The following is a 57,671-nucleotide window of genomic DNA, read 5'->3' as shown; positions in this document are numbered from 1 at the left end:
GTGATGCTTGCTGCACTATGTTATACCATGTATAACTCAGTATTTGCCAAACAGGATCGGGTCAAAGAAGGATCTATTGCGCCAAACTTTGTCCTTCAATCTGTGGATGGGGAACGGATTGAATTAAAGGACTTAAAAGGCAAAGGTGTCTTTCTTAATTTTTGGGGGACCTGGTGTGGTCCATGTAAACAAGAATTCCCTTACATGGCAAATCAATATGAAGTGTTCAAGGATCGCGGTGTGGAAATTGTTGCAGTCAATGTTGCAGAATCCAATATTGCCGTGAAGAATTTTATGGGGTCCTATGGCGTGAATTTTCCTGTTGCCATGGACAAGGATCGTCAGGTGACAGAGGCATATGATATTACGCCGCTGCCAACCACATTTTTAATTAATCCTGAAGGCAAGGTAATCAAAGTCATAAAGGGAACCATGACAGAACGTAATGTCTATGATTATATGAATTTGATTAAACCAAAGGGGTCATAGAATGAAAGAGGTAAAATGCGAGTGTGGACATATTAATCCAATCGGTACTGTTTTATGTGAATCCTGCGGGAATCCTATTGCGGCTAAAGAGAAAAACTCTTCAAAGCTGCTTGATATGAGATATGACGGCAGTGCGAGACGCTCGCAAACATACAACAAAACGATTGTTGATAAAGTATGGAACTTTTTTTCTTCCGTTAAGGTGGGTGTGTGGCTGATTGTCATCACACTGCTTGCTTCCTCATTAGGAACGATTTTTCCGCAGGAGCGATTTATTCCGCCAGGTGCATCTGCTTCCACCTATTATGAAGAGCAATATGGGTCGTTTGGCAAGCTGTATTACACACTTGGATTCCATGATCTTTATAATTCTTGGTGGTTTTTAGCTTTAGTTGCATCCATCGGAATCTCCCTTGTCATTTGCAGTCTCGACCGGGTTATTCCTCTTTATCGAGCACTCAAAAACCAAGGGGTTATTAAAAAAGAAGGCTTTATGAGAAGACAGCGTCTGTTCAGTGAGACAGACAAAACGTTAGATCAGCATACATATGAAGGCATCAAGAAAGCAATGAAACAAAAGCGTTACCGTGTGCGAGAAGAAAACGGACATATTTTAGCGGAAAAAGGCCGCTTTTCACGCTGGGGCCCTTACGTCAATCACATTGGATTAATCATCTTTCTCATTGGATCGATGCTCCGGTTTGTCCCAGGCATGTATGTGGATGAAACGCTGTGGGTTAGAGAGGGTGAAACTGCCCCAATTCCAGGCACAGATGGTCAATATTTTTTGAAAAATAATGCGTTTTCAATTGACCGCTATGAAACTGGAAATGAAAAAGAAGTGTTTGAGAATGCGATTGAAAGAGCTGGCGACGGTCAAGTAGTGAAAAGTTATAAAACCGATGCCACTTTATACAAACGTGAAGGGGAAGTTGTGTTTGGTGAAAAGCCCAAGCTGAAGCAGGTATCAGAACACGATATCAAAGTGAACGAACCGCTCAAGTTTGATCATTTCTCATTATATCAAGTGGATTTTAAACAAAATGAACTCGATCAAATGGTCTTTCAGCTGATTCGTAAAGATACAGAAAAATCTTTCGGAACAGTGAAGATTAATCTGCTGGAGCCTAAGTCAGAATATGATCTTGGTAGCGGTTACAAAGTCAAAGTGATGAGCTATCTCCCTGATTTTTATTTTGACGATGATGGAACGCCGAGTACGAAAACAAGGAATCCGAATAATCCTGCTTTCGTGTTTGAAATGGTTTCTCCTGAAAAGCCTAAAGGTGAAAAAAGCTTTGTGGCGATTCAAGAGACAGTAGAGGGCTCTGATAATAACCTATATAAAATGAAGTTTGATCGAGTGGAAACGAAAAACGTCACGGGATTGACGGTGAGAAAAGATTTAACTCTTGGGGTGCTCATCGTAGGCGGGATCATCTTCATGATTGGTGTCGTGCAGGGGATGTATTGGCAGCATAGAAGAATTTGGCTGTCTGCAAAGGATGGAAAAGTATTCGTGGCAGGACACACAAACAAAAACTGGTTTGGCTTAAAGTCTGATCTTGGCGTGATCCTAAGTGACAGTGGCATCAAACAGCCAGTTGATCAAAAAGAACTGCCTGATACAACAAGTATCAGCAAAAGCAAGGGGGAAGGATTAGATGGCAGCAGTCAGTGAAAACCTGTTATTTGCAGCTTTTCTATTGTATTTAGCGGCAGTTCCTTTTTTTGGTGGTGCCATTAAAGGAAAAAAGAAAGTTGATGGACCGCGCAGAAATAAGGCGGCACTTATCGGTATTACGCTCACCATCATCGGTTTTTTAAGTCAATTTGGCTACTTTATTTCAAGGTGGATGGTGTCTGGTCATGCACCAGTCAGTAATTTGTTTGAATTCACAACGGCTTTTGGCATGATGCTTGTGCTCGCATTCATCATTTTATATTTTGTGTATCAAGTGTCGGTACTTGGTTTATTTACACTTCCAATCGCTTTATTGATTATTGCCTATGCAAGTATGTTCCCATCTGATATATCACCGCTAATTCCTTCATTACAAAGTAATTGGCTTTATATTCACGTGACAACAGCAGCACTAGGGCAAGCTATTTTAGCGATCAGCTTTGTGGCAGGTGTCATCTTCTTATTAAAGCATGTCGATCAAACAAAACCAGGTAAGAAGACATTTGGTTTAGAGCTTGTCATGTTTATGATTGTTGTGACACTTGCATTTATCGCAGTCACGTCCATCTTTAGAATGACAGGATACGAAGCGAAATTTAATTGGGTCGATAAAAATAAAGAGGAAAGTGTGATGGTCTATGAGCTGCCAGCTCTAGTTGGACCTCATAAAGGAGAGCTTGTGACGCATGATCGTTTGGAACCGTTTGTTGATTTGCCGCCTGTTTTTTCAGGAAGAAAGGTCAATACGGTGTTATGGTCATTCGGCACAGGGCTGATTTTGTATGGACTGATTCGCTTGATCATTCGCAAAAGACTGAGTGCTCTGCTTCAACCGCTCGTGAAACAGGTGAACCTAGATTTAGTCGATGAAATTGGATACAGAGCTGTTTCCATTGGTTTCCCTGTATTTGCGTTAGGCGGGCTCATTTTTGCAATGATCTGGGCGCAAATTGCATGGACTCGGTTCTGGGGCTGGGACCCGAAGGAAGTATGGGCATTAATTACGTTTCTCTTTTATGCAGCCTACCTTCATCTTCGCTTATCCAGGGGCTGGCATGGCGAAAAGTCCGCTTGGTTAGCTGTCATCGGATTCGCCATCATTATGTTTAATCTCATCTTTGTCAATCTTGTGATTGCAGGGCTTCATTCTTACGCGTAATCACATGAAAAAGGCCAACTTTTTATGAATCGATTCGGCTTTTTGTTAAAATGAATGTAACAACGGAGAAAGCAGGAGGATTGTCTAATGGAACACACAACTCAAACGAAAATATTAGTCGTAGATGATGAGGCAAGAATTCGCCGCCTTTTAAAAATGTATTTAGAGCGTGAAAATTATGAAATCGATGAAGCTGAAAATGGAGATGAGGCCATTCAAAAGGGACTCCAAACAGATTATGACCTCATTTTGCTCGATTTAATGATGCCTGGTACAGATGGGATCGAAGTGTGTAATCAAATTCGAGACAAAAAAGCGACCCCAATCATTATGCTGACGGCAAAAGGAGAAGAAGCCAACCGCGTGCAAGGGTTTGAAGCAGGTACGGATGACTACATCGTCAAACCTTTTAGCCCGCGTGAAGTTGTTTTACGTGTGAAAGCATTGCTCAGAAGATCTTCTCAAACGTCTTATCTCAATACTGGGACAACAACAAAAGACGTCCTTGTGTTTTCTCATCTTTCAATTGATCACGACGCGCATAGAGTGACAGCTGATGGCAAAGAAGTCAGTCTCACGCCGAAGGAATATGAGCTTTTATATTTCCTTGCGAAAACACCGGATAAGGTTTATGACAGAGAGAAGCTGTTAAAAGAAGTATGGCAGTATGAATTCTTTGGAGACTTGAGAACAGTCGATACCCACGTCAAACGACTTCGCGAAAAGCTGAATAAAGTGTCACCAGAAGCTGCGAAAAAAATCGTGACGGTATGGGGTGTCGGGTACAAATTTGAGGTCGGCGCTGAATGAAACTGTGGAAAAGTGTCGTTGGAAAGCTATGGTTAACCATTCTCTTCCTCGTCCTCATCGTTTTATCTATTTTAACCGTGCTTCTTTTAGAGTTCATTGAAAATTACCATGTAGAAGAAGCAAAGTCAGATTTAACGCAAATGGCAAATAAAGTGGCGGTCATTTTAGAAAGCCATGACGATCAATCACTCGCAAGGTCGATTACATCAGAGCTTGCTGACAAATTGACGAGTATTGCGATTATCCAAGAGGACGGGCTAGAGTGGTATTCGTCTGAAAAAGACGGGAAGCTTCCTGCGATTACAAAGAAACAAATTGAAGCAGACGGTGATTTGAATCAAGCACTAAAAGATCGTAAAAAAATCAGTAAACGTGCAGAACCAAATGCAGGCAATCATAAGGATGAACGAATTGTTGTCGGTGTTCCATTTGAGGCAAACGGAAAAAAAGGCATGGTCTTTCTTTCTCAATCATTACTTGCGGTAGAGCAAACAACAAAACATACGACGCGTTATATCTTCCTAGCAGCCGGAATTGCCATTGTTCTGACCACTATTTTCGCGTTCTTCTTATCAACACGTGTCACCTATCCTCTTAGAAAGATGAAAGAGGGAGCGCAGGATCTGGCGAAAGGGAAATTTGATACAAAGATTCCTATATTAACGCAAGACGAAATTGGAGAACTGGCCATCGCCTTTAACCAAATGGGCAAGCAGCTTAAATTTCATATCACAGCTTTAAATCAAGAAAAAGAGCATTTGTCCAATATTTTAAGCAGTATGGCTGATGGTGTCATCACCATCAATATTGATGGAACGATCCTCATGACGAATCCTCCTGCAGAACGATTCTTGCAGGCATGGTATTACGAGCAAAATATGAAGATCAAAGATGGAGATGAACTGCCTCCAGAAGCGCGAGAATTGTTTCATACAGCCGTCAGCACGGAAAAAGAGCAAATGATTGAAGTCACACTGCAAGGACGTACTTGGGTTCTTCTCATGTCTCCGCTTTATAATCAGCAGGACGTTAGGGGAGCAGTTGCGGTCCTTCGTGATATGACAGAGGAACGAAGACTTGATAAGCTGAGAAAAGACTTCATTGCCAATGTCAGTCATGAACTTCGTACTCCAATTGCTATGCTGCAAGGATATAGTGAGGCAATTGTAGATGATATTGCTGGCTCAGAAGAGGAAAAGAAAGAGATTGCGCAAATTATTTACGACGAATCACTTCGAATGGGACGTCTTGTGAACGATCTTCTAGACCTAGCGAGAATGGAAGCTGGCCATATTACACTGAATCTTGAATCAACAGATACAGAAGAGCTGACCGAGAAGATTTACCGCAAGTTTCTTGGTATAGCAAAAGAAAAGCAAGTTGATCTCACATATGACATTCAAGTGGATGAACCGTACTTTGTACTCGATCCGGATAAGATTGAACAGGTGTTTACGAATCTTATTGATAACGCCATTCGTCATACACCAGAAGGCGGAGAGGTTCACTTCTCGGTTCAATCGGTGGAAAGCGGTCTGAAAATGGATGTGAAAGATTCAGGAAGCGGAATCCCTGAAGAGGATCTGCCATTTATTTTCGAACGTTTCTATAAAGCGGATAAGGCAAGAACAAGAGGGCGTTCTGGTACTGGACTTGGTCTTGCGATTGTGAAGAATATCGTAGAAGCACATCAAGGCTCCATTCATGCACATAGCAAAGCGGGTACTGGTACACACTTTACCTTTTATATTCCGAGAAAAAAGCAGGAACTCGTCTAATCCTGACGAAGAATCTTGTTACATGAGAAACACTTCTTTTCGAAAGAAAAAGAAGTGTCAGCGTGTAGACAAACCCTCGCATTCGTTGTCAGGTCTGCGCGCTGGTGCTCACGAATGTTCAATTCGCTCCGCGCCAGTGCTCGCCCTTCCTAGACTTCAAAGGTTTTCTATCACGCTGAAAAGAAGACAAAGTGCTAAAATAAACATCATTTTAGCACTTTGTCAACAATCTAACACTTCTTTTCGAAAGAAAAAGAAGTGTTTTTTTATTTTCATATTTTTAAGGAGAAGTTAAACAAAAAGCCCTTCCCAAATTGTCGAACTTGTAATATATTTGTCATAAAGTTGTAATGTAACGTTTTTTAAGAGTCACTCGACAAAAATAAGTGAACGGAGGGGTTTCCTATGCATGAAACCTTTCAAAAAATATATGATTCGTACCATCAAGATTTGTACCAGTTTTTATTTTATATGGTTAAAGATAAAAATCAGGCAGAGGATCTCGTTCAGGAGGTTTACATCCGGGTACTTCACTCATATAAAACTTTTGAAGGAAGAAGCAGCGAGAAAACATGGCTGTTTTCAATTGCGAGGCATGTGGCAATTGATTGGTTTCGCAAACAGCAAACCATTAGACAACGGGTACTCGGCACGTTTGATTGGGATAAGCAGGATGTAAAGGACCCAGACTTGCTCCCAGACGAACTAGCTGTACAGGATGAAAATGTAAAAGAAATCTATGCCGCACTTGATCAGTGCACGATTGATCAACGAGCTGTCATCATTTTAAGATTTATCCAGGGCTACTCAATCATGGAGACGGCAAAGGCGCTAAAGTTCTCGGAAAGCAAAGTCAAAACAACGCAGCACCGAGGCCTGAAAGTGCTCCGAAAACATATGGAGCTTTTGAAGGAGGAGCTAGTGAATGAAAACGAACAGGTCCGATTGGAGCGAAGAACGAATCAAGGTGTTACTAAGTCAGCTTCCAAAGGTGGAGGACAACCGTTCATCTAAGCAGATATACCAGCAGATGCTGATGGCAAGCGGGCAGAAAAAGAAAAGTGCCAAATGGATCGGTCCAGCGGTCGCAACCGTTGTGGTTTTATTTATGGCGTTTTTAATTTCTCCTCATTTATTTCAGCCAGCTGCTCAAGATCATCATCAGCAAATGAAAATGGACTCAAGTGCTGACAAAAGTCAGGTAAACGCCACATTAGAGGCGGTCAAACAGACTAATGGCCCCTCACACGTTGTGTCTCGTAAGCAGCAGCAAAAGTTTATGACCATAGCATACATAGATGAATCGACCTCTCAAGTGGTTCCGATTAGCATTGAAAAAGAGGATGAGTATGATCATTTGCAGGATATGGTGAACACATATGAACAGGTGCAGCTGCCTGAAATGACAAAGCCTCTTCAATCTTATATGGATATGGTGGACCTTCGTGAAAAAGGAGATACACTTGTTTTTCAATTAAAAAGTGATTTGTCCCTTGATACGTTAAAAGAAGCCAGCAGGTTTAAAGATATGGTAAAAGAAACGCTAAAATGGAGCAAATATGAGCAGGTGCAAGTCAAGACAGCCAAAGGTTCTCACCTTCAACTAGGAGCAAATGGAAGCGTTGGAACAATATCGATTGAAAAACAAACAAAGCACGCTTATTATGTTTTAGAGAATAAGAGCGGGACTTTTTTGGTGCCTTCAAAAACGCATTATTCATCGTATGAAGATGCGGTAGAAGCTATGAAGCGTACAAGCGATGCAGGACTTGATCCATTAATTAAAGACGAACCGATTAAAGAAGTGACGTCTAAAGGAAAACATGTGACCATTACGTTTGGAGCATCAGCGCAATTATCGGACTCAAATGATCATATTTTACTCATTGAAGGTCTGCTGCTCTCAGCGAAAGATTTTGGTTTTACAGAGGTCACCATTCAACAGGCGGGAACAGATCAAGTTGGTCCGTATGAATTAGAAGAACCGATAGAGGTGCCGGCTCTGCCGAATCCAGTTGTCATAAAAGACCGTTAAAGGACGCAAGAAATTGCGTTCTTTTTTGATGTATAGAAAATAGCTTCCTTGCTGTATACTAAGCTGTCATAAAAAGAACCTCAAAGAAGGGGAGTCACTAATGAAAAGGTATTGCTTCATATGTGCCAGCTGTTTTTTGATGATCTTTTCACCTGTTGCTCATGCACAGGATACAAGCGAATGGGTGGAGCCGATAAAAGGAGAAGTCACAGATTTGTTTGGGACAAGAGGCGGCTCGCACATGGGATTAGATATAGCTGCGCCAGAAGGAGAATCCATCTTTGCTGCAAGTGAAGGTGAGGTCTCGCGTTCGTATGTATCTGCTACATATGGCGAGGTTGTGTTTATCCAGCATCCAAATGGATATGAAACCGTCTATGCACATTTACACGAGCGTTTTGTTAAAAAGGGTGACCATGTAGAAGCAGGACAGCCGATCGGCATTATCGGCAACACAGGGGCGTCTAGAGGCACTCATTTGCATTTTGAGGTGCACAGGGGGCATTGGTCAGTCAGCAAAGAAGATGCGGTAGATCCACTCACAATCATTGCAATGGATCGCTTCCAAGAGCCGGCTCTACATGTAAACGGACAAGAGAACAATACATATCTCATTAAACAAGGAGATACCCTTTGGTCGATTGCAAAGGCGCATGAGATGACTGTGGAACAATTGAAACAGATCAATGAGCTGACTACTCATCTCATCCGAACGGGAGATCGTTTAATGGTTTCAAAAAAATAAACCTCATGCATGTGCATGAGGTTTATCATGATTTTTTATAGGTCGATCAGACGGACAGAAAGTATATCGTGCACTTCAGTTAATTCTTTGACAATTTCGTCCTCAAGATGCTTATCGAAAGAAAGCATCATGATGGCTTCGCCGCCTTTTTCTTTACGTCCTACCTGCATTGTCGCAATGTTGACATCATGGTCGCCTAAAATTTGTCCAACCTTTCCAATTACACCAGGTGCATCAGTATGCTGGATGTAGACAAGGTGTCCATCTGGATAAAAATCAATATTAAATCCATTAATGGAAACAACGCGTTCTCCTAAATGCGGGATATAGGTTGCTTTTAGAGTAAAGGTTGAAAGGTCGCCTTTGACTTCAATAGAAATGCTGTTTTCGTAACCAGATTCACTGGAAGAAATCTTTTCACTAAAGCTAATGCCGCGTTCTTTTGCCACCATTCCAGCATTGACTTCATTTACAGTCGAATCAACACGCTCTTTTAAAAAGCCTGACAGAAGACTTTTTGTAATAAAGGATGTTTCGAGTTTTGAAATAGAGCCTTCGTAAGAGATGCCTACTTCTTTTACAGGTTCTCTCATTGATTGAGAGACAAGACGTCCGAGCTTTCCTGCAAACTGATGATAAGGCTGAATTTTTTTGAACTCGTCTTTTGTCATCGCTGGTAGGTTAATAGATGACATAACAGGGAGTCCTTTTGCAAATTGAAGTACTTCTTCAGATACTTGCGCCGCTACATTTAATTGTGCTTCCTTCGTCGATGCGCCAAGATGCGGAGTCGCAATGACGAGCGGATGGTCTACAAGCGGATTATCAGTAGGAGGTTCTACCTCAAATACATCGAGTGCAGCTCCTGCAACATGGCCGCTTTCAAGCGCTTCAAGAAGGTCACGCTCGTCAATAATACCACCGCGTGCACAGTTCACTAGGCGAACGCCTTTTTTCGTTTTTGCAATTGTTTCTTTATTGAGAAGTCCTCTTGTTTCTTTTGTTAACGGGGTATGTACAGTGATGATATCTGATACTTCGAGTACTTCATCAAGTGACTTGGCATTGACACCGATTTTTTCTGCGCGTTCCTTTGTCAGAAACGGGTCAAATACGTTGACTGTCATGCCAAATGCTCTTGCACGCTGGGCAATTTCGCTTCCGATTCTGCCAAGTCCAACAATCCCAAGAGATTTTCCATAAAGCTCTGCACCAACATAGGCACCTCTGTTCCATTCTTTTGATTTCACAGAAATGTTGGCTTGTGGAATATGACGCATGAGTGAAGAGATCATCGCAAATGTATGCTCAGCTGTGGAGATCGTATTACCGTTTGGTGCATTGATCACAATGACGCCATGCTTGGTTGCTTCATCAATATCAATATTGTCTACTCCCACACCGGCACGGCCGACAATTTTTAATGAAGTCATTTTTTCATAAAGCTCTTTGGTCACTTTCGTCGCACTTCTGACAAGTAAGGCATCAAATGTGTGTAATTCATCTTCTGCTTCTGTTACATTTTTTTGGACAATTTCAACAAAATCTGATTCTAAAAGTGGTAAAAGACCATCATTGCTCATCTTATCTGAGACTAATACTCGAAACATCGTAAGATTTCCTCCTAAAATAAACGTCATAAATATCTGATAATTTACCATATTCCTTTTCGCTGTGTCAATCAAATTAAAGCAGTAAAGCGAAAAAGAAAACACGAACATTTCTTAGTGTCTTTATAAAGAATGGACACCTTTAAACAAAAGATAACCAATTTTTTCGTATTTGTCATTATAATTTTTAAGTTTTTTGCGATTTCTTAAAACTGATGAAATTGCTCAGGATTTTTATCTGTACAAATGCTCATATATCATATATAATGATGTCGAATTGAATAATGATCAATCTTCGGGGCAGGGTGCAATTCCCTACCGGCGGTGATGAGCATAGTCTCTAAGCCCGCGAGCCTTTTTTGGCAGGATTCGGTGTGATTCCGAAGCCGACAGTATAGTCTGGATGGGAGAAGATGGAGGTTCGTAAACGTTGAAAACTTGGTTTTTCACACGTTTATTTGTCTAGCCTAAATTCCCCGCTCCTGTTTTCATGAGCGGTTTTTTTGTGGCTGAAATTGAACAATCCTCTTTTCGAAAGATTTGATCGAAAAGGAGAGAGAATATTGAATCAAAGTAAAGTAAAACGTTTAGTCGTCACCAGTATGCTTAGCAGTATTTCGTTCGTGTTAATTTTATTGGATTTCCCTTTCCCAGGGCTTCCAGCGTATTTGAAAATTGATTTCAGCGATATCCCAGCGATTATTGCGATTTTAATTTATGGGCCAGGTGCAGGAATTGCCGTGGAGGCATTAAAAAATGTTCTGCATTATCTCATTCAAGGCAGTATGTCCGGCGTTCCAGTTGGGCAAGTCGCGAACTTCATTGCAGGCACACTATTCATCTTACCAGTCGCCTTTATGTTCAAAAAAATTAAATCAGCAAAAGGAATGGCTTGGTCAATGATCATGGGTACATTACTTATGACTGTGATGATGAGCATTTTAAATTACTTCTTATTCCTGCCAGCTTACACATGGTTTTTAAACGCACCTGAACTATCAGATCATGCGCTCAAGACGACCATTACAGCAGGGATTTTACCTTTTAACTTTATTAAAGGAATCATCATTACCATCGTATTTAGCTTCATTTTTGTGAAAATGCGTCCATGGTTTGAAAATAAACGCCGACTTCAAAATAGTTAATATAAAAAAAGCCCCTGCATAAGGGGCTTTTATACTATTCATGCTTAAGTGGGTCACCCTCGAAAGATTCGTCCGCAACTTTGATTGAGTCAGTTGGACATCCTTCAAATGCATCAAGCATATCTTCTTCAAGTACTTCTGGAACTTCTACAGTCCCTTGGTTGTCGTCAAGCGTAACAAATGCAATGCCTTCATCATCATAATCATAAATGTCTGGAGCAGCTGCACCGCATGCGCCGCAAGCAATACATGTGTCTTTGTCTACAATTGTATATTTTGCCATGTTAAAAAAATACCTCCCAAATAGTTCGATGGAACACATGGTTTAACCTTTTAGTTTCACCGATAAAAAACAATTTCCTCAAACCTTATTGTAATGATTTTAAATTCACATTTCAACTGTAAAGTGATTGAGAATGCTTATCACATAAGGGTTTGTTCATAACTTTCCCCCATAAATTGAGTTTAAACATTTCTTCTTGTATGAAATCTGTTAAAATAAAGGGAGAAAATATTCGAATTTTGTCAGGAAGACAGGTGCTTTGATGAATGACTCTTCATTATTTGGATGTCATGTTAATGGACAGCGTATATAAATTGAACGGCGAACGCTCCATTAGTGCTGTCTACCATCTTTTTAAAGGAAAAAAATCATCTCAAACCATACAGGATGCCAGCTTGTTTGAGCTTTCCAGGTACTTCGGCTGTTACCCGGGGTTTACGAGGGATCAGCTGAATCGTTCTGCTTTAAAGCTTGAAGAGAAGCACTATATTAGAAAAACCGATGAGACACTGAGTATCACTGGAGCAGGGCAGCAAATGCTACACCAGCATTTCTCTGAAAAACCGATGCCTGCTTATTTTCATGGTGCCAAATACCACGATAAAGCAAAGATGCTATGGATGAGGCTCTCTTTACTTGTACAAGTGCTTTCTCACCATATGGCTGGATCACATCAATATGTTCCAATACAAAGAGATGTCTCAGTTCAAAGCTGGACGAAATCTTTTTTGAAACAGCATCAGCAGAAAAGCAAGCTTTCAGAAGAGCTGCATCATGAACTAGAAAAACTCCTAATGAACCTAAGTGATCAAGAGGCACTGATTTTTGTTTACTCATTGACCTCACATGAACGAATCGGGCGTACGTATCAGCAAATGGCGGAGTGGATGAAAGAAGATGTGTGGTATGTGTACTTGCTTTTTTGGAATGTACTCCATTATTTTATTCAATCTGCCCAAAAAGGTGAGGCGCCGACTTTGCAGAAGCTCGTAGGTGACCTTGAATTTAAACGCGTGTTAACAACTTCTACTCACAAAACACTTGAGCTTGTCCAAAAAGGATTTGATATTGAACAAATTGCTCACATTCGTTCATTAAAAAAGGCAACGATTGAAGATCATATCGTGGAGCTGTCGATACATGAGCCAAGCTTTTCAATAGATCCCTATGTGAGTATAAAAGAGCAGCGGGAGATCCTTGCTGTAGCCAGAGAGCTGCAAACAAATAAAATGAAGCTAATTAAAGAAAAGCTCGAGCATCCATTTACTTATTTTCAAATACGATTGGCACTGACAAGGATGGTGAAAGCAAATGGATAAGCTTCATCAGACGCTCATGCGATACTTTGGCCACGACACATTTAAAGCAGGTCAAGAGGACATTATTCGAAGTGTACTGCATCAAAAAGATACGGTTGCCATGCTGCCTACGGGTGGAGGAAAGTCACTTTGCTATCAAATTCCCGGTTATATGACAGACGGGCTGGTTCTGATTATTTCGCCGCTTTTATCGCTTATGGAGGACCAAGTCGAACGAATGAAAATGCGCGGAGAAAAACGAGTGGCGGCGCTTAATAGCACATTGTCTTTTCAGGAGAGGCGACATATCATTCGGCATTTGCCATCATATAAATTTCTATTCGTCGCACCTGAGGCATTAATGTCAGAAGTGCTGCTTGAACAGCTCAAATCGATGCGTATTGGTCTGTTTGTCGTCGATGAAGCGCATTGTATATCAGAATGGGGGCATGATTTCCGTCCTGAATATTCGAAGCTCGGAGAATGGAGAGAAGCGTTAGGTCATCCTGTGGCTTTAGCTCTTACAGCTACAGCAACGAAACAAACGCTAAAAGATACTGTGCAAACGCTAAGGTTGCAGCATCCAGACTTTCATATTCATTCCGTCAACCGCCCGAACATTGCCTTAGTCAAAGAAGTGCACGAATCGAAAGAAGCAAAAGAGAAACGGGCCATTGAGCTTGCGGATTTTTTGCAAGGACCAGGCATTATTTATTGCCCAACCCGGCAAATGACAGAAGAGCTTGCTCTCTGTATGAAACAAAAAACCAATCAGCGTGTTGAGTTTTATCATGGCGGAATGGACGCAGGAGATCGTATGCTCATTCAGCAGCAATTTATTAGCGGTCAGCTTGATCTTATTTGCTGTACGAGTGCTTTTGGCATGGGAATTGATAAAGCAAATATCCGGTTTGTCATTCATATGAGCCCTCCGCAATCGATTGAAGCATTTATGCAAGAGATTGGAAGAGCGGGAAGGGACGGGAAAAACAGTGTGAGCATTCTTTTATATACAGAAGAGGATGCAGATATTCAGCTACACTTGATCCAAGCAGAAGGATTTGACGAACCAGAAATTGATTTCTACTTATCACAACTGACTCAAATGCAGACAAATGATGAAAAAAAATTACGTGAACGATTGATGGAAACAGGGCTTCAGGAGACGCGTGCAAGAATGCTGACGCACTATTACATGATGCATGAGTCCGAACAGCGCCCGGCAATTCTGATGAATCTAAAAGAAATATTGCAGGACAGACAAACAGAAAAGCTAAAAAAAGTGTGGCAATTTAAAGAGCGGATCATGGATCATGACTGCTTTAGACAATCTCTGTTATCATATTTTCACGAACAGCTTGATCAAACAGAGCGCGCGTCCTCTGAGCATTGCTGCTCTTCTTGCGGACTGAACCTGTCTGATTATGAAAAAAAAGAACAATCATTGGAGCTGAATGAAATGAAACACTGGAAGACTGTGCTGGATCGTATGTTTCATCTGACAAAAGAGGCGCAGCATTGATTGAACAACATCGCCGAATCATTGAAAAATTAACCGATCGACAAGTCGTAGAACAGCTGTATTTCACGCAGCTGCTCATGCTTATCGTTTCTTTTTTACTAGGCATATTTATGTTCGATCAATGGACGGATTTTACAGCCCTTTGGCAGATTCATGATATGCGCATTCTAACATATGGAATTGGCGGTGCATTGCTCGTCATTATTATAGATGCAATTGTCATGAAGGTGTTTCCTGCTCATATGTATGATGATGGCGGTTTAAATGAAAAGATGTTCAAAAACCGAAGCATTCCGCATATTGTTTGGTTAGCACTTCTCATTGCCTTTTCAGAGGAAATACTATTTCGCGGAATTGTTCAACAGCAATTTGGACTTGAGATTGCCAGCATCGTGTTTGCGCTTCTTCACTTTCGCTATTTATCAAAAATACTCTTGTTTATCCTCGTGGTTTCCATTAGTATTTTTTTAGGACTTTTATACGAGTGGACGGGGAATTTATTTGTTCCTGTCATGACACATTTTGTCATTGACTTAGTCTTTGCTTGTCAAATTCGTTTGAAATATAAGGGGAGGGATGAACATGGAAGAAATGTCGAGAATGCAGAGAAAGAAGGAGCAGCTGACAAACAACCATGACGACAATGTAGAGGAAATTCTTGAAGAAAAAGTACATCCTTCTGATGACTCTCACTTTCCTACACGAGAAGACTTTCATGAATATAAGAAGCAGCGTACGAAAAAAGTGCGCAATCCTTTGTTTACGACATTGGCTATTATCTTTCCTATCATCGTCATCACTGTTTTCTTTCTATTGATCTACTACACTTCAAAGGAAATTAACGATAATAACAATCAAGATGTCTACATTGATAAAACCTCAAGTGCTGACACAGACCCAGTTCCGTCAGCACTAGCCGAAACAAAAAATGACGCAAAAGCTGATAAAGCGGATGCGTCTGATGAAGAGAAGAAAAAGAAAGATGAAGAAAAAGAAAAGCAGCGATCAAAAGAAAAAGCAGAGCAAAAGAAAAAAGAAAAAGCTGCTAAAGAGAAAGAAGAGCGTGAAAAAGCCGCAGCTGCGAAAAAGCGTGAACAGCAGCAGCTAGCCCTCCAAAAACAGCAAGAAGAGAAAAAACGAAAAGAAGTCGAAGAGAAAAAGAAGCAGGAAGAAAAGCCAGTTCGTGTCGTCCAGCACACTGTTGGCCCAGAGGAAAACCTGTATCGAATCTCGATGAAATATTACAAAAGCCGATCAGGTGAAGAGAAAATAAAAGCCTACAATCATTTAAATGGGAACAGTGTATACAGTGGTCAAGTACTCAATATTCCATTGGAAAACTAATTACCTGACATGAACGAATGAAAAAGCACATACATATGTAGAAAAAAGGGACAGGGTGTATGTGATGACTTTGCACGCAATCAGCCGCTATATGGATCAGCCGACACAGAAAATGATGGAAACGTTGATCAAAAGAAAGCACAAATATGAGGGCTTTGCCAAGCAGTGTAGAAGGTGGCAATGGACAGCCCTTTTGTCACTGGCGATTCTTTTGTTTTATTTTGTGATAACGGCAAATAAGGGAGGCTCGCTTCAGCCGGAAGCGATGATTGCAACGCTGCTCAGTCATGAGGTCTTTCTATTTTGGATAATGGCTGAGGTGTTTGCTTTTTATGCATCTTATTATTATAAGAAAAAAGAAGAAAAGGCTGAGGATGAATATCATCGCCTTAGATGTGAGATTATACAAAAAAGCACAGACTTATGGCCGCAATCAGACCAGTGGAAAGAGCGTGAAGCGGTTTTTCGCTATATGCAGCAGCAATATGACATTAATCTCTATTATGAAAGTAAATAAATGTGTAAAAAGACGTTTTAATAGTTGAAACGTCTTTTTTCATTCAAGCGTCTTATGAACGACACATATGCAAGGGAGCCATTTATGATGAAATATGCCATCGGATTTACTGCCGCCATTGCGGCTGTTACAACAGGTGTGTGTGTAACGGCAAAAATGGTGAAAACGGCAAAACAAAACAACATCAAAAAGCATTACTTTACAATAGAAGCACTTCAATCAGATCGACCAGCAGTGATTTTCTTTATTTCTGATACACACCGGCGGCTGATTAGTGATTCATTATTAGCTGAGGTCACACAAGAAAAACCGGATGTCATTATGATAGGCGGAGACTTAGCAGAAAAAGGTGTACCCTACGTCAGAATTGAAGAAAATGTGAAACGTTTATCAAGAATTGCGCCCGTTTATTTTGTTTGGGGAAATAATGATCACGAGCTGCACCAGCAAAAGCTTAAAGAGATTCTTCATGCTTACGATGTGACGACCCTGCAAAATGAAACAGCTGTGTGGGATTTCGAAGGCCAGTCAATTAAAATTGGAGGCATCGATGATATTCGGCTTGAAAAGGCGGATTATGAAGCGATACGACCTGAGTTTGTGAAAGATGACGTAAATATTCTCTTATCACACAACCCAGATGTACATCATTTAATGAGTGAAGATGAGGGGATCGACCTTGTTTTGAGCGGTCATACACATGGAGGTCAGATTCGAATTGGGAAATTTGGTCCGTATGAAAAAGGAAGAACAGGTCAGGTCAAAGGCGCATTTTTTCTCATTAGTAATGGCTATGGAACAACAAAGATTCCAATGCGTCTCGGGGCAGAACCGGAAACGCATCTGATCTATTTAATGCCTGTAAAAACGCGATGACTGGCTGCGCCCTCAATATTTTCCATAAAAGTCACCGTAAGCATAGCTTCATGCTTGTCTTCCGTCTTGACACAGTGTAAACTGAATACAAAATTAAGAACCTATGACTCATCATCTCATATACTACAGTATGATGTGTGTTTAGAAGAGGCAGGAGGGAACGTTATGCGACTGGAGCGTCTGAATTATAATAAAATCAAAATTTTTCTCACACTAGATGACCTGACAGACCGGGGTCTTACGAAAGAAGACCTTTGGAAAGATTCGTTCAAAGTCCATCAGCTGTTTAAAGACATGATGAACGAAGCGAATCAGGAGCTCGGTTTTGAAGCGAGTGGACCGATTGCTGTTGAAGTATTTTCACTTCAGGCGCAGGGGATGGTCGTCATTGTCACAAAGAGTCAGCAGGATGATGCTGATGATGATGAGTTTGATGAAGATTACATTGAGATGCAAGTCAAGCTCGACGAGAGTCATCATGTGCTCTATCAATTTGCCTCGTTTGAAGATGTGATTCAACTGTCCCATAGTTTAAGTCGTATTGGACTTTTAGGGGGTACAGTTTACCATTATGAAGGTCAATATTTTCTCAGCCTAGATGATTTTGAAGAACTATCAGCTGATACCGTCATTTCCATTTTAGCGGAGTTCGGTTCACCAACGACATTAACGATCCATCGGCTAAAAGAATACGGAAAAGTGATCATGCAAGATGATGCAGTGAAAACGATTCAAATGTATTTTTAATCACTTTTTTCTATTATATTTAATACTGTTGTGATGAAACAACAGTATTTTTTTATATCCTTTTTATATTTATAAACGCTGATATTTTATTTTAATAAAAAACGTTTTTTACCTTTGCTTTACCAGTACGAAGGTGTATACTATTGCTTGAAAGGGAGCAGTAGATCATGAAAGATTTCTAGGGGGTTTATTTTAATGGCAGCCGATCAAAACGCCGCTCATAACGCAGAAGATAAGCTAGATGTTTTAAAGTCAACTCAAACCGTCATACATAAAGCGCTAGACAAATTAGGGTATCCGCAAGAAGTGTATGAATTGCTGAAGGAGCCAATTCGTCTATTAACTGTGAAAATTCCAGTACGAATGGATGATGGATCAGTGAAAATTTTCACTGGTTACCGCGCGCAGCACAATGATGCTGTCGGACCGACAAAAGGCGGTATTCGTTTCCACCCGAACGTTACTGAAAAAGAAGTAAAAGCGCTTTCAATTTGGATGAGTTTAAAATGTGGTATTGTGGATCTTCCTTATGGCGGAGGAAAAGGCGGTATTATCTGTGATCCAAGAGAAATGTCATTTAGAGAACTTGAAAAACTAAGCCGCGGCTATGTGCGTGCAATCAGTCAAATCGTTGGTCCAACGAAAGATGTACCAGCACCAGATGTGTTTACAAACTCTCAAATTATGGCATGGATGATGGACGAATATTCTAGAATGGATGAATTTAACTCGCCAGGATTTATTACCGGAAAACCAATTGTTCTTGGAGGATCACACGGACGTGATACTGCAACAGCAAAAGGTGTGACGATCTGCATCAAAGAAGCGGCGAAGAAAAAAGGAATTGACATTAACGGGGCACGTGTTGTCGTACAGGGATTCGGAAATGCAGGAAGCTACTTGGCTAAATTCATGTATGATGCCGGAGCGAAAATCGTAGGGATTTCAGATGCTTACGGCGGGTTATACGATGAAGATGGTCTTGATATTGACTACTTGCTTGACAGACGTGACAGCTTTGGAACCGTTACTAAATTATTTAACGATACCATCACAAACCAAGAGCTGCTTGAGCTCGATTGTGATATCTTAGTACCTGCAGCCATTGAGAACCAAATCACTGAAGATAATGCGGCAAACATTAAAGCTAAAATTGTCGTAGAAGCAGCGAATGGTCCAACGACACTTGAAGGAACAAAAATTCTTTCAGATCGTGGAGTACTGCTTGTCCCAGACGTACTTGCGAGTGCGGGTGGTGTAACGGTTTCTTACTTTGAATGGGTGCAGAATAACCAAGGGTTCTACTGGACTGAAGAGGAAGTCGAAACTCGTTTAGAAGATATGATGGTGAAATCATTTAATAATATTTATGAAATGGCGCAAAACCGCCGCATCGATATGCGTCTTGCTGCATATATGGTCGGCGTACGTAAAATGGCTGAAGCTTCTCGATTCAGAGGCTGGATTTAAGCGGCTTATTTGCATCGCGCCCAAAAATCTCCTATCCTTATATAGGAGATTTTTTTATGGAATGGGAACAAATCATCAACAGCTAGCAATTGTTATTGCATTGAAACGACAGGAGTGGAACAAATGAAACAAGAAAAAGCGATCATAATAGGGGGCGGCCCTTGCGGATTATCAGCTGCCATCGCATTCCAGCAAATCGGAATTGATGCACTAGTCATTGAAAAGGGGAATGTCGTTAACAGTATTTATCATTACCCAACACATCAAACCTTTTTCAGTACAAGTGAAAAGCTTGAGATTGGTGATGTCGCTTTTATTACTGAAAATCGCAAGCCCGTTCGTATCCAGGCGCTTTCTTATTACCGAGAAGTAGTCAGACGAAAAAACTTGCGTGTGCATGCCTTTGAAAAAGTAACCGCTGTGACGAAAAAAGATGGCCATTTTACCGTGAGCACATCAAAAGACGACTATTCATGTGATTATGTCGTGATTGCTACTGGCTACTATGACCATCCAAACTATATGAATGTCAAAGGAGAAGACCTTCCACATGTGTATCATTATTTTAAAGAAGGACACCCATACTTTGATAAAGATGTAACGGTGATCGGCGGGAAAAACTCAAGTGTCGATGCTGCGCTAGAACTTGTGAAATGCGGAAGCAGAGTCACTGTACTTTATCGAGGAACTGAATATTCATCTAGCATCAAACCTTGGATTTTGCCAGAGTTTGAAGCACTTGTGCGAAATGGAACGATTCGAATGGAGTTTGGAGCACAGGTGAAGGAAATTACAGAAGAAGAAGTGATTTTTACAAACCAGCAAGAGCAAACGGAGCGAGTGAAAAGTGATTATGTTTTTGCCATGACAGGCTATCATCCAGATCATTCTTTCTTAGAAAAAATGGGTGTGACAATTGATCAAGAATCAGGCCGCCCAGCATTTGATGAACAGACGATGGAGACAAACGTAGAAGGTATTTTCATCGCAGGAGTGATTGCAGCTGGAAATAATGCCAATGAAATTTTCATTGAAAACGGGAGATTTCATGGGGGGCTAATTGCAGAAGAAATTAACAAAAGAATGAACGCATAAAAAAAGAACTGGATCCTTCCAAGGGATTCGGTTCTTTTTGATATAAAATGGGATTATATAGAAGAATATTTTCATAAAAATGGGCTCGAGTCATATAAAAAAAGGGTAAATCATGGTACGATAATGAAGGATAATGTAGGGAAAGAGGTCTGGTTATGATCGCAATCATCTCAGCAGGTTTAGCTCCCGGCATCGCACTTTTAAGTTATTTTTATTTGAAAGATCAGTACGACAATGAGCCGGTACACATGGTCATCAGATCTTTTATGCTAGGTGTTATACTTGTGTTTCCAACCATGTTTATTCAATATGTCCTTCAAGAGGAGCATATCGCAACGAACCCTATCTTGATTTCATTTGTGACGTCGGGCTTCTTAGAGGAATCTTTAAAATGGTTTATTTTAATGGTCAGCGTCTATGCGCATGCCCAATTTGACGAACACTATGATGGAATTGTATATGGAACGAGTGTCTCACTTGGTTTCGCAACACTTGAAAATATTCTTTATTTGGTCGGTCACGGGGTTGAATATGCATTCACCCGTGCTTTATTACCCGTCTCAAGTCATGCTTTATTCGGTGTTGTGATGGGATTTTATATCGGCAAAGCCCGCTTCTCTGATAAAAAGGAGCAGCGCAAATGGCTGATCCTTTCTCTAACGCTTCCTGTGCTTTTTCACGGCCTATATGATTTCATATTGTTAGGAATGAAAAATTGGGGATATATCATGCTGCCATTCATGATTTTTTTATGGTGGTTTGGCCTGCGAAAAGCAAAAAAAGCTCGTTCAGTGAAAATGGTGCAAAATTTAATGTAGAAAACGTCTTATCAGTTGATAGGGCGTTTTTTTGTCTTTTCATCCATTTCTCTCCTGTGATGAATGTATAAAAATAGGGATTGGAAGAAATATATATTCAAACATCAAAAGTACAGGAGGATCAAATATGGACAAAGCTCGTTTCATGAAACAAATCGTCCTTATCTTCTCAATCGTTCTACTCGCAACATCACTGATGACAACTGAAAAAAGTGAAGCCTTCACCAGTCAAGTCATCCAGCGAGGTGCGACAGGAGAAGATGTAGTCGAGCTGCAAGCACGGCTCCAATACAATGGCTTTTACAATGGCAAAATTGATGGTGTATATGGCTGGGGGACGTACTGGGCCGTTCGCAACTTTCAAAGCCAATATGGTGTAAAGAAGGTCGACGGACTTGTAGGTAAACAAACAAAAAGCCTATTAGTTCAAAAGACAAAATACTATAAAGACTTTGTTCAGCAGCAGCTGCAAAAGGGGAATGAGTTTACCCATTATGGCGGGAAACCTCTTGATCAGCAAACAAAAGCTCCTGCGAAAAGAAGCTCACAAAAAAAGACTGCTCAAGGTGCGAAAGAGAATCAAAAAAGTCAAAGCGGAGCACCTGGAAAGTCTGCGAAACAGTCAGGCAATCAGCAAGCAAATCAAACACCGAAACAAACGGCAGCCAACATGCCAGGTGGTTTTTCTAGTAATGATATTCAGCTCTTATCACAAGCGGTTTATAGTGAAGCAAGGGGCGAGCCGTATGAAGGACAGGTGGCGATCGCTGCCGTCATCTTAAACCGTTTGAACAACCCGACTTTTCCAAATACAATCGCAGGAGTTATTTTTGAACCGCTTGCGTTTACAGCTGTGGCGGATGGTCAATTTTATATGTCACCAAATGAAACTGCAAAAAAGGCTGTGTTTGATGCCATTAACGGCTGGGACCCGTCTGAGAGCGCCGTCTATTACTTTAATCCTGATACAGCAACAAGTCCATGGATTTGGGGAAGACCACAAATTAAACGAATTGGGAAACATATTTTCTGCGAATAGAAAGAGGTGTAAATAAATGATCAGAGGAATATTGATTGCCATTTTAGGAATTGCTGTCATCTCAACAGGTTATTGGGGCTATAAAGAGCATCAAGAAAAAGACGCAGTGCTGTTGCACGCAGAGAACAACTATCAGAGGGCCTTCCACGATTTAACGTACCAAGTGGATCAGCTGCACGACAAACTTGGGGCAACGCTTGCGATGAACAGCCAATCGTCGATTTCACCGGCACTTGCAGATGTATGGAGAATGTCATCAGAAGCACATAACAATGTGAGTCAGCTTCCGCTCACATTAATGCCTTTTAACAAAACGGAAGAATTTTTGGCGAATGTCGGAGACTTTAGCTACAAATCATCAGTTAAATCCTTATCAGATGAACCATTAAACAAAAATACGCACAAAACCATTACGTCCTTATATCAGCAAGCATCTGATATCCAAAACGAACTGAGACAAGTGCAGCACCTCGTCCTCAATAAAAATTTAAAATGGATGGATGTTGAAATGGCACTTGCTGATGGTGACCGAAAAAATGATAACACCATCATTGACGGGTTGAAAACAGTCGAGAGAAATGCAGATGCATTTGCAGATGTCGATCTCGGACCGACAAATGTGTCCACAGAAGCAGAAACACGCGGCTACAATCATTTAAAGGGTAAAAAGATTTCAAAGAAAGAAGCGATACGCATTGCCCAGCAATTCGCACCTGATCATAATCAACATTTTAAGGTGAGAAAAAGCGGAAGCAAAACCAATCGAGATGTGTACAGCTTATCGATGTCAGATCCTGATAGTAAAGCGAATTTCTATTTAGACTTGACTGAAAAAGGAGGACATCCAGTCTACCTTCTTCAAAATCGAGACGTGAAAAAACAGAAAATCAGTTTAAACCAAGCATCAGAAAAAGCACTCAGCTTCTTAAAGAAGCAAGGATTTGATGCAGAGTCATTCCATTTAGATGAAAGTGCACAATTTGATAATATCGGTGTATTTACCTATGTACCTCTTCAAAAAAATGTACTGCTGTATCCAGATAGTATACGCATGAAGGTCGCACTAGACGATGGTGAAGTGGTTGGATTTTCAGCGAAAGACTATTTAACGAATCATAAAACAAGAGACATCAAAGCACCTAAAATCTCGCAAAAAGAAGCGAAGAAAACGCTCAATCAGCATGTGAAAATCGAAGATACTCATGTAGCGATTGTTCAAAACGATATGTCAGAGGAAGTTTTATGCTATGAGTTCCTAGGAACGATAAAAAATGATACGTACCGAATGTTCATTAATGCGGATACTGGAAAAGAAGAACGAGTAGATAAACTAAAAAACGCAGAACCTATATATAAAGACCTATAAAAAAGGAAACGAGGAAAAGGCGAATAAGCCTTTTCCTTTTGTTTTATACATGGTTTAATATAGGAGAGGATATGATTTCACAGATGAAAAGAGTGATGAGGAATGTTACAAATAGGGGATGCAATCACAATTGAATATGTCAATGAGAACAAAGAAGTGAAAACTGCAAAATCGAAAGTTTTGGAAAATAATAACGATGATATTTGCATTAATTATCCAGCTGATAAAGAAACGGGACGCACGATCTATTTAAACCAGCAAACAGAAATCACCGTTTTCTTTTTCGATGAAAATCAAATTCCATACAAATGCACAAGCGAAGTCATCGGCAAGAGGAAAGAAGATATTCCGATGATCGTCATTTCCATTCCGCCAAAAGAAGAAATGATTCGGCTTCAGCGTAGAGAATACCTGAGAGTCGATACAATGGTCAAAACCGCGATCACGCAAACGGGTGAAGAATCCTTTGACACGTTTATTGTCAATATGAGTGCTGGCGGCTTAGCAATTGCTGTTCCTGAAGGTGTCTCATTGAAAGAATACGGAGAAGTGATCACAGAGTTTGAACTTCCGCTGAAAGAGCCTGTTAAAATTAAAGCGGTTGCAGAGATGAGCCGAGTTTATCAAGATGAGCAGACTGGCAAAACAAGAGCGATCATGGAGTTTTCTGAGATCACAAATGATCAGCAACAGCACATTATGAAGTACTGCTTCCAGCAGCAGCTTTTAACACGTGTGAAAAAAGCATAAGAATAAAGGATGTTAAAAGCTTCCATACTAGAGGTAATAGAATCTAGCGTGGAGGCTTTTTGTATGAAAACAATGGAAAGATGGTTATTTAAAGCGGTGTTCATTCAGCTTGTCTTATTATTAGCCGTTCAGATCACACTTCATTTGACAAAAGGAGAACTATTTTTGTCAAAAGTCGTGCAATACGAGGGTGTAAATAACATGAGCATTGAAGATTGGATCGAGACGTTTAAGCAGAAGGATTGATAGAAAATTCCCCCGTTTGACCGGTGATCGTGTTACAATTCATAAGGGAGATTCAATCAAGGAGAGGTATTATGAAAAAGAAATTATCTATCGCAATTGACGGTCCTGCAGCAGCAGGAAAAAGCACTGTGGCAAAAATTGTCGCAGCAAAAAAATCATATATTTATATCGATACAGGTGCCATGTACCGCGCGATTACGCTTGCGGCACTTCACCATGGTGTAGATCTTGAAGACGAGCAGGCGCTTGATGCACTACTAAAGAAAACGGTGATTGAACTTGTCTCAACAGGCGAGGGTCAAAAAGTGCATCTAGACAATACCGATGTGACAGAAGAGATTCGCACAGACCGCGTGAGCAACCAAGTATCGGTTGTCGCAAAGCACAGAGCTGTTCGGGAAGAAATGGTCCGCAGGCAGCAAGAGCTTGGTAAAAAAGGCGGTGTCGTGATGGACGGAAGAGACATAGGTACTCACGTTCTTCCAGATGCCGAAGTGAAAATTTTCTTGCTTGCATCTGTAGAAGAAAGAGCAAAACGCCGCTTTGAAGAGAATCAGAAAAAAGGCTACGATGTCAATTACGATCAGCTGATCGAAGAGATTGCAAGACGTGACAAGCTTGACTCTGAGCGCGAAGTTTCACCGCTTAAGAAAGCGGATGACGCCATTGAGATTGACACAACTTCTCTTACCATTCAAGAGGTAGCAGGTAAAATTTTAGATGCAGCAGACCGTGTGGAGAAACTGTAAGAAATTTTAGAAAACTTTTATAAGTTAGAGGTTTATCTCTTGACAAACAAGGTCTTTTATTAGAAGTTTATACTAATACTATTTTTATTGATCATTCAAGCAATTCTGTTGATTTGAATGTTTCTATAATACATACTCGGCTGGCAATCATCATGCTTAAGACACATATTCACCCAGTCGTTTTAACTAAGCTGTGTAGGTTTGGACCAAGGAGGTTATCGAAATGACAGAGGAAATGAATCAAATCGATGTTCAGGTACCAGAGGTTGGAGATGTAGTGAAAGGGATTGTTTCTAAAGTTGAGGACAAGCATGTCAATGTAGATATCGTCAATGTGAAACAACCTGGGATCATCCCAATCAGTGAATTATCAAGTCTTCACGTTGAAAAAGCATCAGATGTCGTGAAAGATGGCGACGAATTAGAGCTTAAAGTAACAAAAGTCGAAGACGATGCTTTGATTTTATCGAAACGTGCTGTTGATGCAGACCGCGCTTGGGAAGACCTAGAGAAAAAGTTTGAAACAAAAGAAGTATTTGAAGCTGAAGTAAAAGACGTTGTAAAAGGTGGTCTTGTCGTAGACATTGGTGTGCGTGGATTTATTCCTGCATCTCTTGTAGAAGCGCACTATGTTGAGGACTTTTCAGACTACAAAGGTAAAACACTCTCACTTGTCGTGGTCGAACTTGACCGCGAAAAAAATCGTGTGATTCTCTCGCACCGTGCAGTAGTGGAGCAAGAGCAATTAGACAAAAAGCAAGACTTCTTGCAAAAACTTGAAGTAGGCAGTGTGATTGATGGTAAAGTGCAACGCCTTACTGATTTTGGTGCATTTGTAGACATTGGCGGCATTGATGGATTGGTTCACATTTCTCAACTATCCCATGCGCATGTTGAAAAGCCATCTGACGTAGTGGAAGAAGGCCAGGAAGTCCAGGTCAAAGTACTTGCTGTTGATCGTGATAACGAACGTATCTCACTATCTATTAAAGAAACATTACCAGGACCTTGGAGCCAGATTGGTGAAAAGGTAAAACAAGGTGATGTGCTTGAAGGAACTGTTCAACGTCTAGTGAGCTTTGGTGCATTTGTTGAAATTCTGCCAGGCGTCGAAGGACTTGTGCATATTTCTCAAATCTCTCATAAACATATCGGTACGCCGCATGAAGTCCTTGAAGAAGGGCAGACTGTGAAAGTAAAAGTGCTTGATGTGAATGAAGATGAAGAACGCATTTCACTAAGCATCCGTGATTTAGAAGAAAATCCTGAAAAACAAATCGAAGAGAATTATCGTCAATATCAGGCGAAAGAAGAAAACACAAGTGGATTCCAGCTTGGTGACCTGATCGGAGATAAGCTCAATAAATTAAAATAATTTGGTGATCAAAATTGACGCGAGCAGAAAGAAAGAAGCAGCATATTGAACATGCCTTGTCCACTGGACAGCATGCAGCAACAGGTTTAAAAGATGTTTCCTTCGTTCACGCCAGTTTACCAGATCTTGCAACATCACAAATTGATACACATTCAACAATTGGCGGACTGACTTTCGGTTCGCCAATTTTTATCAATGCAATGACTGGCGGAGGCGGAAAATCGACCTATGAGATTAATCGCTCTTTATCGATCGCAGCGAAGGAAACCAATATTCCGGTGGCAGTTGGATCGCAAATGGCTGCACTGAAAGATAAAGAAGAAAGACGTACGTATGAAGTTGTTCGTAAAGTGAATCCAGATGGAATTGTCTTTGCGAACCTAGGCAGTGAGGCAACGATGAAGCAAGCGAAGGAAGCCGTTGAGATGCTGGAGGCCAATATGCTCCAGATTCATTTAAATGTGATTCAAGAGATTGTCATGCCTGAAGGAGACCGTGATTTCAGGGGGGCACTTGAGCGCATCGCAGCCATCAATGAATCAGTTGGTGTGCCTGTTGTCGTAAAAGAAGTTGGATTTGGCATGAGCAAGGAAACGGCCAAAAAGTTATTTCATGCTGGGGTTGCGGCCGTTGATGTAGGCGGATTTGGTGGTACGAACTTTTCTAAGATCGAAAATCTTCGCCGCCAAAAAGCACTTCATTATTTTGATCAATGGGGGATTCCAACTGCAGCGAGTCTTGCTGAAGTACATACAAGTTTTCCAGATCAAACGATTTTAGCCTCGGGAGGTATACAAGACGCCCTTGATGTAACAAAATCAATCGCACTTGGCGCATCCGCTGCTGGTCTAGCTGGCTTTTTCTTAAAATCACTGACTGACGGAGGGGAGAGCGGTCTCATCGCGAATATCATAGATCTTCAAGAAGATGTGAAGATGATGATGACAGTCCTTGGCGTGAAGACCATTGAAGAGCTGAGACAAACCCAAGTTGTCATTTCAGGTGAAACGAGTCATTGGCTCAAAGAAAGAGGCATCGACACAACGTACTATAGTTTAAGATCAAATAAGAAAAAGGACTAAAAGCAAGTTTAGCCCATAAACATCTAAGGCATGTGGTCATCACATGCCTTTTTTTATTGATTTCTTTTTCGCGCACTATCTGGACCTTCTAATGCTGTTGCCCCTTTATAATGTATGGATTGATCACGGTCAGATTCCACTCTTTTTGATGCCTTTAAGCGTTTTTCCTGTCTATCTTTTCCCATCATACATCCCTCCTCAACCATTAGGGTGTCACCTCTTGTTTATTTCATACAATGCCCAAAGCGATCTCTTACGTTTAAAAATTGGGGATTTTCCCATAATGTAATTGAGGTGATGAGACGTTGGAGGCTTTGTACTATTATTGGTCCATATGGTTCGTTTGGATTATCGTGACATTTATTATGGAAAAAAGCTCATGGCGCAATGTGCTAGGCGTCTTTGTCCTTGTCCATATTATATGTAGTCATTTCATGATATCCATATTTGATATGAGCCTGAATGCGGGGTACTTGATGACCTTTTTATATGCATGTGCGGGTTTCGTTATATTCCGGTCTGGGCATCAAATAATGAGAATCATACAATTAGGTTCTATGGTGAGCGCATATGCCTTTTTTATGATTTTTGCATTATATGATCCGGTTTGGTTCACGCTAATAAAAGTGGATTGGGTCGTATTTGCCTTGCTGATCTTGATGTCTTTGACATATGGACATCATTTCACAGAACGAGTCACCTTATGGATGATGGCTGTATGTCTTGGCGAAGCCCTTTATGCGCTCACAATTCACCGCCTGACATCATCGATTGTCATAGGAGATCTCTCTTTTCTGTCCCTTGTTGTTCAAGGGTCCATCTTCCTATTAGGTGTCGATCAGCTTGAAAAGCTCTTGAACGCCCGTTCATCAAGAAAACCAGTAAAAGGGGCTGCAAAATCAACATGACGGATTATACGTTTCCTGTGATTATTGGTGTCATCTTTGGGATGGCGGCCAGGCTTTATATGTTAAGAACAGATTACCGGCAATACCCTACGTATATTCATGGACAAGTGATTCACATTGCGCTTGGTTTTATCGCTTCAGGGCTTGGTGCGATCATTATGCCTGCACTCATTCAGGAGGAATTTACGGCGATTACCTTTCTCACGCTGGCGGCCACGCAATTCCGAGATGTCCGCAATATGGAAAGAAATACGTTAACTCAAATGGATTCATATGAGCTAGTCTCAAGAGGCAGTACATATATAGAAGGCATTGCCATTGCCTTTGAAAGCCGAAATTATATTGCGATTCTCACGGCACTGATTACGACCACAGCCTGTATTTTCTTCTCGCTCGTTATTGGGACAGTGGTCGGTATTCTTTGTTTTTTCTTGGCAAAGCTATTAATGTCTGGCAGCCAATTAAAGGATATTGTCAACATACAAAAAGGAGAGCTTCGCTTTGATGGGGCAGGGCTCTATGTGAACGATATTTACATCATGAATATCGGACTGCCCGAAAAGCAAAAGCTCATATTAGAGCATGGGATGGGCTTTATTTTGACACCGAAAAATTTCAACGCAGCCACAACGATTGCCAACCTTGGGCAGCGGCAAGCCATTTTATTTGATTTATCTAATGTACTTGGTGTGTATCGCGACTCCGGTGAACCATCACTCTGTCCGCTCGCAAAGCGTGATTTGAATAACGGCACACTTGGCGTGTTCATTTTACCGCAATGGTATCGTGAAGATCTCGCTGTCCGTGTATTAGAAGAAGTACCCATTTTAGAAAATGCCATCAGAATGCCGACAGAGTTCATAAAAAAGAAAGTGAGGTAATAGGGCATGGCGAACACCATTGAACAATTTATACTCGCTGTGGCTACAACAAATAAAGAGCGGGTCATGGGCGGAACAGCCGTTTTTTTCTGTGAAAATAAAGAAGAACTCGACATGTACGCCATGAATTTAGAGGCCATTTTAGATGGAATTGCACACGGAATTGGAGAAGATCTTTACTTGATTGTCAAACATTTTTAAGTTATTCATTGTGGTCTGATTAAAAATTGATATAATATATAAGTTGAACCCTTCATGTTTGAAGGGTTTATTTCATAAAACTGAATGAAAATTTTAAATCCCGGTTGAAACATGATGATGAACATATTGAATCGCGGCTGGATTGAAAGGAAGGGTACTATGGGTAAACCTGTCGTAGCCATTGTTGGAAGGCCCAACGTTGGAAAATCTACAATTTTTAATCGAATCGCAGGCGAAAGAATATCGATTGTAGAAGACACACCTGGTGTAACAAGAGATCGTATTTATAGCTCTGCTGAATGGTTAAATTATGACTTTAACTTAATAGATACTGGTGGAATTGATATTGGAGATGAGCCATTTTTAGCGCAAATTCGCCATCAAGCAGAAATTGCAATGGATGAAGCGGATGTCATTATCTTTATGGTGAATGGCCGAGATGGTGTGACATCAGCGGATGAAGAAGTCGCAAAAATTTTATATCGCACGAAAAAGCCAGTTGTACTTGCTGTCAATAAACTGGACAACCCTGAAATGAGAAGTGACGTGTATGACTTTTATGCACTAGGGTTTGGCGAGCCATATCCGATTTCTGGAACGCACGGATTAGGTCTTGGTGATCTACTTGATGCTGTTGCAGAACACTTTAAGAACTTACCAGATACGCAGTATGACGAACAAGTTGTCCAGTTCTGCTTAATCGGTCGCCCGAATGTAGGGAAATCTTCTTTAGTGAATGCGATGCTCGGAGAAGACCGCGTCATTGTCAGCAACATCGCTGGTACAACAAGAGATGCTGTCGATACGATGTTTACGTACAATCAGCGTGATTTTGTCATTGTTGATACAGCAGGTATGAGAAAAAAAGGAAAAGTATACGAAACAACAGAGAAATACAGTGTGCTTCGTGCATTAAAAGCCATTGATCGTTCTGATGTTGTCGCTGTTGTTCTAGACGGTGAAGAAGGCATTATTGAGCAGGATAAACGTATTGCGGGCTATGCACACGAAGCTGGTAAAGCCGTTGTGATCGTTGTGAACAAATGGGACGCTGTTGAAAAAGATGAGCGTACGATGAAGGAATTTGAGCAAAACATTCGTGAGCATTTTCAATTCCTAGATTATGCTCCTGTCTTGTTTATGTCTGCTCTCACGAAAAAGAGAATTCATACGTTAATGCCGTCCATTATTACAGCTAGTGAAAATCATGCGATGCGCGTTCAAACGAATATTTTGAACGATATCATCATGGATGCAGTAGCAATGAATCCAACGCCGACTCATAATGGACAGCGCCTGAAAATTTACTATGCGACACAGGTGGCGATTAAGCCTCCGTCCTTTGTTGTATTTGTAAACGATCCAGAGCTTATGCACTTTTCTTATGAACGTTTCCTAGAAAATCGCATTCGAGATGCGTTTGGTTTTGAAGGAACACCGATTAAAATATTTGCGAGAGCGAGAAAATAAAAAGGGTGAGCAGAATGAAGAAAATTTCAGTACTTGGAGCAGGAAGCTGGGGAACAGCCCTTGCTCTTGTATTAGCTGATAATCATCATGATGTACACATGTGGGGACATAGACAAGAGCTCATTGACCAAATCAATGAGAAACATGAAAATCATGATTACTTGCCAAATGTCGCACTACCGGTGTCTATTCAGGCGACGACAGACATGAAGCAGGCGTTAGAGGGGACAGACGCTATTATTGTCGCTGTGCCAACAAAGGCCATTCGTGAAGTGTTGAAGCAGGCAAATGAGCTGATTACGTCGAAAGTGCCGTTTGTCCATGTAAGTAAAGGAATTGAACCAGATACACTTCTGAGAATATCTCAAATGATTGAACAAGAAGTCCCGGATGAGAAAAGAGAAGCTGTCGTCGTCTTATCAGGACCGAGCCACGCCGAGGAAGTAGGCTTGCGTCACCCGACAACTGTCACTGTCTCATCAGAAAATATTGAAGCGGCTCAATTTGTTCAAGATTTGTTCATGAACAACAACTTTAGAGTTTATACAAACCCTGATGTGATTGGTGTAGAAATTGGCGGCGCACTGAAAAATATCATTGCTCTTGCGGCAGGGATCACAGACGGGCTTGGATATGGTGACAATGCAAAAGCGGCGCTCATCACTAGAGGACTCGCTGAAATTGCACGTCTCGGTACAAAAATGGGAGGGAATCCTCTGACATTTGCCGGTTTAACGGGCGTTGGAGATTTGATCGTGACATGTACAAGTGTTCATTCACGTAACTGGCGCTGCGGAAATCTGCTTGGTAAAGGGTATAAGCTTGAAGAAGTGCTTGAAAAAATGGGGATGGTCGTCGAAGGCGTCCGTACAACAAAAGGCGCTTATCAGCTCTCCAAAGAATACAAGGTCAGCATGCCGATCACAGAGGCGCTTTACCACGTCCTGTTTGAAGGGAAAAAGGTCGACGATGCGGTCGAATCATTGATGGCACGTGTGAAAACACATGAAATGGAAGACCTTGTGAACATGTTTGAAAACCAAACAAAATAAATGGAAGACTGAACTTAGGCATGTAGAGGATGCAAGAAGGGGAAGACTTGCATAACATAGCAATGAAGTTTGAATAGAGCTTTGCCTCTACAGAATGAGGAAAAATAGTCGACCTAATGACTGAAGCGGAGTCCCCCTCTTTGCTTCAGTTTTTTTATGCGCTTTTTTCTGAATGATTGGAAAAATGATTGATATTTACCTTATTTTTGGTTTAGAATGAAATATAAACGCTTACAATTTGTTCGTTTTAAAGGGGGACAGGCACGATGAGTTTTGCTTTAATCAAGATGTGGTTTGCACTTGGTTCAATGGGGCTCATGTTTTTAGCTGTAGTAACCATTTATTTCAGTCGATTTAAGCTGAAGAGCCGGTTTCTTAAAATAACAGCCTCGACCGTCGCATACAGCTTGATGCTGATATCAGGTATCATTGTGTTTTTAGTTGTATTTAGCGGGCCGGTCAATGAATAAAGAAAAAGGAAGAATGTGATGATCAAAGCAAAAGTCAGTGTCACGTTGTTAGCACTTATTTTACTAACAGGATGTCTGTATCCAGAAAATCGCAAAACTGAAAACCGTGTGCCGTACGAAGAGCAGCTGCAAAGCGTTCAGACAGCGATTGAGGAATTTCAAAAAGCAACAAATGGTCTTTTGCCGATTGAAACGAAAGAAGCAGACACGCCGGTTTATCAAAAGTACGTCATCGACTTTAAGCGCTTGTCACCAAGATATTTACACGATGTACCGTCTACATCCTTTGAAGGCGGAGGGGAATATATGTATGTCCTCACAGACGTCGAAAAAAAACCAACTGTGAAACTGCTTGATGTCAAAATGACGCAAACCATCAGTGAATTACGGCTTAGAATCAAAATATATCAAGATGAACATACATATCCGCCATACGGCAAAGTAGTATCAAACAATTTATATACGTTAAATGAAAAAAAGCTAGGCTTAAAATCGCCGCCTACGGTCATGAGCCCGGTGACAGGGAATTCCCTCCCATTACTGATTTCATCAAATGGCGAAATCTATGTGGACTACCGCAGTGATTTTGCTCATATTTTGAAGAATACGAAACGAAAGCTGAAACCAGGTGAAAACATTCAAGATGTCTATTGGCAGGAAACCCCGTTTGTACCCGCGTTTTCTGTCCCATATACCATCAACAAAAAAGGTGAGCCTGACTTTTTAGAAAAAAAGACGTCATAAACAAGAATGAACCTTTTTCCTCTGCATATAAATGAGGAGAAAGGTTTTTTTATGGCTAAACATACTCTCAAAACAAAAAAAGGTGTCATATTCAAATAGGACAACGTCATACACATATATTGTCCAGACACCTTTCAAGCAAGTTTGATTGAAGAATAGAGTATTTTATTTGAAAACGAGGATAGCAAGTCCGGGAGGGGATCACTTGGAAAAAGTCGATATTTTCAAGGATATCGCTGAACGAACAGGAGGCGATATATATTTAGGAGTCGTTGGCGCTGTTCGTACAGGGAAATCTACGTTTATTAAAAAGTTTATGGAGCTCGTGGTGCTCCCGAATATCAATAATGAGGCAGATCGTGCAAGAGCACAGGATGAATTGCCGCAAAGCGCAGCAGGAAAAACCATTATGACCACTGAGCCAAAATTTGTACCGAATCAAGCGGCATCGATTCATGTGAGTGACGGTCTTGATGTCAACATCAGGCTTGTCGATTGTGTAGGATACACAGTCCCTGGTGCGCGCGGGTATGAAGATGAAAATGGTCCAAGAATGATCAACACGCCGTGGTATGAAGAGCCAATTCCGTTCCATGAAGCAGCGGAAATTGGCACACGCAAGGTCATTCAAGAGCATTCAACCATCGGTGTTGTGATTACAACGGATGGTTCTATTGGAGAAATTCCAAGACATGATTATATTGAATCTGAAGAACGTGTGATTGATGAACTCAAAGAGGTAGGAAAGCCGTTTATTATGGTGATCAACTCTGTGAGACCCTATCATCCTGAAACAGAAGCGCTGCGGCAGGAACTGAGCCAAAAATATGATATTCCAGTACTCTCCATGAGTGTAGAAAGTATGAGAGAGCAAGACGTCCTTAGTGTGCTTCGTGAAGCATTATATGAATTCCCAGTCCTAGAGGTGAATGTGAACCTGCCAAGCTGGGTCATGGTGTTGAAAGAAGATCATTGGCTGAGAGAAAGCTATCAGGACTCAGTGAAGGAAACCGTAAAGGATATTAAAAGATTAAGAGATGTTGACCGTGTTGTTGGCCAGTTCAGTGAATTTGACTTTATTGAAAGAGCGGGCTTAGCAGGGATTGAAATGGGTCAAGGGATTGCGGAGATTGACCTGTACGCCCCAGATGATCTATATGACCATATTCTAAAAGAAGTGGTTGGTGTAGAAATTAGAGGGAAAGACCATCTTCTAGAGCTCATGCAAGATTTTGCGCATGCGAAGACAGAATATGATCAAGTATCAGATGCCTTAAAAATGGTGAAGCAGACGGGATACGGAATTGCGGCCCCGGCCTTGTCAGATATGAGTTTAGATGAGCCAGAAATCATTAGGCAGGGCTCGAGATTTGGCGTAAGACTAAAGGCGGTTGCGCCATCTATTCATATGATTAAGGTAGATGTAGAAAGTGAATTTGCACCGATTATCGGAACAGAGAAACAAAGTGAAGAGCTCGTCCGCTACTTAATGCAAGACTTTGAAGATGATCCGCTTTCGATTTGGAATTCAGATATATTTGGGCGCTCACTCAGCTCCCTTGTCAGAGAAGGCATTCAAGCAAAGCTGTCACTGATGCCAGAAAATGCAAGATATAAACTGAAAGAAACACTTGAAAGAATCATCAACGAAGGATCAGGCGGTTTGATCGCGATTATTCTATAGCATGTGAGACCTCTCATTGACAGGGGTCTTTTTTTGCGTAAGGAATGAGTCATAAAAAGACAATTGTATAAAGATTAGTCAGATTCAGGCTGAAATTAGGAATATTCGTTCGTAAAAGTGCCCTTAATCCTTGACGAATAAGGATTCTTCCCTTTAAAATGCTTGATATGGTATTTCATATGTGTTAATCTACTTACAGAAAATCTTCACTTTGTTGGACAAACATTCCTTCAAAGAGTTGTTTTCTAATGAAAAGCCATGTATACCGCTTTCTAGACGCTCTTTTTTTCGAAAAAAGTGTATAGAAAGAAGATGAATTGTGAAGAAATGATAACAATCTACTGAATGCATATTTTTGGGAGGAGGTGAAAGGCATGAACAAGACAGAACTTATTAACGCGGTTGCTGAGGCAAGCGAGTTATCTAAAAAAGACGCGACAAAAGCAGTTGATTCTGTTTTTGATACAATTTTAGATGCACTTAAAAATGGTGACAAAATCCAACTTATCGGTTTTGGTAACTTTGAAGTACGTGAGCGTTCAGCTCGTAAAGGACGTAACCCACAAACTGGTGCAGAGATCGAAATCCCTGCAAGCAAAGTACCTGCTTTCAAACCAGGTAAAGCACTTAAAGACGCGGTGGCAGGTAAATAATCGTTATGTGTAATGATCCTATTGCAGGAGTTATACATATACAGTTTCACACTGGTCTAGAAAAGCCCCTTTCATAAGGGGCTTTTCCTTTTGAATCAAAAGGTTCGTTTAGAACGCTCTCCTTTGCTTTTAGGATCTGAAGTGTGCTAGAATCTGATTGAAATGTAATCGCCTTTGGAGGATATAATACATGAGTGAAATAAATAAAGAACTAATCGAACACGCAGTACGCGATATATTAAAAGCCATCGGAGAAGATCCAGATCGTGAAGGACTTCTTGATACCCCTAAACGAGTAGCAAAAATGTATGAAGAAGTGTTCTCGGGATTAAATGAAGATCCAAAAGAACATTTTAAAACCATTTTTGGTGAAGACCACGAAGAACTCGTTCTTGTAAAAGATATTGCTTTCCATTCAATGTGTGAACACCACCTTGTACCTTTTTACGGAAAAGCGCATGTCGCTTATATTCCGCGCGGCGGAAAAGTGACAGGACTTAGCAAACTTGCAAGAGCTGTAGAGGCTGTTGCCAAACGCCCGCAGCTTCAGGAACGCATCACATCAACCATTGCAGATAGTATGGTGGAAACACTCAATCCGCATGGCGTGATGATTGTCGTTGAAGCAGAGCATATGTGTATGACGATGCGCGGAGTGAAAAAGCCAGGCGCAAAAACAGTGACTTCAGCAGTACGCGGTACATTTGCAAATGATGCAGCGGCAAGAGCAGAAGTACTTTCCTTTATTAAAAACGACTAATTCAATAGATAGATGGAAGGTGAACAAATTGAGTGAAAATAAAGCATCTGATTTTGTAGTGATTAAAGCCAATGAAAATGGTGTAAATGTCATCGGCTTAACTAGAGGCTCTGATACAAGATTTCACCATTCCGAAAAGCTCGATAAAGGTGAAGTCATCATTGCACAATTTACTGAGCATACGTCAGCGATCAAAGTAAGAGGCGATGCTGTCATTCAAACAAGCTTCGGGGAAATTCAAAGCGAAGCAAAGAAATAAATACTTGAGTGCACTTGATAGCATAAAAGTGAGAGCTGATATGGTATAATAAATCTCTATACAATGTGCAGGGCTACATATGAAACTGTAATTTTTGGGACAAGGGTGATATCTTTGCAAGACATCTACGGAATTTTATCTAATCTAAATATAAAATTAAATAAAAAGCTTTCTCATCCTTATTTGGCGAAACATTTACGTGCGCCACTCATCGATGAAGATAAGCTCCTTCTTTTTCATGCAATGTTTGATGAAGCTCAAATTGATGCAGAGAAAAAAGAAAATTATATTTTAACGGCGATGCTTGTGCAAATTGCCCTTGATACCCATGATGAAGTCACAACTGCTGCAGCGATCAAACAAGACGAATTCAAAAATCGTCAGCTGACGATCCTGGCAGGAGACTATTTCAGCGGTCTCTATTATTCTCTTCTCTCTGACATGAAAGACATCTACATGATTCGCACGCTCGCAACGGCGATCAAAGAAATCAATGAACATAAAATTAGACTGTATGATCGATCCATTCAAGATGCAGCGCACTTTTACAAAAGTGTAGCAACGGTTGAGTCTGCGTTATTCCAAAGGGTTTCTGAGCATTTTCAATTAACGCATTGGAATGAGATTGCAAGTCGTTTCCTTGTTTATAAGCGTTTCATGAAACAAGCAGAAGATGACAAACATTTAAAACTTTTTTTGAACGATAGCTATACGGACGCCTATACATGTTTTGACAACTTTGAGAATGAAGGCTATGAAAAGGCCAAACGATCCATCAAGGAGCATCTTGTTTCATCTCCGGTCGTTCAAAAAGAGCTATTAAATCGCCTGGATCATATGAAAAATGAACCTGCGTATCATCAGAAAGTGGAAGAAGGGTAAGTCATGCAGCAATCAAAAGAACAGCGAGTACACGGTGTATTTGAAAAAATTTATAAAAACTATGATCAAATGAACTCCGTCATCAGCTTTAAGCAGCATAAAAAGTGGCGCGATAAAACAATGAAACTGATGAATGTTCAAAAAGGAGCCAAAGCATTAGACGTATGCTGCGGAACAGCCGATTGGACCATTGCGCTTGCTGATGCTGTTGGAGACAAAGGCGAAGTCAAAGGCCTTGATTTTAGTAAAAATATGCTGAGTGTTGGAGAAACGAAGGTGAAGACTGGGGGCTATAATCAAATTGAATTGCTTCACGGCAATGCGATGGAGCTTCCTTTTGAGGACAACACATTTGATTATGTCACCATCGGTTTTGGCCTACGGAACGTCCCTGATTACTTAACAGTGCTAAAAGAAATGACAAGAGTCGTGAAGCCTGGTGGAATGGTTGTCTGTCTAGAGACATCGCAACCTGAAATGATTGGGTTTAAACAAGGCTACTATGTCTATTTCAAATACATCATGCCGCTCTTTGGTAAACTGTTTGCCAAAAGCTATCAGGAGTATTCATGGCTTCAAGAATCAGCCAAAGCGTTCCCTGGCATGAAAGAACTGGCGGCTCTTTTCGAAGAGGCGGGTCTGTCTGATGTCTCGTATCATCCATTTACAGGCGGTGTAGCAGCAACACATATCGGAAAGAAGCTTTGAATAAACGATATTTGGGTGAAAATAATGAAACTAAAAGCAATGATCTCTTTTTTAAATCATGATATCGATATTATTGAAAAAGAGCTTGAACAAACAGTTCGCTCTGATTATGCATTATTAAGTGAAGCGGGTCTTCATTTGCTGCAAGCGGGCGGAAAACGAATCCGCCCCGTTTTTGTTCTCCTTTCAGGCATGTTTGGCGACTATGACATTAATAAAATTAAATATGTTGCCGTTGCGCTTGAGCTCATTCATATGGCATCGCTCGTTCACGATGATGTTATTGATGATGCAGAGCTGAGAAGAGGCAAGCCAACGATTAAGGCAAAATGGGACAATCGAATTGCCATGTACACAGGAGATTATATGTTTGCAAGATCTCTTGAGTATATGACAAAGATCAATCACCCAATGGCGCATGAAATTTTGTCAAAGATGGTCGTCGAGCTCTGTCTTGGTGAAATCGAGCAAGTGAAAGACAAATACAATATGGATCAAAACCTACGTACATATTTAAGAAGAATCAAACGAAAAACAGCCTTGCTCATTGCAGGCAGCTGTCAGTTAGGTGCGATAGCAGCAGGTACAGATGAGAAAACACATAAAGCCCTTTACTGGTTTGGCTACTATGTCGGGATGTCCTATCAGATCATTGATGATGTGCTTGATTTCACATCAACTGAAGAAGAGCTTGGTAAGCCTGTTGGAGGAGACCTTTTACAAGGAAATGTCACACTCCCGGTCTTATATGCACTGAAGAATCCTACACTCGAAGGACAATTAAAGCTGATTAATAGTGAAACAACGGAAACCCAGCTAAAACCTGTGATTGAACACCTCAAACAAACAGATGCGATCGACCGCTCGATTCGAGTGAGTGAAATGTATTTGAAAAAGGCATTCGAACAGCTAGACAAACTTCCTCGAGGACGAGCGAAAACGTCACTCGCTTCCATTGCCAAATATATTGGAAAACGAAAATTCTAATCAACATATTGTTGATTGGTTTTTTTGTGAAATTTTTTGTCAAAAATTGATTATTATATAAAAAAATGATACGATCACTTTGTAACAATGTAAGCCTATACATACATAAACGACGGGGTGGAGAACGTATATGGACAAAACATTTCTTATGGTCAAACCTGATGGTGTGGAAAGACAATTAATCGGTGAAATTGTGTCAAGATTCGAAAAAAAAGGGCTTCAGCTTGTTGGTGCAAAACTAATGAGCATTCCAAAAGAAGTAGCAGAAACACATTACGGAGAGCATAAAGAAAAACCATTCTTCGGGGAATTGGTTGACTTTATTACGTCAGGACCAGTATTTGCAATGGTATGGCAAGGTGAGCAGGTAGTAGATGTCACAAGACAGATTATCGGCAAAACAAACCCGAAGGAAGCGCTTCCGGGCACAATAAGAGGAGACTATGGATTGACGGTTGGAAAAAACATTATCCATGGCTCAGACTCACCAGAAAGTGCTGAAAGAGAAATCAGCTTATTCTTCAAACAAGAAGAACTCATAAACTGGGATCAAACCATCTCAAGCTGGATTTATTAAAATTCAAGCCAAGGTGTTCATCAAATGAGCACCTTGGCTTTTTTATATGAATATTTCTACACGAAATTTCGCATGAGAAGATACAAATTTTCGATAAAAACAGCTATACTAGGACAAAGATAGATGAGACAGGAGAGGACTTTGATGGATCAATATCAAGTGTTTGTCGGAAAATGGAAAAAACTAACCGGGGTGGATCTGAATTTATATAAAGAAGCACAAATGAAACGAAGATTAACGTCACTATATGATAAAAAAGGATATAGAGATTTTGAAGCATTCGCGTCTGCCCTTGAAAAGGATAGAGCACTATTAGACGAGACGATGGATCGAATGACGATCAATGTGTCAGAATTTTACCGAAACTATCAACGCTGGGAAGTGCTTGATCAAAAAATTCTTCCGCTGCTTTTGAAAAACAGCGGGACCCTAAAAATATGGAGTGCAGCATGTTCGACAGGAGAGGAGCCGTATACACTCTCAATGCTGCTATCAAGCCATCCGCTTGTGAAGGACTTCCAAATTATTGCAACTGATATTGATGATAAAGTGCTGCAATCAGCTCAAAAAGGAAAATATCATGAACGATCACTGCAAGAGGTACCAGATCAAATCAAGCAAAAATATTTCACAAAAGAAGATTCTTCATTTTACACTGTGAAGGATGAGGTGCGAAAGCACATTCAATTTAAAAAACACAACCTTTTAGCAGACCCTTATGAAAAACAGCTTGATCTTATCGTGTGCCGAAATGTCCTTATCTACTTTACAGAAGAGGCAAAAGAAGAGATTTACAGGAAAATGAGCAGCAGTTTAAAACCAAATGGCGTATTATTTGTTGGTTCAACTGAACAAATTTTTCATCCAGAAAAGTTTGGACTCACATCAGCTGATACTTTCTTTTATCAAAAGAAGGGGTTGTAGCTGACTTTTTAGTAGTAAGTGTGTTATCATAGTTTTACTTAAAAGCGTTAATGCGATGAAGGGAGATCAAGTCATGAGATACTTAACAGCAGGTGAATCACATGGTCCACAATTGACCACAATTATTGAAGGCGTTCCAGCGGGACTTTACATAGAGCAGGATGACATCAACTATGAATTGGCTAGAAGACAAAAAGGTCACGGCCGCGGCAGAAGAATGCAGATTGAAAAAGACCAAGCGAAAGTGTTAAGTGGTGTTCGTCACGGGAAAACATTAGGTTCTCCTATTGCACTTGTCGTTGAAAACAACGACTGGAAGCATTGGACAAAAGTGATGGGGGCAGAGCCGATCACAGAAGAAGAAGAGAGTGAAATGAAGCGTCAAATTTCACGCCCTAGACCAGGACATGCGGATTTAAATGGTGCGATTAAATATGGACATCGTGATATGCGAAACGTATTAGAGCGTTCATCAGCCCGTGAGACAACCGTGCGCGTAGCAGCAGGCGCAGTCGCTAAACAAATCTTGGCTCATTTAGGAATCAAGGTAGCTGGCCACGTTCTTGAAATTGGCGGAGTGAAAGCAGCTCAAACGGCATATGAATCAATTGAAGATTTGCAAAAGGTAACGGAAGAGTCACCTGTTCGCTGCTACGACAGTGAAGCAGGTCAAAAAATGATGGATGCCATTGATGAAGCGAAGAAAAACGGTGATTCAATTGGCGGAATTGTGGAAGTCATCGTTGAAGGAATGCCGGTTGGAGTCGGAAGCTATGTTCACTATGACCGCAAATTAGACAGCAAGCTTGCAGGTGCTGTTCTGAGTATCAATGCTTTTAAAGGGGTCGAATTTGGTATCGGCTTCGAGGCGGCTTCTAAAAATGGTAGTGAGGTCCATGATGAAATCATCTGGGATGAAGAAAAGGGCTATACGAGAAAAACAAATCGCTTAGGTGGTCTTGAAGGCGGAATGTCAACTGGTATGCCAATTGTCGTAAGAGGGGTCATGAAACCAATCCCAACGCTTTACAAACCGCTTCAAAGCGTTGACATTGAAACAAAAGAACCTTTCTCTGCAAGCATTGAGCGTTCTGACAGCTGTGCTGTTCCTGCCGCAAGTGTTGTCGCAGAAGCAGTCGTGGCTTGGGAAATCGCCAATGCTGTAGTGGAGCAGTTTGGCCTTGATCAAATTGACCGCATTAAAGAAAATGTTGACAAAATGCGCCAGCTTCAGAGGGAATTTTAATGAAAACACTGGAAGTTAAGACGTCTTCAGCCACTTATCCTGTATACATCGGTGATGGGATTAAACGCAATATCGTCGACTTGATGACTTCCACGGGGCATTCCTATACGAAGCTCTTAATCGTGACAGATACAGCGGTTGATGCCATTTACGGTGATGAAATGGTTCGATTACTTAAGCAGAAGTGGTCTGTGCATAAAGTGGTTGTGCCAAGCGGAGAGCAGTCGAAATCTTTTGCTGAGTTTGAGCATATTCATACGAAGGCCATTCAATTTCAGCTGGATCGCTCCTCGTGCATCATTGCGCTTGGAGGCGGCGTAATTGGCGATTTGGCTGGCTTTGTTGCTGCTAGTTATATGAGAGGCATTGATTTTATTCAAGTTCCGACGACACTACTGGCACATGACAGTGCAGTTGGCGGGAAAACGGGGATTAACCACCCGCTCGGTAAAAATTTAATCGGTGCGTTTCATCAGCCGAAAGCCGTGATCTATGATACGAGCATGCTTGAGACACTATCTCAAACTGAAATGAGGTCAGGCTTTGCTGAGGTCATCAAACATGCCCTCATTTCAAGTGAAGACTTTTTATCAGAACTGATGTCTATTCGTTCTTTGGCGGAATGTTCAAAGAGCGAGCTGGCACATATACTGTATCAAGGGATCAAGGTCAAAGCGTCGATTGTTCAAAAAGACGAAAGAGAACAAGGCGTGCGTGCATTTTTGAATTTAGGTCATACACTTGGGCATGCCATTGAAGCAGAGTATGGATACGGCGTTATTACGCACGGAGATGCTATTGCAATCGGCATGCAGTTTGCGCTATATGTGAGCGAAAAGAAGCTGGGACTCAGCCTCAATCGGACGGAACTAAAAGAGTGGATGAAAGAACTCGGATTTCCGGTACAAGTCACTCAAGATATTTCCACGAAAACATTTGTTGACCGGATGATTGGTGATAAAAAGGCAAGAGGTGGAACCGTTCAATTTGTTTTATTAAAACAGGTTGGAGATGCTGTCTTGCAGTCTTTCACAAAAAATGATCTGCATCAATGGCTCGAAGAATGGAAACGGGAGGAGGGATGTCTATGATGTTTCGCGGGATACGTGGGGCTACAACAGTGAAAGAAGATACAGAAACAGAAGTTTTAAACAAAACGAAACAGCTGCTAGAAGCGATTATTTCAAGAAATCAAGTAGATCCAGAACGTGTCGTGCAGATCTTAATTTCAGCTACACAAGATATTCACTCCGTTTTTCCGGCAAAAGCCCTTCGTCAGTTTGAAGGGTGGACGTATGTGCCTGTTACTTGTATGCAGGAGCTGGACATTCAAGGCGGTTTAAAACATTGTATTCGTGTGTTAATGACGGTCCAAACAGACACAAAGCAGGAAGATGTGCAGCATGTGTACTTGGAAGAAGCTGTGACGCTTCGCCCTGATTTACAGTTGACAAAAAACAAGGAATTATAATACGATATGAACAGCCGAAGTTTACACACAGGTGTAAACGGCATTGCAAGTTTAGAGAAGATGAGAATGAGACTAGGGTAGTTGAGATGAGTAGAGTTGAGCAGAGATACGATACGTCTATTTCATCATACTGCCTAAAAGAGCACCCCTCTTTTAGGCTTATTTCGTATACTCATACAAACCCTCTATATGTCCCCTCATTCTCCTTAATCCCATTTAAGGAGTGTGCTTATGAATTCCCAATCAAATTTGACCCGATTTTTAAGGGACAGCGAGTCCCACAAAACGATCCCGATTGTTGAAACCATTACAGTTGATACGCTCTCACCGATTCAAATTGTCGAAAAACTCAAGGCAGATATTGTGTATCTACTAGAAAGCAAAGATGAGTCTTCTAGCTGGTCGAGATATTCCTTCATCGGATTACATCCTTTTTTAACCTTACATGATGATCAAAACAAATATATTGCACGTGACGCGGCAGGGCAAGAGGTCATGAAAAAGCAAGAACTGAAAGACTTATTAGACTGGATGAAAGAGCAATATCAAATCAAGACACCAGACGTTGACATCCCGTTTACAGGCGGGGCAGTTGGGTACTTAAGTTACGATCTTATTCCAAGCATTGAACCATCTGTCAGGCCGCATCTAAGCGCACCAACGACAGACAATTGTACACTATTTGTCTGCCAAACGATGATTGCCTTTGATCATGAAACGAATCATGTTCATTTTATCCAATACACCCAGCTAACCGGAAATGAAACAGAAGACGAAAAAATACGAGCTTACAAAGAAAATCAAAAGCGGCTTGAACAGATGATTCACAAGCTCCACACAAAGATTGATATGAAAGAACTGATTTTATCAGGGAATATGAACGAATCACCGTCCTTTGAACATGTGACATCAACCTATGAAAAAACACAATTTCTAAAGGACGTAGAAAAAATCAAAGAATACATTCGAGCGGGTGATATTTTTCAAGGCGTACTCTCACAGCGCTTTGATATCCCAGTGTCAGTGAGTTCATTTGAATTATACCGTGTGCTTCGCATTGTGAATCCATCTCCATACATGTATTTTATGAAATTAAAAGACCGTGATTTAGTCGGAAGCTCACCAGAACGATTAATTCATGCCAAAAATAGGCACCTAGAAATTCATCCTATTGCAGGCACTAGAAAAAGAGGAGCAACAAAAGAAGAGGACGCCGCACTGGCAAGAGAGCTGCTAGAAGATGAGAAAGAAAAAGCAGAACATTACATGTTAGTAGATCTAGCCAGAAATGATGTCGGTCGCGTAGCAGAATACGGCAGCGTGTCCGTACCGACCTTTACAAAAGTTGTGAACTTTTCACATGTCATGCACATCATCTCCATTGTGACAGGGAAGCTAAAGCAGGATACACACCCAGTTGATGCACTCATGTCCGCATTTCCAGCAGGCACATTAACAGGGGCACCGAAAATAAGAGCGATGCAATTATTAAATGAAATGGAGCCTGAGCCAAGGGAAACGTATGGCGGCTGTATTGCCTATATTGGGTTCGACGGTAATATCGATTCTTGTATTACCATTCGTACCATGAGCGTCAAAAATCAGATCGCTTCCATACAAGCAGGTGCTGGCATTGTCGCAGATTCTGTGCCAGAAAATGAATGGGAAGAGACATGTAACAAGGCAGGAGCGCTTCTGAGGGCCATTCAGCTTGCTGAACATATTTTTTCAGAAAAGGAGAGTGTGCAGGATGAATCAGCGACTATCAGCTCTTGTTAACGGAGGCTTCCTATCAGAAAATGAAGCACATAGACTAATGCATGATATGATGAGCGGCTCTTTAACAGATGCTGAAGTCGCTGCAAGTCTATCGATTTTAGCGCATAGAGGAGAAACCGCTGAAGAAATGACAGGCTTCGTGAGGGCCATGCGGCAAAAAGCAGAACCAGCGGAAAGATCGCTTGATGTCGTTGACACATGCGGCACAGGAGGCGATGGACTCTCCACATTTAATATATCAACTGCAGCTGCTATTGTAGCTTCCGCCGCTGGTGCTAAAATCGCAAAACACGGAAATCGTTCAGTCTCTTCAAAAAGCGGAAGTGCCGATGTGCTAGAGTGTCTTGGGATTCACATTCAATCTACTCCAGAAGAAACAAGAAGACAAATACAAGAGAAAAACATGGGCTTTTTATTTGCGCCACTGTACCATTCATCTATGAAACAAGTAGCAGCAGTCCGCAAGCAGCTTGGCTTCCGGACGGTATTTAATCTATTAGGACCGCTTTGCCACCCGATGCAAGCCAAAAAGCAAATCATCGGTGTGTATGCAAAGGAAAAGGCAAAATTAATGGCGGAAGCCCTTGCCCCATTAGAGCCAGAGCATGTCCTGTTTGTATGCGGGGAAGACGGGCTGGATGAACTAACGATTACAGCCAATTCATATGTGATTGAACTCAAAAAAGGTGCCATGACAGAATATACGCTAAACCCAGAAGACTTTGGACTGGAGAAAGGATACTTATCAGATATTCAGGTCCAATCACCGGAAGAGAGTGCGAAATTGATTCAGAATATATTGAATCATCAAACAGGAGGGGCGCCGCTTCATATTACAGCTCTGAATGCCGGGGCGGCTTTATATGTCGCGGGCAAGTCAGAAAGCCTCATGGCAGGAACATTAAAAGCATTAGAAACGATTAAAAACGGAGCAGCCAAAGAACAATTGGCTCGTTTAAAACAAAAAACGAAAGAGGAAGAGATCTATGCTTAATCAAATCATTGCACGCAAAAAAGAACATATCCAAACGTTGCAGTTACCTGTGGATGGACACTTTGAAAGACGATCATTTAAAGAAGCACTCATGAATCCTCACCGCTCGATTGGGCTGATTGCTGAGGTGAAAAAGGCATCTCCTTCCAAAGGAATCATTCAGCCAAATTTTGATCCTCTGCAAACAGCAAAAGCCTACGAAAAATCGAATGCTGATTGCTTATCAGTCTTAACAGATGAACCATTTTTTCAAGGGAAGAACGAGTATCTTTCCTTAATTAAAGAACACGTCGCACGTCCAATTTTAAGAAAAGACTTTATCATCGATTCCATACAAATAGAAGAGTCAAGACGTATCGGTGCAGATGCCATTTTATTAATTGGGGAAGTACTTGAACCGCAACAGCTGCATGAATTCTATGCTGAAGCGAAGGAAAAAGGACTAGATATTCTTGTCGAAGTTCATGCAGCAGATACACTGGAACATATCTTAAACCTATTCACCCCCGAAATCATTGGCGTGAATAACCGAAATTTAAAGACATTTAAAACAACAGTTGAGCAAACTAAAGAGATTGCACCACTTGTTCCAAAGGATGTCTTACTAGTAAGTGAAAGCGGTATTCAGACATTTGATGATCTGACCTTTGTCAAAAAACATGGAGCGAGTGCTGTCCTTGTAGGTGAATCATTAATGAGAGAACCTTCACAAGAAAAAGCCGTTCAGACGTTATTTGGAGAATGAGCACGATGAAGCCTTTTTTAAAATATTGCGGGGCGGTCTCACTAGAAGATGTAGAATGCATTGCGCAATCTCAAGCAGATGCGATCGGATTTATTTTTGCTCCAAGTAAAAGGCAAGTCGATCCAGATCAAGTGAAACAATGGCTCACCGATTCGCAGTGCAGGAAAAAGATTACTGGTGTATTTGTAAATGAAAAAATCCAAAAAGTGTGTGACATCACAAAGCATATTCCTTTAGATATTGTGCAGCTACATGGAGATGAAACAAGAGAGGATGCAAAAGAAATAAAACAACAAACAGGGGCGGTAGTGTGGAAAGTCTTTCATCACGATCCCGATATAAAAGAAACACTTGATCAGATGACGGCATTTGCGCCGTTTGTCGATGGTTTTCTCATTGATGCGAAAGTAAAAGGGATGAGAGGCGGTTCTGGCACAGCTTTTACATGGGAAGCGGTACCTGTATACATTCAGCAGGCAAAACGACTGGAGAAAGCATGCATCATTGCAGGTGGAATTACACCAGAAACACTGCCAGAGCTTCTTGCCTATAGCCCAAAAGCGATTGATCTTTCAAGCGGCATAGAAGAAAACGGGAAGAAAAGCAGCGCTAAGATCAAAGCGCTTGAAGAAAGGATGTTAAACGATGTACGCATATCCAAATGAGCTTGGCAGATATGGAGAATTCGGAGGGAAATTTGTTCCCGAGACGCTCATGCAGCCACTCAAAGAAATAGAACAAGCATTTAACGAATTAAAAGAAGACCCAGCCTTTAAGCAAGAATATCTTTCTCTATTGCAAAACTATTCAGGCAGACCGACTGCGCTGACATATGCTGATCAATTATCTGCATACCTCGGCGGCGCAAAAATCTATTTAAAAAGAGAAGATTTAAACCATACAGGTGCTCATAAGATCAACAATGCACTTGGTCAGGCACTGCTTGCAAAAAAAATGGGGAAATCAAACATCATCGCAGAAACAGGCGCTGGACAGCACGGAGTAGCAGCTGCAACGGTGGCCGCCAAGTTTGGATTATCGTGCACGGTATTTATGGGAAAAGAGGATGTGGAGAGACAATCTCTCAATGTATTCCGAATGAAGCTCCTTGGCGCTGAAGTCATACCTGTCACAAGCGGAAACGGCACATTAAAAGATGCAACGAACGAAGCGATTCGTTACTGGGTCCAGCACTGTAGTGATCATTTCTATATGATCGGTTCAGTTGTAGGACCTCATCCCTATCCCAAAATCGTCAGTGAGTTCCAGCGGATGATTGGTGATGAAGCAAAAGAGCAGATGCTGAAAAAAGAAGGCAGGCTCCCTCATAAAGTCATTGCTTGTGTCGGCGGCGGAAGTAATGCTATTGGAATGTACCGAGCGTTTTTGGATGATGAGATTGATTTGATTGGTGTAGAAGCGGCTGGAAAAGGAATCGATACGCCGCTTCATGCAGCAACCATTACGAAGGGGACAAAAGGGGTCATTCATGGATCTTTGACCTATTTAATCCAAGACGAATTTGGCCAGATTATTGAGCCCTATTCCATTTCAGCTGGTCTAGATTATCCCGGGATCGGACCAGAGCACGCATATTTACATGCGAGCGGACGCGTTCAATATGTGAGTGCTACAGATCAAGAAGCACTGGATGCACTAAAGCTGCTGACAGAAAAGGAAGGAATCCTGCCAGCGATTGAATCAGCACACGCTTTAGCCAAGGCGTTTGAGATGAGCAGGACAATGAGTGAAGATGAAATCATCCTTGTCTGCCTATCAGGAAGAGGAGATAAGGATGTGCATACATTAATGAATGTGCTTGAAAGTGAGGGCAAAACCAAATGATCACATTTCGATTAGAGCAAGACGAGAAATTATTCATCCCATTTATTACAGCAGGGGATCCGTCAGAAGAAATCACGATCGATTTAGCTGTGTCCCTTCAAGCAGCCGGTGCACATGCGATTGAGCTAGGTGTTCCTTATTCCGATCCGCTAGCAGACGGTCCTGTCATTCAAAGAGCCTCCAAAAGAGCTCTAAATCATGGCATGAATATCGTAAAAGCGATAGAATTAGCAGGGAAGATGAAAAAAAACGGTGTAAAAATTCCTGTAATTCTATTTACGTATTATAATCCTGTGTTACAATTAGACACAGAATACTTTTTCGCTTTACTGCGCAAAAATCATATTTCGGGACTCTTAACACCCGACTTGCCTTTTGAAGAAAGCAGTGAGCTGCAAAAGAACTGTCAAACATATGACATTTCATATATTTCGCTCGTTGCACCAACCAGTAAGGAACGATTAGTAAATATAGTAGAGCAGGCAGAAGGTTTTGTGTATTGTGTTTCATCTCTTGGTGTAACAGGTGTCAGACAAACCTTTGACGAATCGATTACTGATTTTATTCAACAAGTGAAACAGCTGAGTCACATACCGGTTGCGGTCGGTTTTGGTATCTCAACAAGAGAGCAGGTAGACGCAATGAATAAACTGAGTGACGGCGTCGTTGTAGGCAGTGCACTTGTAAAAAAAATTGAAGAACTTCAGGATCAATTGTTAGCAAGTGATACTCGTCAAGACGCTTTAAGAGAGTTTGAAACCTATGCAAAAACATTTAGTCCCCTCTATTCATTCAAATGAGGTGAAACTTTTGCAAATCAAAGATCAATTAAAACAACTAAAACCGTATCAACCTGGGAAACCAATTGAAGAGGTCAAAAAAGAATATCAATTAGACAAAATTGTGAAATTGGCTTCAAATGAAAACCCTTTTGGATGTTCCGCTCATGCAAGAGAGGCGATACAAGCTGAGCTTGAACATTTAGCGATCTATCCAGATGGATACAGCGCAAGTTTAAGAACAGAGCTCGCTGAGTTTCTTCAAGTAAATGAAAAACAATTAATATTCGGGAATGGCTCAGATGAACTTGTGCAAATTATTGCTAGGGCATTCCTTGACCAACATACAAATACCGTCATCCCAGCTCCGTCTTTTCCGCAATATCGTCACAATGCGATCATTGAGCGGGCAGAGATTCGAGAGGTGCCGCTTTTAGACGGAGGAGCTCACGATCTGAAGGGCATGCTGGATGCGATTGATGAGAACACGAAGGTCGTCTGGGTATGCAACCCGAATAACCCGACGGGAAATCATTTGTCAGAATCTGAGCTTGTGGCGTTTTTAGATCAAGTACCAGCTCATGTGCTTGTAGTACTAGATGAAGCATATGTCGAATACGTTCGTGCGGAAGACTTTCCGAACAGCTTATCTTTATTACACAACTATCAAAATGTTATCGTACTCCGTACGTTTTCTAAAGCGTATGGACTGGCCGCGCTTCGAGTAGGCTATGGCATTGCATCAGAAGAGTTGATTACTGCGATTGAACCAGCGAGAGAGCCGTTTAATACGAGTCGTATCGCTCAGGCAGCAGCTCGTGCAGCGATAAAAGATCAGGACTTCATTCAATCATGCAGACAAAAAAATGAAGCAGGTCTCAAGCAATATCAAGAATTTGCTGACCGTTTTGGACTATTTATTTATCCGTCTCAAACAAACTTCGTGCTGATTGATTTTAAAAGAGATGCAGATGAATTATTCAATGCATTATTGAAAAAAGGCTACATTGTTCGTTCTGGTAAAGCACTTGGTTTTCCAACGTCTTTACGTATTACGGTCGGAACAATGGAGCAAAATGCAGAAATTCTAAGTACACTTGCTGATTTAATGCAAGGCATTCGAGCGTAGCATAACCATAAAGTCATATCCTTTTACAGGATATGGCTTTCATTGTACCAACCTCATACATATAAGCTGTTGAAATGGCTTTTTTAATTTTCGCGAAAAAACAGGTGATGAACATGAATGATGCAAATGAAACAATATTAATCGCTGGACTTGGTTTAATTGGAGGTTCCATCGCACTGTCGATTAAAAAAGAGTATCCTCATAAAAAAATTGTTGGATACGATGTGTCCAAAGAACAAATGGTTGCAGCAACAAAGCTGGGTATCATTGATTTAGCAGCTGATTCATTTGCGGCAGGTTTGGCTGAATCTGCGACTATTATTTTGGCAACACCAGTTCAGCAAACAGTTAATATGCTTCGTGATATTGCAAACTCTGGAATTGAGAGAGAGCTCACAATTACCGATGTTGGCAGCACAAAGCAAAAGGTTGTCCATTTTGCTGAAAAAACGCTTCCTAAGCACTATCAATTTATTGGTGGACATCCAATGGCAGGCTCTCACAAGTCAGGTGTTATAGCAGCGAAAGACTTTTTATTTGAAAATGCGTTCTACATTTTAACGCCGGCAAAGGAAACAAACCGCGAGGCTGTTGATCGTTTGAAGGACTTGTTAAAAGGTACAAATGCTCATTTTATTGAGATGACCCCAGAAGAACATGATGGTGTAACAAGTGTGATTAGTCATTTCCCTCATATTGTTGCAGCCAGCCTTGTGCATCAAGCACATCATTTTGAAGAACAATTCCCACTTGTCAAACGGTTTGCTGCTGGAGGCTTTCGTGACATTACACGTATTGCGTCAAGCAACCCTGCAATGTGGCGAGATATCCTTCTGCACAACAAAAACAAGATTTTAGACCGGTTCCATGAATGGAAAAAAGAGATCGATCGCATTGAGACCTTTGTACAGCAAGAAGACGCTGAAGGCTTGTTCTCTTATTTTCAAGAGGCAAAGGAATATCGTGATGGACTTCCTCTGAGGAAAAAAGGTGCCATTCCTGCTTTTTATGACCTTTATGTGGATGTTCCAGATCACCCTGGGGTCATTTCGGAGATTACAGGACATTTAGCAAATGAGAGCATCAGTATTACGAATATCCGTATTATTGAAACGCGGGAAGACATTAATGGGATTTTACGCATTAGTTTTCAAACAGAAGACGACCGTAAACGTGCAGAGATCTGTATAAAAAATAGAGCGAATTACGATACATTTTATGCTGACTGAGGTGACAAATATGAAAATTCATAAACATGCTCCTATGAATGGAGTCATTCATATTCCAGGTGATAAATCCATTTCTCATAGATCAGTGATGTTTGGTGCAATTGCTGATGGGACGACAGTGGTGAAAAACTTTCTCCCTGGAGCCGATTGTTTAAGTACGATTGATTGTTTTAGAAAAATGGGCGTTGAAATTGAACAAAAAGGGACAGATGTTGTGATCCGTGGGAAGGGACTGAAAGAGCTCAAGGAGCCGTCTGACGTCCTCGATGTCGGGAATTCTGGTACAACCATTCGATTAATGATGGGAATATTAGCTGGTTGTGAGTTTCACAGTACACTGATCGGTGATGAGAGTATTGCTAAAAGACCAATGCAGCGAGTAACAGGTCCACTTAAACAACTAGGAGCGAAAATAGATGGCAGAGCAAACGGCGAGTATACGCCGCTTTCTATTCGTGGCGGCCATTTAAAAGGTGTCTCATATGAGTCTCCGGTGGCAAGCGCCCAAATTAAGTCCGCTGTCCTTTTAGCAGGTCTTCAAGCAGAAGGAACAACAACATTAACTGAACCGCATAAATCAAGAGATCATACAGAAAGAATGCTCTCTATGTTTGGTGTGAAACTAGACGAAGATGAACAAAGTGTTTCTATTGAAGGTGGTCAAACATTAAAAGCAACAGATATATTTGTTCCTGGAGACATCTCCTCAGCTGCATTTTTCCTTGTTGCTGGATCTATTGTTCCTAACAGCCAAATTGTTTTAAAAAATGTCGGGCTAAACAAAACAAGAACGGGTATTATTGATGTTCTGAAACAAATGGGTGCGAATCTCGAGATCAATGAAGTAGATGCAAAAGGCGGAGAGCCATATGGAGATTTAACGATCTCTACCTCTTCATTAAAAGGCATCGAAATTTCTGGTGATATGATTTCAAGACTTATCGACGAGATTCCAATTATAGCGCTTCTAGCGACACAAGCAGAGGGAACAACGATCATTAAAGATGCTGCTGAGTTAAAAGTAAAAGAGACCAATCGAATTGATACAGTCGTGTCAGAACTTAAAAAACTCGGTGCTGATATTGAAGCAACAGATGATGGTATGAAGATTCATGGTAAAACCACGCTTCAAGGCGGCGCAGCCGTGTCAAGCTACGGAGATCACCGAATTGGTATGATGCTAGGGATTGCTGCTTGCATCACAAAGCAAGCGGTTGAGATTGAAGATACAGATGCTGTACGCGTCTCATACCCGAATTTCTTTGAACACATTGAATACTTAACCAAAACAGTCTGAGGATGTCCTCAGGCTTTTTCTTTCCTTATGCATATTTGTAAGGAATATAGCATAGCTTGTCTCAAGATGAAACCTGGAAAAAAATCATTTTATCTGATCAAAAAATGAATTTCAGGTGTTTTCAGTTTACAAAACTTCCGTTTCGTAAAGGATGAAATGAAAACCAGTCTTTAAAACACAAAAATGGGTTCATTTTAAAAGTGCAACATATTTGCTGGATGAGTACCTGTCGATTATGATATGAAGTAACAATAGTTTAGGTTTTTGGAAAACAGAAAGGAACGGTTTGATTTGAATAGTTCATTACAAGAAGCCATAAAATTAGTTGAGGCGGGTGAGACTGAAAAAGGACTTCAAACACTTGCTCAGGCAGAAAAGCATTTGCATGATGAAGAAAAGGCGCAGGCAGCTCAGTTATATTATGATTGGGGAGATATCGATAAAGCGAGAAATCTCATCAGTGATTTACATGATTTATATCCAGAGGAAACGGGGTTAACATGTTTTTATGCAGAACTGCTGATTGACTCTGATGAAGAAGAAAAGGCGATTTCGGTATTAGAGACGATTCCTGAGGATGATGATGCCTATCCAGAGAGCCTACTGTTAATGGCAGATTTGTATCAAATGCAAGGACTATTTGAAGTCAGTGAACAAAAGCTCTTAAAAGCAAAAGAGCTGCTGCCAAATGAAGCCATTATTGATTTTGCGTTAGGTGAATTGTATTTTTCGCAAGGTCTTTCAAAGAAAGCGGCCGACTATTTCTACAAGGTCGCAGATCAACAACATGAGGTTGGCGGCGTCAATGTTTATCAGAGGCTCGCTGAATCACTCAGCACAGCTGGAGAATTCGAAGATGCGCTTGAATGGTACGAAAAGGCAGTGAAAGATCAAACAGATCCGAATACACTTTTTGGCTACGGATTTACAGCGATGAGGGCTGGACGAACGAAAACAGCCATTCAGCAGCTTTCAGAACTAAAAGATATTGATCCATCTTATTCGTCTCTATATATGCCTTTAGCGAAAAGTTATGAGGAAGAAGGACTATATCACGAGGCTTTAGAGGTAGTAAAAGAGGGTATTAAAATTGATGAGTATAACAAAGAATTATATTTATATGGTGCAAAGATTGACTTGAAAAATGGGGATTCAGAAGATGCGAAAAAGCTGCTTCAAGAAGCACTTGCTCTTGATCCGGGATATATTGAAGCGGTCCAAACATTGCTCGCGATCTATTTAGATGAAGAGCTTTTTGATGAAATTCTGGATGTCATAAAAGAGGTTAAAAGCTTTGGGGAAGATGATCCAAAATGGAATTGGTATGCTGCATCTGCATCTGTTGGACGAGAAGAATACAAAGAAGCAGCTGAGTACTTCAAGCTGGCTCTGCCTGATTTTGATGAGGAACGTGACTTTTTATATGAATACGCATCGTTCCTTTTAGAAGAAGGCAGACAAAAAGAAGCATTGCCGCTATTACGTAAAGTTCTTCAGAAAGATGGCACGAATGAAGAAATCGAAGAAACGATTTTAAGAATTGAAGACGAAATTTCCTTATAGTTTGCAGGAATGAAGAACTGGTTTGTTGAATAATTCTTGTATAGCAATTTAATTTACGATAGAGGAGGGAATAACATGCAGACCCCTGTTTCTGTCAATGAAAAGAAGGAATTCATCCGGTGGTTTTTAAACCATTATCAGTTAAAGCGAAGAGAGTGCGTTTGGATATTAAATTATTTAATGAGTCACGACTCTTTGATGGAAAAGGTTCATTTTGTAGAGCAAGCAGAATTTTGCCCAAGGGGAATCATTATGTCAACACACTGTGTGGATGAAGTTCCCTTTAGATTTTATAAAGAGAATATCATGACGACAGATGCTGAAAAGTCATTTCATGATATTCGTTTGAATAAACAGCAAGATTTGTTTATTCAATTGAATTTCCGTTCTGCTTATCGTTCGCCGGAATATGCAGCTGTGCTTGAAACAAATCCTCATATTCCAAAGGATCTTTATGAGAATGAAAAAGATAAGGATCTTGCGGAGAAAGTGCTTGAACACTCGATCGCAACTTTCCAAAAAGAACGGCTTATGAAAGAGATAGATGAAGCACTTGACCGTCATGATCAAGAAACATTTAATAAGTTAGCAAGAGAATTAAGCCTATTGTCATAAACTGAACGAATAAGCCTTGCCCTATCCAGGCAGGGCTTATGTCATGAAAGAGGGGAAATTGATGAAGTTTCAAGCGGAGGATGCAGATCGCTTTTTGCAATCTAGAGATTACATTGATACCGCTATCATTCCATTAGTTGGAATAGATGTGAATCAAATCAAACAAACCGTATCTTTAGGGGAGTTTACCATTCTTGTAACAGAGGAACTTGAAAGACAGCTGAAAGGGCGGGTCTTTCTTTTTCCACCACATACATATGTAGAAGCCAATGACCGAAAACTAGAAGACATCTTCACGATGAAGCAGTCGCTAGAAGATCATTTTCAGCATGTTGTGTTGATCTCATCTGATCACCAATGGAAAGAGCATGCGGTGGTTAGTGAATCACTATTTTTGTTAAAGCCGGTTCCGCTCGAGCATTTAAAGGTAGAATTAAAGCAAAAAATTGTTCAAGACAGTGTAGAACAAATTTTGAACTTTTTGTTACAAAAGTGGAACCCTTCATAAAAACCCTTACATTTGCATTGTACATAGCTTTTTAGGATGTTGACCTTGTGAATAGATTGATATATTATGAGGGTGTCCTAGTTTTATGAAATTTTTTCTAATTCAGTTATAAAGTAGCTGACGACCTGAGGGGGGGAGAAAAAAATGAGCGAGAAGAGACATGGAGTGTCCAGGCGTCAATTTTTGAATTACACGTTGACCGGCGTGGGGGGATTTATGGCCGCTGGAATGCTCATGCCTATGGTTCGCTTTGCGCTTGACCCTGTGCTAAAAGGAACAGAGGATCAGGATATGGTTCAAGTTGTCAGTGTAGATGAACTGACGAAGGAACCGAAGCGCTTTGACTTTAAAATTGATCAAGTAGATGCATGGTATGAGTCAAAGGAATCTAGGTCAGCATGGGTGTACAAAGAAGGGGATGAAATTGTCGCTTTATCGCCTATCTGTAAACATTTAGGCTGTACAGTGAACTGGAACAGTGATCCGAAAAATCCAAACAAATTTTTCTGTCCATGCCACTATGGGCTGTACGACAAGGATGGTACAAACGTACCCGGAACTCCGCCACTTGCACCGCTTGATCATTATAAGCAGCAAGTGAAGGACGGATACCTCTATCTTGGAAAAGCTGTGCCGAAAGGGGAAGGGTAACGATGCTTAACAAGATTTATGATTGGGTAGATGAGCGGCTAGACATTACACCAATATGGAGAGATATTGCGGATCATGAGGTGCCAGAGCATGTCAATCCAGCACATCATTTCTCCGCTTTTGTGTACTGTTTTGGCGGTTTAACGTTTTTTGTGACAGTCATTCAAGTCCTTTCGGGCATGTTTTTAACGATGTATTACGTGCCGGATATTAAAAACGCCTGGGAATCTGTCTATTATTTACAAAATGAAGTGGCATTTGGTCAGATTGTCAGAGGGATGCACCACTGGGGTGCGAGTTTAGTTATTGTCATGATGTTTTTACATACGCTAAGGGTCTTTTTCCAAGGGGCGTATAAAAAGCCTAGAGAGCTCAACTGGATTGTTGGTGTGCTCATTTTCTTTGTGATGCTTGGACTTGGTTTTACAGGTTATCTCTTGCCATGGGATATGAAGGCGCTATTTGCAACGAAGGTTGGTCTTCAAATTGCAGAAGCGACGCCTTTCATTGGTAAAGAGATCAAAACGCTGCTTGCAGGTCATCCTGACATTGTAGGGGCACAAACGCTGACGAGATTTTTCGCTATCCATGTCTTTTTCTTGCCAGCGGCATTATTTGGGCTGATGGC

The 57,671-nt window shown here is 41.0% G+C and carries 62 protein-coding genes and 1 riboswitch (2 of these 63 only partly in view); of the genes, 59 read left to right on the top strand and 3 right to left on the bottom strand.

The genetic code is table 11. From position 1 onward, the window contains the following. The 8 genes from MHB83_RS15400 to MHB83_RS15365 form a co-directional block, all read left to right on the top strand. A protein-coding gene (locus MHB83_RS15400; protein ID WP_003215793.1) for a thiol-disulfide oxidoreductase ResA crosses the window boundary here: on the top strand, positions 1–489 show its 3' portion. It extends 42 nt beyond the left edge of the window; 489 of the gene's 531 nt are visible here — the last part of the coding sequence; the start codon falls outside the window, past its left edge; its stop codon occupies positions 487–489. A 1-nt stretch (position 490) separates the two neighbouring features. Further along, the gene (locus MHB83_RS15395; protein ID WP_003215850.1) at positions 491–2,170 is read left to right on the top strand and encodes a cytochrome c biogenesis protein ResB; all 1,680 of its coding nucleotides are present in this window, start codon (positions 491–493) and stop codon (positions 2,168–2,170) included. Next, the gene (ccsB, locus tag MHB83_RS15390; protein ID WP_342496450.1) at positions 2,154–3,332 is read left to right on the top strand and encodes a c-type cytochrome biogenesis protein CcsB; all 1,179 of its coding nucleotides are present in this window, start codon (positions 2,154–2,156) and stop codon (positions 3,330–3,332) included. Before MHB83_RS15395 ends, ccsB begins: the two co-directional genes overlap by 17 nt. An 87-nt stretch (positions 3,333–3,419) precedes the next feature. Continuing rightward, on the top strand, positions 3,420–4,142 hold the full coding sequence (locus tag MHB83_RS15385; RefSeq protein WP_003215596.1) for a response regulator transcription factor: 723 nt from the start codon (positions 3,420–3,422) through the stop codon (positions 4,140–4,142). After that, complete coding sequence (locus MHB83_RS15380; RefSeq protein WP_003216141.1) at positions 4,139–5,920, top strand: ATP-binding protein; 1,782 nt, start codon at positions 4,139–4,141, stop codon at positions 5,918–5,920. The genes MHB83_RS15385 and MHB83_RS15380 overlap by 4 nt, the downstream gene beginning before the upstream one ends. Before the next feature lie 405 nt (positions 5,921–6,325). Next, a complete protein-coding gene (gene sigX / locus MHB83_RS15375) occupies positions 6,326–6,934 on the top strand; it encodes an RNA polymerase sigma factor SigX (protein WP_003215976.1) in 609 nt (202 codons plus the stop codon). Further along, on the top strand, positions 6,846–7,955 hold the full coding sequence (locus MHB83_RS15370; RefSeq protein ID WP_212045946.1) for a sigma X negative regulator: 1,110 nt from the start codon (positions 6,846–6,848) through the stop codon (positions 7,953–7,955). The genes sigX and MHB83_RS15370 overlap by 89 nt, the downstream gene beginning before the upstream one ends. Positions 7,956–8,055: 100 nt before the next feature. Beyond that, positions 8,056–8,700, top strand: coding sequence for a M23 family metallopeptidase (locus MHB83_RS15365; RefSeq protein WP_268458337.1), 645 nt, complete (start codon positions 8,056–8,058; stop codon positions 8,698–8,700). A 35-nt stretch (positions 8,701–8,735) separates the two neighbouring features. Here MHB83_RS15365 and serA read toward each other — a convergent pair whose 3' ends face one another. Further along, a complete protein-coding gene (serA, locus tag MHB83_RS15360) occupies positions 8,736–10,310 on the bottom strand; it encodes a phosphoglycerate dehydrogenase (RefSeq protein ID WP_012010415.1) in 1,575 nt (524 codons plus the stop codon). A 287-nt stretch (positions 10,311–10,597) separates the two neighbouring features. After that, positions 10,598–10,729: riboswitch (FMN riboswitch) on the top strand. A 183-nt stretch (positions 10,730–10,912) separates the two neighbouring features. Between serA and MHB83_RS15355 the strand changes: the two genes are divergently transcribed. Then, positions 10,913–11,455 (top strand): ECF transporter S component, encoded by a 543-nt coding sequence (locus tag MHB83_RS15355; protein WP_044141215.1) that lies wholly within the window; start codon positions 10,913–10,915, stop codon positions 11,453–11,455. A 34-nt stretch (positions 11,456–11,489) separates the two neighbouring features. Here MHB83_RS15355 and MHB83_RS15350 read toward each other — a convergent pair whose 3' ends face one another. Beyond that, positions 11,490–11,738 carry a ferredoxin gene (locus MHB83_RS15350; protein WP_003215700.1) on the bottom strand — a complete coding sequence of 83 codons (249 nt, stop codon included), beginning with the start codon at positions 11,736–11,738 and terminating at the stop codon, positions 11,490–11,492. Between the two features lie 266 nt (positions 11,739–12,004). Here MHB83_RS15350 and MHB83_RS15345 point away from each other — a divergent pair, with 266 nt between their 5' ends. The 17 genes from MHB83_RS15345 (at position 12,005) to fni (ending at position 28,032) form a co-directional block, all read left to right on the top strand. Next, positions 12,005–13,057, top strand: coding sequence for a helix-turn-helix domain-containing protein (locus tag MHB83_RS15345; protein ID WP_050943831.1), 1,053 nt, complete (start codon positions 12,005–12,007; stop codon positions 13,055–13,057). After that, complete coding sequence (locus MHB83_RS15340) at positions 13,050–14,558, top strand: ATP-dependent DNA helicase RecQ (RefSeq protein WP_050943832.1); 1,509 nt, start codon at positions 13,050–13,052, stop codon at positions 14,556–14,558. Before MHB83_RS15345 ends, MHB83_RS15340 begins: the two co-directional genes overlap by 8 nt. Next, positions 14,555–15,196 carry a CPBP family intramembrane glutamic endopeptidase gene (locus MHB83_RS15335; protein ID WP_050943833.1) on the top strand — a complete coding sequence of 214 codons (642 nt, stop codon included), beginning with the start codon at positions 14,555–14,557 and terminating at the stop codon, positions 15,194–15,196. Before MHB83_RS15340 ends, MHB83_RS15335 begins: the two co-directional genes overlap by 4 nt. Beyond that, entirely contained in the window at positions 15,141–15,902 is a 762-nt protein-coding gene (locus MHB83_RS15330; protein ID WP_342496449.1) for a LysM peptidoglycan-binding domain-containing protein, read from the top strand. The genes MHB83_RS15335 and MHB83_RS15330 overlap by 56 nt, the downstream gene beginning before the upstream one ends. Positions 15,903–15,966: 64 nt before the next feature. After that, positions 15,967–16,419, top strand: a complete 453-nt coding sequence (locus MHB83_RS15325) for a DUF2663 family protein (protein WP_050943835.1) — start codon at positions 15,967–15,969, stop codon at positions 16,417–16,419. An 87-nt stretch (positions 16,420–16,506) separates the two neighbouring features. Beyond that, positions 16,507–17,295, top strand: a complete 789-nt coding sequence (locus tag MHB83_RS15320; RefSeq protein WP_342496448.1) for a metallophosphoesterase — start codon at positions 16,507–16,509, stop codon at positions 17,293–17,295. 165 nt (positions 17,296–17,460) lie between these two features. Then, positions 17,461–18,042 carry a genetic competence negative regulator gene (locus MHB83_RS15315; protein ID WP_003215601.1) on the top strand — a complete coding sequence of 194 codons (582 nt, stop codon included), beginning with the start codon at positions 17,461–17,463 and terminating at the stop codon, positions 18,040–18,042. 195 nt (positions 18,043–18,237) lie between these two features. Then, a complete protein-coding gene (locus tag MHB83_RS15310) occupies positions 18,238–19,512 on the top strand; it encodes a Glu/Leu/Phe/Val dehydrogenase (protein ID WP_003215501.1) in 1,275 nt (424 codons plus the stop codon). A gap of 123 nt (positions 19,513–19,635) precedes the next feature. Next, positions 19,636–20,607: a YpdA family putative bacillithiol disulfide reductase gene (locus MHB83_RS15305; protein ID WP_003215846.1), complete on the top strand. Its 972-nt coding sequence runs from the start codon at positions 19,636–19,638 to the stop codon at positions 20,605–20,607. Between the two features lie 155 nt (positions 20,608–20,762). Further along, entirely contained in the window at positions 20,763–21,425 is a 663-nt protein-coding gene (gene prsW, locus MHB83_RS15300; RefSeq protein ID WP_003215795.1) for a glutamic-type intramembrane protease PrsW, read from the top strand. 127 nt (positions 21,426–21,552) lie between these two features. Next, positions 21,553–22,464, top strand: coding sequence for a spore cortex-lytic enzyme (sleB, locus tag MHB83_RS15295; RefSeq protein WP_050943838.1), 912 nt, complete (start codon positions 21,553–21,555; stop codon positions 22,462–22,464). 16 nt (positions 22,465–22,480) lie between these two features. Further along, a complete protein-coding gene (gene ypeB, locus MHB83_RS15290) occupies positions 22,481–23,830 on the top strand; it encodes a germination protein YpeB (protein ID WP_003215550.1) in 1,350 nt (449 codons plus the stop codon). Positions 23,831–23,932: 102 nt separating this feature from the next. Continuing rightward, complete coding sequence (locus tag MHB83_RS15285; protein ID WP_268458326.1) at positions 23,933–24,580, top strand: flagellar brake domain-containing protein; 648 nt, start codon at positions 23,933–23,935, stop codon at positions 24,578–24,580. A gap of 63 nt (positions 24,581–24,643) precedes the next feature. Then, positions 24,644–24,826, top strand: coding sequence for a YpfB family protein (locus tag MHB83_RS15280; RefSeq protein WP_217016888.1), 183 nt, complete (start codon positions 24,644–24,646; stop codon positions 24,824–24,826). Between the two features lie 71 nt (positions 24,827–24,897). Next, complete coding sequence (gene cmk / locus MHB83_RS15275) at positions 24,898–25,575, top strand: (d)CMP kinase (RefSeq protein ID WP_003216003.1); 678 nt, start codon at positions 24,898–24,900, stop codon at positions 25,573–25,575. 223 nt (positions 25,576–25,798) lie between these two features. After that, on the top strand, positions 25,799–26,950 hold the full coding sequence (gene rpsA, locus MHB83_RS15270; protein WP_003215529.1) for a 30S ribosomal protein S1: 1,152 nt from the start codon (positions 25,799–25,801) through the stop codon (positions 26,948–26,950). A gap of 14 nt (positions 26,951–26,964) precedes the next feature. Next, on the top strand, positions 26,965–28,032 hold the full coding sequence (gene fni / locus MHB83_RS15265; protein WP_212045955.1) for a type 2 isopentenyl-diphosphate Delta-isomerase: 1,068 nt from the start codon (positions 26,965–26,967) through the stop codon (positions 28,030–28,032). 53 nt (positions 28,033–28,085) lie between these two features. Here the strand turns inward: fni and MHB83_RS15260 are convergent, their stop codons facing one another. After that, the gene (locus MHB83_RS15260) at positions 28,086–28,217 is read right to left on the bottom strand and encodes a YpzI family protein (RefSeq protein WP_003215762.1); all 132 of its coding nucleotides are present in this window, start codon (positions 28,215–28,217) and stop codon (positions 28,086–28,088) included. Between the two features lie 348 nt (positions 28,218–28,565). Between MHB83_RS15260 and MHB83_RS15255 the strand changes: the two genes are divergently transcribed. The 33 genes from MHB83_RS15255 to qcrB all read left to right on the top strand — a co-directional run. Further along, a complete protein-coding gene (locus MHB83_RS15255) occupies positions 28,566–28,940 on the top strand; it encodes a hypothetical protein (RefSeq protein ID WP_223251245.1) in 375 nt (124 codons plus the stop codon). Continuing rightward, complete coding sequence (locus MHB83_RS15250; protein WP_003215905.1) at positions 28,937–29,821, top strand: YIEGIA family protein; 885 nt, start codon at positions 28,937–28,939, stop codon at positions 29,819–29,821. Before MHB83_RS15255 ends, MHB83_RS15250 begins: the two co-directional genes overlap by 4 nt. A gap of 6 nt (positions 29,822–29,827) precedes the next feature. Then, positions 29,828–30,022, top strand: a complete 195-nt coding sequence (locus tag MHB83_RS15245; protein ID WP_003215794.1) for a hypothetical protein — start codon at positions 29,828–29,830, stop codon at positions 30,020–30,022. A gap of 159 nt (positions 30,023–30,181) precedes the next feature. Further along, the gene (gene der, locus MHB83_RS15240; protein WP_003215663.1) at positions 30,182–31,492 is read left to right on the top strand and encodes a ribosome biogenesis GTPase Der; all 1,311 of its coding nucleotides are present in this window, start codon (positions 30,182–30,184) and stop codon (positions 31,490–31,492) included. Between the two features lie 14 nt (positions 31,493–31,506). Continuing rightward, complete coding sequence (locus tag MHB83_RS15235) at positions 31,507–32,544, top strand: NAD(P)H-dependent glycerol-3-phosphate dehydrogenase (RefSeq protein ID WP_044141099.1); 1,038 nt, start codon at positions 31,507–31,509, stop codon at positions 32,542–32,544. Positions 32,545–32,810: 266 nt separating this feature from the next. Then, entirely contained in the window at positions 32,811–33,014 is a 204-nt protein-coding gene (locus MHB83_RS15230) for a DUF2768 domain-containing protein (protein WP_034318888.1), read from the top strand. Between the two features lie 18 nt (positions 33,015–33,032). Continuing rightward, positions 33,033–33,758, top strand: coding sequence for a hypothetical protein (locus MHB83_RS15225; protein ID WP_044141100.1), 726 nt, complete (start codon positions 33,033–33,035; stop codon positions 33,756–33,758). Between the two features lie 205 nt (positions 33,759–33,963). Continuing rightward, positions 33,964–35,442 carry a stage IV sporulation protein A gene (gene spoIVA / locus MHB83_RS15220; protein WP_003215616.1) on the top strand — a complete coding sequence of 493 codons (1,479 nt, stop codon included), beginning with the start codon at positions 33,964–33,966 and terminating at the stop codon, positions 35,440–35,442. A 374-nt stretch (positions 35,443–35,816) separates the two neighbouring features. After that, a complete protein-coding gene (gene hbs / locus MHB83_RS15215) occupies positions 35,817–36,095 on the top strand; it encodes a non-specific DNA-binding protein Hbs (RefSeq protein ID WP_003215863.1) in 279 nt (92 codons plus the stop codon). A gap of 190 nt (positions 36,096–36,285) precedes the next feature. Continuing rightward, a complete protein-coding gene (gene folE, locus MHB83_RS15210) occupies positions 36,286–36,855 on the top strand; it encodes a GTP cyclohydrolase I FolE (RefSeq protein ID WP_003215789.1) in 570 nt (189 codons plus the stop codon). 28 nt (positions 36,856–36,883) lie between these two features. Then, positions 36,884–37,114: a trp RNA-binding attenuation protein MtrB gene (gene mtrB / locus MHB83_RS15205; RefSeq protein WP_003216082.1), complete on the top strand. Its 231-nt coding sequence runs from the start codon at positions 36,884–36,886 to the stop codon at positions 37,112–37,114. Between the two features lie 114 nt (positions 37,115–37,228). Beyond that, complete coding sequence (locus MHB83_RS15200; protein WP_003215666.1) at positions 37,229–37,996, top strand: heptaprenyl diphosphate synthase component 1; 768 nt, start codon at positions 37,229–37,231, stop codon at positions 37,994–37,996. A 3-nt stretch (positions 37,997–37,999) separates the two neighbouring features. After that, complete coding sequence (locus MHB83_RS15195; protein WP_003215527.1) at positions 38,000–38,704, top strand: demethylmenaquinone methyltransferase; 705 nt, start codon at positions 38,000–38,002, stop codon at positions 38,702–38,704. 24 nt (positions 38,705–38,728) lie between these two features. Continuing rightward, positions 38,729–39,691, top strand: coding sequence for a heptaprenyl diphosphate synthase component II (gene hepT, locus MHB83_RS15190; RefSeq protein ID WP_003215649.1), 963 nt, complete (start codon positions 38,729–38,731; stop codon positions 39,689–39,691). 130 nt (positions 39,692–39,821) lie between these two features. Continuing rightward, positions 39,822–40,268, top strand: a complete 447-nt coding sequence (gene ndk / locus MHB83_RS15185) for a nucleoside-diphosphate kinase (protein ID WP_342496447.1) — start codon at positions 39,822–39,824, stop codon at positions 40,266–40,268. A gap of 144 nt (positions 40,269–40,412) precedes the next feature. Continuing rightward, positions 40,413–41,192, top strand: a complete 780-nt coding sequence (locus MHB83_RS15180; protein ID WP_050943841.1) for a protein-glutamate O-methyltransferase CheR — start codon at positions 40,413–40,415, stop codon at positions 41,190–41,192. Positions 41,193–41,265: 73 nt separating this feature from the next. Then, positions 41,266–42,438 (top strand): chorismate synthase, encoded by a 1,173-nt coding sequence (gene aroC / locus MHB83_RS15175; protein ID WP_050943842.1) that lies wholly within the window; start codon positions 41,266–41,268, stop codon positions 42,436–42,438. Then, positions 42,438–43,529 (top strand): 3-dehydroquinate synthase, encoded by a 1,092-nt coding sequence (aroB, locus tag MHB83_RS15170; RefSeq protein WP_340989691.1) that lies wholly within the window; start codon positions 42,438–42,440, stop codon positions 43,527–43,529. The genes aroC and aroB overlap by 1 nt, the downstream gene beginning before the upstream one ends. After that, positions 43,526–43,909, top strand: a complete 384-nt coding sequence (gene aroH, locus MHB83_RS15165) for a chorismate mutase (RefSeq protein ID WP_058014812.1) — start codon at positions 43,526–43,528, stop codon at positions 43,907–43,909. The genes aroB and aroH overlap by 4 nt, the downstream gene beginning before the upstream one ends. Before the next feature lie 231 nt (positions 43,910–44,140). After that, a complete protein-coding gene (trpE, locus tag MHB83_RS15160; protein WP_342496446.1) occupies positions 44,141–45,688 on the top strand; it encodes an anthranilate synthase component I in 1,548 nt (515 codons plus the stop codon). After that, positions 45,660–46,682 (top strand): anthranilate phosphoribosyltransferase, encoded by a 1,023-nt coding sequence (gene trpD, locus MHB83_RS15155; protein WP_003215742.1) that lies wholly within the window; start codon positions 45,660–45,662, stop codon positions 46,680–46,682. Before trpE ends, trpD begins: the two co-directional genes overlap by 29 nt. After that, positions 46,675–47,427 (top strand): indole-3-glycerol phosphate synthase TrpC, encoded by a 753-nt coding sequence (gene trpC, locus MHB83_RS15150; protein WP_050943846.1) that lies wholly within the window; start codon positions 46,675–46,677, stop codon positions 47,425–47,427. Before trpD ends, trpC begins: the two co-directional genes overlap by 8 nt. A gap of 5 nt (positions 47,428–47,432) precedes the next feature. Further along, a complete protein-coding gene (locus tag MHB83_RS15145; protein WP_284907138.1) occupies positions 47,433–48,092 on the top strand; it encodes a phosphoribosylanthranilate isomerase in 660 nt (219 codons plus the stop codon). Next, entirely contained in the window at positions 48,073–49,272 is a 1,200-nt protein-coding gene (gene trpB, locus MHB83_RS15140; RefSeq protein WP_226803633.1) for a tryptophan synthase subunit beta, read from the top strand. Before MHB83_RS15145 ends, trpB begins: the two co-directional genes overlap by 20 nt. After that, a complete protein-coding gene (trpA, locus tag MHB83_RS15135; protein WP_050943849.1) occupies positions 49,269–50,072 on the top strand; it encodes a tryptophan synthase subunit alpha in 804 nt (267 codons plus the stop codon). Before trpB ends, trpA begins: the two co-directional genes overlap by 4 nt. 10 nt (positions 50,073–50,082) lie before the next feature. Then, complete coding sequence (hisC, locus tag MHB83_RS15130; protein ID WP_003215818.1) at positions 50,083–51,180, top strand: histidinol-phosphate transaminase; 1,098 nt, start codon at positions 50,083–50,085, stop codon at positions 51,178–51,180. Between the two features lie 113 nt (positions 51,181–51,293). After that, complete coding sequence (locus MHB83_RS15125; RefSeq protein WP_137055041.1) at positions 51,294–52,409, top strand: prephenate dehydrogenase; 1,116 nt, start codon at positions 51,294–51,296, stop codon at positions 52,407–52,409. Between the two features lie 10 nt (positions 52,410–52,419). Continuing rightward, positions 52,420–53,706 carry a 3-phosphoshikimate 1-carboxyvinyltransferase gene (gene aroA, locus MHB83_RS15120; RefSeq protein WP_050943850.1) on the top strand — a complete coding sequence of 429 codons (1,287 nt, stop codon included), beginning with the start codon at positions 52,420–52,422 and terminating at the stop codon, positions 53,704–53,706. 291 nt (positions 53,707–53,997) lie between these two features. Then, on the top strand, positions 53,998–55,269 hold the full coding sequence (locus tag MHB83_RS15115; protein ID WP_342496445.1) for a tetratricopeptide repeat protein: 1,272 nt from the start codon (positions 53,998–54,000) through the stop codon (positions 55,267–55,269). 75 nt (positions 55,270–55,344) lie between these two features. Continuing rightward, entirely contained in the window at positions 55,345–55,884 is a 540-nt protein-coding gene (locus MHB83_RS15110) for a ReoY family proteolytic degradation factor (protein ID WP_003215573.1), read from the top strand. A 61-nt stretch (positions 55,885–55,945) separates the two neighbouring features. Next, positions 55,946–56,392, top strand: a complete 447-nt coding sequence (locus tag MHB83_RS15105; RefSeq protein WP_050943852.1) for a YpiF family protein — start codon at positions 55,946–55,948, stop codon at positions 56,390–56,392. 144 nt (positions 56,393–56,536) lie between these two features. Continuing rightward, positions 56,537–57,043: a ubiquinol-cytochrome c reductase iron-sulfur subunit gene (locus MHB83_RS15100; protein ID WP_007500911.1), complete on the top strand. Its 507-nt coding sequence runs from the start codon at positions 56,537–56,539 to the stop codon at positions 57,041–57,043. Positions 57,044–57,045: 2 nt separating this feature from the next. Beyond that, a protein-coding gene (qcrB, locus tag MHB83_RS15095) for a menaquinol-cytochrome c reductase cytochrome b subunit (RefSeq protein WP_003215804.1) crosses the window boundary here: on the top strand, positions 57,046–57,671 show its 5' portion. Its footprint extends 49 nt past the window's final position; 626 of the gene's 675 nt are visible here — the first part of the coding sequence; its start codon is at positions 57,046–57,048; its stop codon lies beyond the right edge, outside the window.

The sequence above is a fragment of the Bacillus sp. FSL K6-3149 genome (assembly GCF_038630515.1).
Taxonomy (GTDB): domain Bacteria; phylum Bacillota; class Bacilli; order Bacillales; family Bacillaceae; genus Bacillus; species Bacillus pumilus.
The sequence above is the reverse complement of the archived record's forward strand: the minus strand, read 5'-3'. Positions and strand labels throughout refer to the sequence as shown.

What these genes read in the sequence shown, in the direction of transcription:
- MHB83_RS15395 (WP_003215850.1), top strand. Translation starts at nt 491, where the DNA reads ATGAAAGAGGTAAAATGCGAGTGTGGACATATTAATCCAATCGGTACT.
- ccsB (WP_342496450.1), top strand. Translation starts at nt 2,154, where the DNA reads ATGGCAGCAGTCAGTGAAAACCTGTTATTTGCAGCTTTTCTATTGTAT.
- MHB83_RS15385 (WP_003215596.1), top strand. Translation starts at nt 3,420, where the DNA reads ATGGAACACACAACTCAAACGAAAATATTAGTCGTAGATGATGAGGCA.
- MHB83_RS15380 (WP_003216141.1), top strand. Translation starts at nt 4,139, where the DNA reads ATGAAACTGTGGAAAAGTGTCGTTGGAAAGCTATGGTTAACCATTCTC.
- sigX (WP_003215976.1), top strand. Translation starts at nt 6,326, where the DNA reads ATGCATGAAACCTTTCAAAAAATATATGATTCGTACCATCAAGATTTG.
- MHB83_RS15370 (WP_212045946.1), top strand. Translation starts at nt 6,846, where the DNA reads ATGAAAACGAACAGGTCCGATTGGAGCGAAGAACGAATCAAGGTGTTA.
- MHB83_RS15365 (WP_268458337.1), top strand. Translation starts at nt 8,056, where the DNA reads ATGAAAAGGTATTGCTTCATATGTGCCAGCTGTTTTTTGATGATCTTT.
- serA (WP_012010415.1), bottom strand. Translation starts at nt 10,310, where the DNA reads ATGTTTCGAGTATTAGTCTCAGATAAGATGAGCAATGATGGTCTTTTA.
- MHB83_RS15355 (WP_044141215.1), top strand. Translation starts at nt 10,913, where the DNA reads ATGCTTAGCAGTATTTCGTTCGTGTTAATTTTATTGGATTTCCCTTTC.
- MHB83_RS15350 (WP_003215700.1), bottom strand. Translation starts at nt 11,738, where the DNA reads ATGGCAAAATATACAATTGTAGACAAAGACACATGTATTGCTTGCGGC.
- MHB83_RS15345 (WP_050943831.1), top strand. Translation starts at nt 12,005, where the DNA reads ATGACTCTTCATTATTTGGATGTCATGTTAATGGACAGCGTATATAAA.
- MHB83_RS15340 (WP_050943832.1), top strand. Translation starts at nt 13,050, where the DNA reads ATGGATAAGCTTCATCAGACGCTCATGCGATACTTTGGCCACGACACA.
- MHB83_RS15330 (WP_342496449.1), top strand. Translation starts at nt 15,141, where the DNA reads ATGGAAGAAATGTCGAGAATGCAGAGAAAGAAGGAGCAGCTGACAAAC.
- MHB83_RS15325 (WP_050943835.1), top strand. Translation starts at nt 15,967, where the DNA reads ATGACTTTGCACGCAATCAGCCGCTATATGGATCAGCCGACACAGAAA.
- MHB83_RS15320 (WP_342496448.1), top strand. Translation starts at nt 16,507, where the DNA reads ATGAAATATGCCATCGGATTTACTGCCGCCATTGCGGCTGTTACAACA.
- MHB83_RS15315 (WP_003215601.1), top strand. Translation starts at nt 17,461, where the DNA reads ATGCGACTGGAGCGTCTGAATTATAATAAAATCAAAATTTTTCTCACA.
- MHB83_RS15310 (WP_003215501.1), top strand. Translation starts at nt 18,238, where the DNA reads ATGGCAGCCGATCAAAACGCCGCTCATAACGCAGAAGATAAGCTAGAT.
- MHB83_RS15305 (WP_003215846.1), top strand. Translation starts at nt 19,636, where the DNA reads ATGAAACAAGAAAAAGCGATCATAATAGGGGGCGGCCCTTGCGGATTA.
- prsW (WP_003215795.1), top strand. Translation starts at nt 20,763, where the DNA reads ATGATCGCAATCATCTCAGCAGGTTTAGCTCCCGGCATCGCACTTTTA.
- sleB (WP_050943838.1), top strand. Translation starts at nt 21,553, where the DNA reads ATGGACAAAGCTCGTTTCATGAAACAAATCGTCCTTATCTTCTCAATC.
- ypeB (WP_003215550.1), top strand. Translation starts at nt 22,481, where the DNA reads ATGATCAGAGGAATATTGATTGCCATTTTAGGAATTGCTGTCATCTCA.
- MHB83_RS15285 (WP_268458326.1), top strand. Translation starts at nt 23,933, where the DNA reads ATGTTACAAATAGGGGATGCAATCACAATTGAATATGTCAATGAGAAC.
- MHB83_RS15280 (WP_217016888.1), top strand. Translation starts at nt 24,644, where the DNA reads ATGAAAACAATGGAAAGATGGTTATTTAAAGCGGTGTTCATTCAGCTT.
- cmk (WP_003216003.1), top strand. Translation starts at nt 24,898, where the DNA reads ATGAAAAAGAAATTATCTATCGCAATTGACGGTCCTGCAGCAGCAGGA.
- rpsA (WP_003215529.1), top strand. Translation starts at nt 25,799, where the DNA reads ATGACAGAGGAAATGAATCAAATCGATGTTCAGGTACCAGAGGTTGGA.
- MHB83_RS15260 (WP_003215762.1), bottom strand. Translation starts at nt 28,217, where the DNA reads ATGGGAAAAGATAGACAGGAAAAACGCTTAAAGGCATCAAAAAGAGTG.
- MHB83_RS15255 (WP_223251245.1), top strand. Translation starts at nt 28,566, where the DNA reads ATGAGAATCATACAATTAGGTTCTATGGTGAGCGCATATGCCTTTTTT.
- MHB83_RS15250 (WP_003215905.1), top strand. Translation starts at nt 28,937, where the DNA reads ATGACGGATTATACGTTTCCTGTGATTATTGGTGTCATCTTTGGGATG.
- MHB83_RS15245 (WP_003215794.1), top strand. Translation starts at nt 29,828, where the DNA reads ATGGCGAACACCATTGAACAATTTATACTCGCTGTGGCTACAACAAAT.
- der (WP_003215663.1), top strand. Translation starts at nt 30,182, where the DNA reads ATGGGTAAACCTGTCGTAGCCATTGTTGGAAGGCCCAACGTTGGAAAA.
- MHB83_RS15235 (WP_044141099.1), top strand. Translation starts at nt 31,507, where the DNA reads ATGAAGAAAATTTCAGTACTTGGAGCAGGAAGCTGGGGAACAGCCCTT.
- MHB83_RS15230 (WP_034318888.1), top strand. Translation starts at nt 32,811, where the DNA reads ATGAGTTTTGCTTTAATCAAGATGTGGTTTGCACTTGGTTCAATGGGG.
- MHB83_RS15225 (WP_044141100.1), top strand. Translation starts at nt 33,033, where the DNA reads ATGATCAAAGCAAAAGTCAGTGTCACGTTGTTAGCACTTATTTTACTA.
- hbs (WP_003215863.1), top strand. Translation starts at nt 35,817, where the DNA reads ATGAACAAGACAGAACTTATTAACGCGGTTGCTGAGGCAAGCGAGTTA.
- folE (WP_003215789.1), top strand. Translation starts at nt 36,286, where the DNA reads ATGAGTGAAATAAATAAAGAACTAATCGAACACGCAGTACGCGATATA.
- MHB83_RS15195 (WP_003215527.1), top strand. Translation starts at nt 38,000, where the DNA reads ATGCAGCAATCAAAAGAACAGCGAGTACACGGTGTATTTGAAAAAATT.
- hepT (WP_003215649.1), top strand. Translation starts at nt 38,729, where the DNA reads ATGAAACTAAAAGCAATGATCTCTTTTTTAAATCATGATATCGATATT.
- ndk (WP_342496447.1), top strand. Translation starts at nt 39,822, where the DNA reads ATGGACAAAACATTTCTTATGGTCAAACCTGATGGTGTGGAAAGACAA.
- MHB83_RS15180 (WP_050943841.1), top strand. Translation starts at nt 40,413, where the DNA reads ATGGATCAATATCAAGTGTTTGTCGGAAAATGGAAAAAACTAACCGGG.
- aroC (WP_050943842.1), top strand. Translation starts at nt 41,266, where the DNA reads ATGAGATACTTAACAGCAGGTGAATCACATGGTCCACAATTGACCACA.
- aroB (WP_340989691.1), top strand. Translation starts at nt 42,438, where the DNA reads ATGAAAACACTGGAAGTTAAGACGTCTTCAGCCACTTATCCTGTATAC.
- aroH (WP_058014812.1), top strand. Translation starts at nt 43,526, where the DNA reads ATGATGTTTCGCGGGATACGTGGGGCTACAACAGTGAAAGAAGATACA.
- trpE (WP_342496446.1), top strand. Translation starts at nt 44,141, where the DNA reads ATGAATTCCCAATCAAATTTGACCCGATTTTTAAGGGACAGCGAGTCC.
- trpD (WP_003215742.1), top strand. Translation starts at nt 45,660, where the DNA reads ATGAATCAGCGACTATCAGCTCTTGTTAACGGAGGCTTCCTATCAGAA.
- trpC (WP_050943846.1), top strand. Translation starts at nt 46,675, where the DNA reads ATGCTTAATCAAATCATTGCACGCAAAAAAGAACATATCCAAACGTTG.
- MHB83_RS15145 (WP_284907138.1), top strand. Translation starts at nt 47,433, where the DNA reads ATGAAGCCTTTTTTAAAATATTGCGGGGCGGTCTCACTAGAAGATGTA.
- trpB (WP_226803633.1), top strand. Translation starts at nt 48,073, where the DNA reads ATGTACGCATATCCAAATGAGCTTGGCAGATATGGAGAATTCGGAGGG.
- trpA (WP_050943849.1), top strand. Translation starts at nt 49,269, where the DNA reads ATGATCACATTTCGATTAGAGCAAGACGAGAAATTATTCATCCCATTT.
- MHB83_RS15125 (WP_137055041.1), top strand. Translation starts at nt 51,294, where the DNA reads ATGAATGATGCAAATGAAACAATATTAATCGCTGGACTTGGTTTAATT.
- aroA (WP_050943850.1), top strand. Translation starts at nt 52,420, where the DNA reads ATGAAAATTCATAAACATGCTCCTATGAATGGAGTCATTCATATTCCA.
- MHB83_RS15110 (WP_003215573.1), top strand. Translation starts at nt 55,345, where the DNA reads ATGCAGACCCCTGTTTCTGTCAATGAAAAGAAGGAATTCATCCGGTGG.
- MHB83_RS15105 (WP_050943852.1), top strand. Translation starts at nt 55,946, where the DNA reads ATGAAGTTTCAAGCGGAGGATGCAGATCGCTTTTTGCAATCTAGAGAT.
- MHB83_RS15100 (WP_007500911.1), top strand. Translation starts at nt 56,537, where the DNA reads ATGAGCGAGAAGAGACATGGAGTGTCCAGGCGTCAATTTTTGAATTAC.